The organism is Rhizobium sp. CBN3 (assembly GCF_030518245.1).
Lineage (GTDB): Bacteria > Pseudomonadota > Alphaproteobacteria > Rhizobiales > Rhizobiaceae > Rhizobium > Rhizobium aethiopicum_A.
Window position 1 is genome coordinate 1 of sequence record NZ_JAULSE010000028.1, and the last position, 55,044, is coordinate 55,044.

45 protein-coding genes and 13 pseudogenes are annotated in these 55,044 nt (G+C 58.4%); 28 read left to right on the plus strand and 30 right to left on the minus strand.

Annotated features, from left to right (window positions below; genetic code table 11):
• Positions 1-259, minus strand: a pseudogene (locus QWJ46_RS27170) (IS3 family transposase); the annotation flags it as partial.
• Positions 260-292: 33 nt separating this feature from the next.
• Positions 293-981, minus strand: a pseudogene (locus tag QWJ46_RS27175) (transposase).
• 559 nt (positions 982-1,540) lie between these two features.
• On the opposite strand from QWJ46_RS27175, the gene QWJ46_RS27180 reads away from it, so the two are divergent.
• Positions 1,541-2,875, plus strand: a complete 1,335-nt coding sequence (locus tag QWJ46_RS27180; RefSeq protein ID WP_225881315.1) for a hypothetical protein — start codon at positions 1,541-1,543, stop codon at positions 2,873-2,875.
• A gap of 31 nt (positions 2,876-2,906) precedes the next feature.
• On the opposite strand, the pseudogene QWJ46_RS27185 reads toward QWJ46_RS27180, so the two are convergent.
• Positions 2,907-4,086: pseudogene (locus tag QWJ46_RS27185) on the minus strand (IS256 family transposase).
• A gap of 53 nt (positions 4,087-4,139) precedes the next feature.
• Here QWJ46_RS27185 and speD point away from each other — a divergent pair.
• Positions 4,140-4,625 (plus strand): adenosylmethionine decarboxylase, encoded by a 486-nt coding sequence (speD, locus tag QWJ46_RS27190; protein WP_018247191.1) that lies wholly within the window; start codon positions 4,140-4,142, stop codon positions 4,623-4,625.
• A gap of 410 nt (positions 4,626-5,035) precedes the next feature.
• Positions 5,036-5,323: pseudogene (locus tag QWJ46_RS27195) on the plus strand (reverse transcriptase domain-containing protein); the annotation flags it as partial.
• A gap of 140 nt (positions 5,324-5,463) precedes the next feature.
• On the opposite strand, the gene QWJ46_RS31310 reads toward QWJ46_RS27195, so the two are convergent.
• Positions 5,464-5,679 (minus strand): hypothetical protein, encoded by a 216-nt coding sequence (locus tag QWJ46_RS31310; protein WP_348646384.1) that lies wholly within the window; start codon positions 5,677-5,679, stop codon positions 5,464-5,466.
• Between QWJ46_RS31310 and QWJ46_RS27200 the strand changes: the two genes are divergently transcribed.
• A complete protein-coding gene (locus tag QWJ46_RS27200; RefSeq protein ID WP_155774533.1) occupies positions 5,633-6,028 on the plus strand; it encodes a hypothetical protein in 396 nt (131 codons plus the stop codon). The genes QWJ46_RS31310 and QWJ46_RS27200 overlap by 47 nt on opposite strands.
• Here QWJ46_RS27200 and QWJ46_RS27205 read toward each other — a convergent pair.
• From QWJ46_RS27205 to QWJ46_RS27220, 4 genes and pseudogenes are all read right to left on the minus strand, one after another.
• Positions 6,027-6,373: pseudogene (locus QWJ46_RS27205) on the minus strand (SDR family oxidoreductase); the annotation flags it as partial. The gene QWJ46_RS27200 and the pseudogene QWJ46_RS27205 sit on opposite strands and share 2 nt — an antisense overlap.
• Positions 6,374-6,421: 48 nt before the next feature.
• The gene (locus QWJ46_RS27210) at positions 6,422-6,949 is read right to left on the minus strand and encodes a nuclear transport factor 2 family protein (protein ID WP_004678573.1); all 528 of its coding nucleotides are present in this window, start codon (positions 6,947-6,949) and stop codon (positions 6,422-6,424) included.
• Between the two features lie 229 nt (positions 6,950-7,178).
• Positions 7,179-7,433, minus strand: coding sequence for a ferredoxin (locus QWJ46_RS27215; RefSeq protein WP_004678571.1), 255 nt, complete (start codon positions 7,431-7,433; stop codon positions 7,179-7,181).
• Between the two features lie 20 nt (positions 7,434-7,453).
• Positions 7,454-8,632, minus strand: coding sequence for a cytochrome P450 (locus QWJ46_RS27220; protein ID WP_018247194.1), 1,179 nt, complete (start codon positions 8,630-8,632; stop codon positions 7,454-7,456).
• Between the two features lie 306 nt (positions 8,633-8,938).
• Here QWJ46_RS27220 and QWJ46_RS27225 point away from each other — a divergent pair, with 306 nt between their 5' ends.
• Positions 8,939-9,262 carry a hypothetical protein gene (locus QWJ46_RS27225; RefSeq protein ID WP_132662505.1) on the plus strand — a complete coding sequence of 108 codons (324 nt, stop codon included), beginning with the start codon at positions 8,939-8,941 and terminating at the stop codon, positions 9,260-9,262.
• A gap of 446 nt (positions 9,263-9,708) precedes the next feature.
• Positions 9,709-10,425 (plus strand): Crp/Fnr family transcriptional regulator, encoded by a 717-nt coding sequence (locus QWJ46_RS27230; protein WP_026188843.1) that lies wholly within the window; start codon positions 9,709-9,711, stop codon positions 10,423-10,425.
• Between the two features lie 117 nt (positions 10,426-10,542).
• Here the strand turns inward: QWJ46_RS27230 and QWJ46_RS27235 are convergent.
• A pseudogene (locus QWJ46_RS27235) lies at positions 10,543-10,761 on the minus strand (cobyrinic acid a,c-diamide synthase); the annotation flags it as partial.
• A 526-nt stretch (positions 10,762-11,287) separates the two neighbouring features.
• Here QWJ46_RS27235 and QWJ46_RS27240 point away from each other — a divergent pair.
• The 15 genes from QWJ46_RS27240 to QWJ46_RS27310 all read left to right on the plus strand — a co-directional run bounded on the left by QWJ46_RS27240 (position 11,288) and on the right by QWJ46_RS27310 (position 26,278).
• Entirely contained in the window at positions 11,288-11,827 is a 540-nt protein-coding gene (locus QWJ46_RS27240) for a peroxiredoxin (protein WP_004678566.1), read from the plus strand.
• Between the two features lie 75 nt (positions 11,828-11,902).
• The gene (rpoN, locus tag QWJ46_RS27245; RefSeq protein ID WP_004678547.1) at positions 11,903-13,354 is read left to right on the plus strand and encodes an RNA polymerase factor sigma-54; all 1,452 of its coding nucleotides are present in this window, start codon (positions 11,903-11,905) and stop codon (positions 13,352-13,354) included.
• Positions 13,355-13,882: 528 nt separating this feature from the next.
• The gene (locus QWJ46_RS27250; protein WP_004678546.1) at positions 13,883-14,200 is read left to right on the plus strand and encodes an iron-sulfur cluster assembly accessory protein; all 318 of its coding nucleotides are present in this window, start codon (positions 13,883-13,885) and stop codon (positions 14,198-14,200) included.
• 969 nt (positions 14,201-15,169) lie between these two features.
• Complete coding sequence (nifS, locus tag QWJ46_RS27255; protein WP_004678544.1) at positions 15,170-16,366, plus strand: cysteine desulfurase NifS; 1,197 nt, start codon at positions 15,170-15,172, stop codon at positions 16,364-16,366.
• Positions 16,367-16,705: 339 nt separating this feature from the next.
• Positions 16,706-17,089 (plus strand): nitrogenase stabilizing/protective protein NifW, encoded by a 384-nt coding sequence (gene nifW / locus QWJ46_RS27260; protein WP_004678534.1) that lies wholly within the window; start codon positions 16,706-16,708, stop codon positions 17,087-17,089.
• A 176-nt stretch (positions 17,090-17,265) separates the two neighbouring features.
• Positions 17,266-18,114: an electron transfer flavoprotein subunit beta/FixA family protein gene (locus QWJ46_RS27265; RefSeq protein ID WP_004678528.1), complete on the plus strand. Its 849-nt coding sequence runs from the start codon at positions 17,266-17,268 to the stop codon at positions 18,112-18,114.
• 15 nt (positions 18,115-18,129) lie between these two features.
• On the plus strand, positions 18,130-19,239 hold the full coding sequence (locus tag QWJ46_RS27270; RefSeq protein WP_004678527.1) for an electron transfer flavoprotein subunit alpha/FixB family protein: 1,110 nt from the start codon (positions 18,130-18,132) through the stop codon (positions 19,237-19,239).
• Positions 19,240-19,248: 9 nt separating this feature from the next.
• On the plus strand, positions 19,249-20,556 hold the full coding sequence (locus QWJ46_RS27275) for an FAD-binding protein (protein ID WP_004678525.1): 1,308 nt from the start codon (positions 19,249-19,251) through the stop codon (positions 20,554-20,556).
• Between the two features lie 12 nt (positions 20,557-20,568).
• Entirely contained in the window at positions 20,569-20,868 is a 300-nt protein-coding gene (locus tag QWJ46_RS27280) for a ferredoxin family protein (protein ID WP_004678523.1), read from the plus strand.
• Positions 20,869-21,088: 220 nt separating this feature from the next.
• Positions 21,089-22,777 (plus strand): nif-specific transcriptional activator NifA, encoded by a 1,689-nt coding sequence (gene nifA / locus QWJ46_RS27285; RefSeq protein WP_018247198.1) that lies wholly within the window; start codon positions 21,089-21,091, stop codon positions 22,775-22,777.
• A 213-nt stretch (positions 22,778-22,990) separates the two neighbouring features.
• Entirely contained in the window at positions 22,991-24,469 is a 1,479-nt protein-coding gene (gene nifB / locus QWJ46_RS27290; protein WP_004678520.1) for a nitrogenase cofactor biosynthesis protein NifB, read from the plus strand.
• 34 nt (positions 24,470-24,503) lie between these two features.
• Positions 24,504-24,710 (plus strand): 4Fe-4S binding protein, encoded by a 207-nt coding sequence (locus QWJ46_RS27295; protein ID WP_008536545.1) that lies wholly within the window; start codon positions 24,504-24,506, stop codon positions 24,708-24,710.
• A gap of 64 nt (positions 24,711-24,774) precedes the next feature.
• On the plus strand, positions 24,775-25,092 hold the full coding sequence (locus tag QWJ46_RS27300) for a nitrogen fixation protein NifZ (RefSeq protein ID WP_004678515.1): 318 nt from the start codon (positions 24,775-24,777) through the stop codon (positions 25,090-25,092).
• Between the two features lie 4 nt (positions 25,093-25,096).
• Positions 25,097-25,309, plus strand: coding sequence for a putative nitrogen fixation protein NifT (nifT, locus tag QWJ46_RS27305; RefSeq protein ID WP_004678514.1), 213 nt, complete (start codon positions 25,097-25,099; stop codon positions 25,307-25,309).
• Between the two features lie 30 nt (positions 25,310-25,339).
• Positions 25,340-26,278 carry an SIR2 family protein gene (locus tag QWJ46_RS27310; RefSeq protein ID WP_004678511.1) on the plus strand — a complete coding sequence of 313 codons (939 nt, stop codon included), beginning with the start codon at positions 25,340-25,342 and terminating at the stop codon, positions 26,276-26,278.
• Here the strand turns inward: QWJ46_RS27310 and QWJ46_RS27315 are convergent.
• The 5 genes and pseudogenes from QWJ46_RS27315 to QWJ46_RS27335 all read right to left on the minus strand — a co-directional run bounded on the left by QWJ46_RS27315 (position 26,275) and on the right by QWJ46_RS27335 (position 30,747).
• Positions 26,275-27,231, minus strand: coding sequence for an IS481 family transposase (locus QWJ46_RS27315; RefSeq protein WP_010030077.1), 957 nt, complete (start codon positions 27,229-27,231; stop codon positions 26,275-26,277). The two genes, QWJ46_RS27310 and QWJ46_RS27315, sit on opposite strands and share 4 nt — an antisense overlap.
• Before the next feature lie 533 nt (positions 27,232-27,764).
• Positions 27,765-28,868 carry a histidinol-phosphate transaminase gene (gene hisC, locus QWJ46_RS27320; protein ID WP_004671991.1) on the minus strand — a complete coding sequence of 368 codons (1,104 nt, stop codon included), beginning with the start codon at positions 28,866-28,868 and terminating at the stop codon, positions 27,765-27,767.
• A gap of 158 nt (positions 28,869-29,026) precedes the next feature.
• Positions 29,027-29,574: pseudogene (locus QWJ46_RS27325) on the minus strand (adenylyl-sulfate kinase); the annotation flags it as partial.
• Positions 29,575-29,616: 42 nt separating this feature from the next.
• Positions 29,617-29,793: pseudogene (locus tag QWJ46_RS31315) on the minus strand (hypothetical protein); the annotation flags it as partial.
• 447 nt (positions 29,794-30,240) lie between these two features.
• Positions 30,241-30,747, minus strand: coding sequence for a helix-turn-helix domain-containing protein (locus QWJ46_RS27335; RefSeq protein ID WP_004671987.1), 507 nt, complete (start codon positions 30,745-30,747; stop codon positions 30,241-30,243).
• A gap of 442 nt (positions 30,748-31,189) precedes the next feature.
• Between QWJ46_RS27335 and QWJ46_RS27340 the strand changes: the two are divergent.
• Positions 31,190-31,457, plus strand: a pseudogene (locus tag QWJ46_RS27340) (IS481 family transposase); the annotation flags it as partial.
• Between the two features lie 27 nt (positions 31,458-31,484).
• Here QWJ46_RS27340 and QWJ46_RS27345 read toward each other — a convergent pair.
• The 4 genes and pseudogenes from QWJ46_RS27345 to QWJ46_RS27360 all read right to left on the minus strand — a co-directional run.
• A complete protein-coding gene (locus QWJ46_RS27345) occupies positions 31,485-31,784 on the minus strand; it encodes a hypothetical protein (RefSeq protein WP_004671980.1) in 300 nt (99 codons plus the stop codon).
• Positions 31,784-33,416, minus strand: a protein-coding gene (locus QWJ46_RS27350; RefSeq protein ID WP_100225622.1) for an IS66 family transposase whose coding sequence is annotated in 2 segments (ribosomal slippage) — positions 31,784-32,945 and positions 32,944-33,416 — 1,635 coding nt in all. Because the reading frame shifts where the segments join, the coding sequence is not laid out codon by codon here. Before QWJ46_RS27350 ends, QWJ46_RS27345 begins: the two co-directional genes overlap by 1 nt.
• Positions 33,392-33,826: an IS66 family insertion sequence element accessory protein TnpB gene (tnpB, locus tag QWJ46_RS27355; protein ID WP_018247201.1), complete on the minus strand. Its 435-nt coding sequence runs from the start codon at positions 33,824-33,826 to the stop codon at positions 33,392-33,394. The genes QWJ46_RS27350 and tnpB overlap by 25 nt, the downstream gene beginning before the upstream one ends.
• Positions 33,827-34,068: 242 nt before the next feature.
• Positions 34,069-34,230, minus strand: a pseudogene (locus tag QWJ46_RS27360) (IS66 family insertion sequence element accessory protein TnpB); the annotation flags it as partial.
• Between the two features lie 63 nt (positions 34,231-34,293).
• On the opposite strand from QWJ46_RS27360, the pseudogene QWJ46_RS27365 reads away from it, so the two are divergent.
• Positions 34,294-34,973, plus strand: a pseudogene (locus QWJ46_RS27365) (IS481 family transposase); the annotation flags it as partial.
• 512 nt (positions 34,974-35,485) lie between these two features.
• Here QWJ46_RS27365 and QWJ46_RS27370 read toward each other — a convergent pair.
• The gene (locus QWJ46_RS27370) at positions 35,486-35,989 is read right to left on the minus strand and encodes a helix-turn-helix transcriptional regulator (RefSeq protein ID WP_018247203.1); all 504 of its coding nucleotides are present in this window, start codon (positions 35,987-35,989) and stop codon (positions 35,486-35,488) included.
• Positions 35,990-37,603: 1,614 nt separating this feature from the next.
• Here QWJ46_RS27370 and QWJ46_RS27375 point away from each other — a divergent pair.
• The 3 genes and pseudogenes from QWJ46_RS27375 to QWJ46_RS27385 form a co-directional block, all read left to right on the plus strand.
• On the plus strand, positions 37,604-37,879 hold the full coding sequence (locus QWJ46_RS27375; protein ID WP_004671970.1) for a hypothetical protein: 276 nt from the start codon (positions 37,604-37,606) through the stop codon (positions 37,877-37,879).
• A gap of 32 nt (positions 37,880-37,911) precedes the next feature.
• Positions 37,912-38,028, plus strand: a complete 117-nt coding sequence (locus tag QWJ46_RS27380) for a transposase (protein ID WP_008536526.1) — start codon at positions 37,912-37,914, stop codon at positions 38,026-38,028.
• An 86-nt stretch (positions 38,029-38,114) separates the two neighbouring features.
• Positions 38,115-38,254, plus strand: a pseudogene (locus QWJ46_RS27385) (IS5/IS1182 family transposase); the annotation flags it as partial.
• Between the two features lie 375 nt (positions 38,255-38,629).
• Here QWJ46_RS27385 and QWJ46_RS27390 read toward each other — a convergent pair.
• Positions 38,630-38,839, minus strand: a pseudogene (locus QWJ46_RS27390) (IS6 family transposase); the annotation flags it as partial.
• A 251-nt stretch (positions 38,840-39,090) separates the two neighbouring features.
• Here QWJ46_RS27390 and QWJ46_RS27395 point away from each other — a divergent pair.
• Positions 39,091-40,020, plus strand: coding sequence for a polyprenyl synthetase family protein (locus QWJ46_RS27395; RefSeq protein ID WP_004671969.1), 930 nt, complete (start codon positions 39,091-39,093; stop codon positions 40,018-40,020).
• Between the two features lie 188 nt (positions 40,021-40,208).
• On the opposite strand, the gene fni is transcribed toward QWJ46_RS27395, so the two are convergent.
• The 10 genes from fni to QWJ46_RS27445 all read right to left on the minus strand — a co-directional run bounded on the left by fni (position 40,209) and on the right by QWJ46_RS27445 (position 52,147).
• Complete coding sequence (gene fni, locus QWJ46_RS27400; RefSeq protein WP_018247206.1) at positions 40,209-41,375, minus strand: type 2 isopentenyl-diphosphate Delta-isomerase; 1,167 nt, start codon at positions 41,373-41,375, stop codon at positions 40,209-40,211.
• Entirely contained in the window at positions 41,362-42,264 is a 903-nt protein-coding gene (locus QWJ46_RS27405) for a hypothetical protein (protein WP_004671966.1), read from the minus strand. The genes fni and QWJ46_RS27405 overlap by 14 nt, the downstream gene beginning before the upstream one ends.
• Positions 42,261-43,814, minus strand: coding sequence for a hypothetical protein (locus tag QWJ46_RS27410; RefSeq protein WP_018247207.1), 1,554 nt, complete (start codon positions 43,812-43,814; stop codon positions 42,261-42,263). Before QWJ46_RS27410 ends, QWJ46_RS27405 begins: the two co-directional genes overlap by 4 nt.
• Positions 43,815-44,587: 773 nt before the next feature.
• A complete protein-coding gene (locus tag QWJ46_RS27415) occupies positions 44,588-45,931 on the minus strand; it encodes a cytochrome P450 (protein ID WP_018247208.1) in 1,344 nt (447 codons plus the stop codon).
• On the minus strand, positions 45,931-46,773 hold the full coding sequence (locus QWJ46_RS27420) for an SDR family oxidoreductase (protein ID WP_018247209.1): 843 nt from the start codon (positions 46,771-46,773) through the stop codon (positions 45,931-45,933). The genes QWJ46_RS27415 and QWJ46_RS27420 overlap by 1 nt, the downstream gene beginning before the upstream one ends.
• Complete coding sequence (locus tag QWJ46_RS27425; RefSeq protein WP_004673819.1) at positions 46,760-48,361, minus strand: cytochrome P450; 1,602 nt, start codon at positions 48,359-48,361, stop codon at positions 46,760-46,762. Before QWJ46_RS27425 ends, QWJ46_RS27420 begins: the two co-directional genes overlap by 14 nt.
• Before the next feature lie 5 nt (positions 48,362-48,366).
• Positions 48,367-49,647: a cytochrome P450 gene (locus QWJ46_RS27430; RefSeq protein ID WP_004673818.1), complete on the minus strand. Its 1,281-nt coding sequence runs from the start codon at positions 49,645-49,647 to the stop codon at positions 48,367-48,369.
• Between the two features lie 68 nt (positions 49,648-49,715).
• A complete protein-coding gene (locus QWJ46_RS27435; RefSeq protein WP_004673817.1) occupies positions 49,716-49,895 on the minus strand; it encodes a hypothetical protein in 180 nt (59 codons plus the stop codon).
• 1,579 nt (positions 49,896-51,474) lie between these two features.
• The gene (locus QWJ46_RS27440) at positions 51,475-51,645 is read right to left on the minus strand and encodes a CCE_0567 family metalloprotein (protein WP_004673816.1); all 171 of its coding nucleotides are present in this window, start codon (positions 51,643-51,645) and stop codon (positions 51,475-51,477) included.
• A 64-nt stretch (positions 51,646-51,709) separates the two neighbouring features.
• Positions 51,710-52,147 carry a hypothetical protein gene (locus QWJ46_RS27445; protein WP_004673815.1) on the minus strand — a complete coding sequence of 146 codons (438 nt, stop codon included), beginning with the start codon at positions 52,145-52,147 and terminating at the stop codon, positions 51,710-51,712.
• A gap of 1,290 nt (positions 52,148-53,437) precedes the next feature.
• On the opposite strand from QWJ46_RS27445, the gene QWJ46_RS27450 reads away from it, so the two are divergent.
• Complete coding sequence (locus QWJ46_RS27450; RefSeq protein WP_004673813.1) at positions 53,438-54,142, plus strand: nitrogen fixation protein NifQ; 705 nt, start codon at positions 53,438-53,440, stop codon at positions 54,140-54,142.
• The last annotated feature ends 902 nt before the right edge of the window (positions 54,143-55,044 follow it).

Sequence of the window (55,044 nt, forward strand, 5' to 3'; positions counted from 1 at the left end):
CGACCACCGTCAGCACGCGCAGTTTCTTACCCGTTGCGAGTTGGTCGTGAACGAAGTCCATCGCCCAGACGTCGTTGGGTCCGACGGCCATGTGCCGATCCTCGCGAAGCTGGGCTTTTACCCTCCGCTTCGGTGTCTTGTTCCGCAACTGTAGCCCCAAGTCCCTGTAAATGCGGTAGGTTCGCTTGATGTTGGTGCCCCAACCCTCGCGTTCCAAAAGCACATGCACGCGACGATAGCCGTAGCGCACCCGCGTCTCAGAGCCCGATTCAAAAGTTCATTCGTATATCCGTTATCTTGCGATGCGCCTTGTGAGCATTCTGATTGAAGCGATTTGCGCCCATGCGGTTGCGCTTTCGATCGATTTCTCCCAATCCTTGGCGAGACGGCGGCAGCGTCCAAGCCAGGCGAAAGTTCTTTCCACCACCCATCTCTTGGGCAGGACGACGAAGCCCTTGGCGTGATCCGAACGCTTGACCATTTCGATCGTCCAGTCACCATGGCCGCACATTGCTCGCCTCAACTTGGCTCCGGCGTAGCCACCATCGGCGAAGATGTGGCGCAGCCACGGAAAACGGCGGCGGATCGCCTTGAGGACATGGGGTGCGCCGTCGCTACGCTTTGGCTGTCGATAATCCCTGCCGTCGGTTGCGCCTCCCGTCCCTCGATTTCCCGCGCCGCCATCACCAGAAGCTGGTTGATGCTCTGCCACAGTCCGATCGCGCGCCAAGCATAAAAATAACCGCGCACTGTCGAAACCGGCGGAAAATCGCCCGGCAGCATGCGCCATTGGCAGCCGCTCGAGGCGATATAGAGGATCGCCTCCACGACCGAGCGCATATTCGTCGTCCGACGCCGCCCGCCACGACGCGCTGGCGGGATCAGCGGTTTGATCAACGCCCATTCCAGGTCCTTCAAATCACTTGGAAAACGAAGCACGTCTCGGTTATGCTCACGGCGAGCGATAGCAGTCCAGCTCATCGAAACCCCATTTGATTTAGCACCAATAGGGAATCACAACTGCCTGTTATCGCTCAACTTCTTTTAAATCGGGCTCTTAGGCAATTTCGGCGGAGGGCGGATTATCAAATATACCGGGCATTACCACTTGGTGTATTCTGCGTGCTTCGCGGTTATACTAGCCATATTTGTTGTATCAATACTTATGCCATCGGATACGACCGAGTCTAATACCGGAGAAAAGATCGCTTAACCGCCCGAATCATTTCAAAAATATTACAGATAGTGGAGGAAGCCCGTGGGCTTACGTGTAATCGCGTGTTCTGCTCCCCAGTTTTCTCACGGCGAGGCGGGCGAAATGGCATTATCAAGCGCCGATCCGGCAAGCCTCTACAATGCCTGCAGATATGCTGCGTCACTGGCATCCAAGGCGGAAGGTGCATGGGGCGAAAGCAATTGGCGCGGCACCAGGAGTGACAGGCGACAATCAACGCTTCTGCTATCTGACATGGACGATGTGCAGCGAAGGCTAACGCCGCTATTAGTCCGGGTCCGGCCCAATTTAGTTCTCATAGGAGCGATGTCGATATGCTTCCGCGGTGCGATTGAGACAGCGAAATACATCAGAGAGTTTCTAGGCGATGACGTTTGTATCGTTCTTGGCGGTCGCCACGCCACCGAAACAATATATCGGGATGACGAAAATCGTGTAAGACATCATCTAGCGTCCCCTCTGCGGCTAATTGCTGACGGAAAAGTTTCCAGCTGTTTCGACATCGTGCTCTCCGGAGATGGTGAACACTTTATCGCGGAAATTGGGTGCGTCGTAGCTTCCTTGGAAGCAAGAGGTTTTTCGCCAAGGCAGGCGAAATTCTCATTGGGCCACCTGACGACCACCCCGGGGCACTGGATCGCCGGCACAATCATGGACGATCAGGTCCACACTGTGTGCTCTTCGGGCATGCCGCTCGATTATAATGGGATGCCATCCCCAGCCGAAATGTTCGGAATTACAACGAGCTTTGACGTGTTTGGTGGCGCGCCTACCGCGCACGTCTTCAGCGACATCGGGCGTGGCTGTATCTATGATTGTATCTTCTGCAGTGAGAGGATCAGCGTTGTCGGGCCTCCTCGACAGTTCAAGATAAGCCCCCACCGGTTATGCGGCCAACTCGCAGCAGCCCGCCGCGTAGTCAAGGCAGATTACGGCGAAAACTTTCCTGTCTCGGCGTTCATTGAAGACTCAACTCTTCTTGGATGGAATTCGGCCCTCGTAGCCCAGTTTGAAAAGGTATTCGACCCACTCGAAAATCCTGTGCGGCTTGGCGGACAAGCGACCATTGACCAAATTGTCAATAACCCAGCCCTTGCACGAAGACTAGGCCGCATGGGCCTGGAATATCTTTTCATCGGGGTCGAGACACCGCGCCCAGAACTTGTTGGAGGTCTTCACAAGAACATCGCCACCAAGAAGGGTTCGTGGATGGAACGCGGGGACAAAGCAGTTGAGATCTTGTCCGAAGCCGGAATCAAGGTTGGGGTATCCCTCCTATTTGGCATGGGCGAGGGAGCTGCTGAAAGGCAGCAATTGTTTTCGGCCTTAGAAAGCTGGCGGAAAACGGGCTCTCTGATCACAATCAGCATGAACTGGGCCGTCCAACACCCTTTGAGAAACACGGTTCAGGGGAATGAATATACCTATTTGGATTGGGCGGTGTCGCCCGGTCCCATGCTGTCGTTGTTAAGGAATTTTGGCGAGTCCTCTGAGATCTATCCAATTGCCGGCGGTACAAGCCCAGACGAAGCCTCCGTAAAGGATATTCTCCAAGCCACCACGGAGATCATGGCTATGCCGCCTGCACACCCAATGCAAAAGCAAGAAGCGGATCATGTCCCAGGACGTGGTGTAGCTTAGACGACCACGGCTCATCCCAGCCGGATGAGTGTCAGCTTGCTGCTGGCAGGCTGATGAGGGGATCATCGCTCATTGTGGCGATTGTCTCAAGTGTCATGTAGCGGGATCGCTGGACGGCCCATTCATCGTTCTGTTCGAGCAGCAGCGCACCGACCAGGCGCACGATGGCGTCGTCGTTGGGGAAGATGCCGACGACCTCTGTCCGCCGCTTGATCTCGCCGTTCAATCGCTCAATCGGGTTGGTCGAGTGAAGTTTGGCCCAATGCTGCTTGGGACATGTAGGCGAGCACGTCTTGCTCGGCGCTGTCCATAAGACTGGCGAGCTTCGGTACCTTTGGCCTGATCTGGTCGGCGACGTTGCGCCACTGAGTGCTTGCCGCCTCCGGCGTGTCCTGAGCGAAGGCCGTGGCAATGAAGGCGGAGAAAACTCGGCGTCCGCTCTTTCCAGCATGGGCCAAGGTATTGCGCATGAAGTGGACCCTGCAGCGCTGCCAGGTGGCGGAGAGCACCTTCGATACTGCGGCCTTGATGCCCTCATGCGCATCGGAGACAACGAGCTTCACGCCACGCAGACCCCGCCTGGTCAGCTTTCGAAGAAACTCCGTCCAGGTCGCCTCGGCCTCGGACGTGCCGAGCACCTCGCGTCGACCGTCGGTGTTGACGCCGACGGCGATGATTACGGCGACGGAGACAATACGACCACCGCGCCGAACCTTGAGGGAGGTCGCATCGATCCACAGGTAGGGCCATTCTCCTTCGATGGGCCTGTCGAGGAAGACCTTCACCTTCTCATCGATTTCTTCGCACAGCCGGGATACCTGGCTTTTGGAGATGCCGCTCATGCCCATGGCCTTGACGAGGTCATCGACGGATCGGGTCGAAACGCCTTGGATATAGGCTTCTTCGATGACCGCAGTCAGGGCCTTCTCGGCCATCCGGCGTGGTTCGAGAAAGCTCGGGAAATAGCTGCCTGTGCGAAGCTTGGGAATGCGCAGCTCGACGGTGCCCGCCCGTGTCTCCCAATCCCGGTCGCGATAGCCGTTACGCTGGGCCAGTCGGAAGCCATTCTTCTCGCCATAGCCCGCGCCGGTCTTCGTGCCGACCTCCAGCGCCATCAGCTTCTCGGCAGTAAAGCCGATCATCTCGCGCAGCAAATCGGCATCGGCGCTCTTCTCAACGAGTGAGCGCAGGTTCATCATGTCGTCGGTCATCGGTGGTGTCCCTCAGGTTGGCTCAAGCAACCCGACCCTACCGGAAATCACCGATGGCTATGAAATCCAGTTACACCACTCCATTGGACACGATCAAGAAGCGGAGCATATATATGCTGAACGGAGCGCCTAAAGGCGGAATAAATTACCCTAGCTCAGACCGAGTATGCGCCGGAACCCATCTCTTTATCGATATGTGGGATGCAGAAAATACGGGAAATGCTGAAGCGATTGAGGCGGCGGTAGCGCAAGCCGTTCATGACTGCCGCGCAACGATGTTGGAATCGAGTTATAGAAAATATAGCGAAGATGGGGGCGTCACGGGCTTCGCAATTCTCGCTGAATCGCACATTTGCGTAAATACCTGGCACGAAGAACGCATGGTCGCGATAGACGTATTTTTTTGTGGTTCGCTAGACCCGTACGCGAGTATCACCGCGTTGCGCGACGTATTTCGTCCATCCCGGATCGATATTAGCGAGCACAAGCGTCTTCTTGGAACAAGAATAACGCATCCAAATATTGTGGAAGCGCTTTAGCCGAAAGTATTCTCCGAAATCGAGGCGGAACATGTCTAGACAAATCGTTTTCGTGCGCGAAAAATACCCTTCTGAATTCCGCACTATGATCGTGCCGAATGAAGTGCCGTACTACACAGAAAAGGGCTTTGAGGTATTCGTCGAGCTTGGTATCGGCGAAAAAATTGGCTTTGCGGAACCAGCCGGATGTCCTAAAGCGCCGGCGTGTCTGGTTCGACGGCCAACTGAATCTCGATCCAGAACAGCTGATCTTCATCGACGAAAGTGTGCTGCAGAGGCACGGAAGGAGTTCAGTATGAGCTAACCCCGTAACGTGAAGCTGCGTGAATGATGGAGGATGGCCCTCCGGGATCGGCTTTCAGGAGCGGGTCTCAAACCAGTCCGAGCTGCTGCGGTAAAGAGCCGTGGTGGCTGGGGCTTACTTTCCGCCGCCGGTGCGCGTCGTCTCCATTCCAAAGAAGACCGGAGGCGAAAGGGTTTTGGGTGTGCCGACGGTCAGTGATCGGATCGCTCAGATGGTGGTCAAGCAGATGATTGAGCCGGATTTAGAGCCGCTCTTCTTGCCAGACTCCTATGGCTACAGGCCGATGAAGTCGGCTTTGGATGCCGTTGGGGTAACGCGTCAGCGGTGCTGGAAGTACGATTGGGTTCTGGAATTCGACATCAAAGGGCTGTTCGACAATCTTCCGCATGATCTCTTTAATCGAAACCCCATTTTGTCGTCGAACGCTCGTTGCGTGATCGCCCTTGATGAGAAACCCTTTTAGCCAGTTCCAACGCCGCGGCCGGACATGGGGCAACCATTGCCCGATTGACCCCAGTCTCCAACTTAAGTGGCTCAGCTCTCTTCAATGAGGCCACAGCTAGCAAGGGCAGAGACGAAATCGTGAACGTCGCATTTGGTGACGTCATACCGTTCTGATTTAAGCTCGCTCAGTATCCTTGGTAGTGTATGCTCGCCGTCCAGTTTCGAAACCAAACCGGCGACCCAAGGCGGAGGAGATTGGATGATCTTTCTTGATTTCTGGGATTCCTTCCAATTCGAGCCTTTCATTTGGCCCAACCCATCGCTGGCGATTTTCCAGCTTGTCAAGAAGTATAAGGCGGCTTCGGGAGGCCCATACGGTCGTATGAAGCCCCACTTCACCATTACGGTCGACTCGGCGCCCATTGCTGATAAACAAAACTCCAATCTCTCGGCATGTGGTAGATCCAAAAATCGTGCCAGCTGCAAAAAGAGCCTAGGAAAAGTTTTCCTATTTGCTCGGAGCCTAAATGCAACTGCATCAACAGCGCCCGAACAATATCGCGTCGCGTTTCAACAAATCGGCAGCGCCGCATGCGCGCCAATCAACCGCAGACGAGGGAGAAAACTCCGAGCAGCTCCGGCAGTGTTCTGGTAAGCGCGTCGCCGTGTTCCGCAAAGCGGCGCACAACGGCAGCGCCTATGCAGTCCGCCCCGCCATGACAAGCGCAATGCGCGCAGTGGAGTGCTCGGCAGGAGGGAAGAGTTCGGCTCGTGGCGTCCCGGGCATGGCGGGTGCGCCTACCCCGGTTACTAAACGATCTCCAGCCACCGTCGACGGTCACCACAGACCCGGTGACGCTTGCGCGCTGGCGAGAAAGCGCACCGCTCGGGCAATTTTGTCTGGACGCGCCACGCGACCCATTGGCACCCGGCTGCGCACCGCGGTGAGGTCTATCTTGCCCGCGCGTTCAAGTTCCGAAACCATCGGCATGCGCACGTAAAAGTTCCCTGACCAACGTTGACGATCTCGAGGCTGAATCCTGATCGATCAAGTCTCACTTTCACCCTCTTGAAGGAATGCAGTCTTCCTAAATGCGTAGACGGGGTCATCGGGACATGATGCTCCGATCGGCTGCCGGTGGCCGAACTGCTCAGTCTCGGATGCCGCGGCCAAGATCTGCTCCTCGACTAGATCATAGACCACCGTCCGTTCGGCAATTCTCCAATCCCCTCCCTTTTTCAGGAACAGATCGCAATAGCGGCCGCAGATCAGGGCCTGACTTAGCGTTCCGGCCTTGTTCGGTGCGCGTTGCAGTGCGGCGAAGTAACTTTCGACGGCGGCTTTTTCCGGGCTGCTGAACTCAATCAGAATGTTCGTGATTTGATGGATGTTGCGCGGTCCCGTCTTGAAGACACCAAGGGCGAACTCGATGAAGCCCTCGGCCGAACCGGAATAGGTCCCGTGATTGTCACGTGCATCGGGCCAGTAGGAACTGCGCAGCGCCCTTTCATCGGCGCGGTCTATCCCGCGGCAATACCGATAGAGGCAGTCGCGGAGCGCCTCGCGGTCGAGCAATTCGGTAATTTTTTTTGTGTTTCATCGCTTGTCGCACATCTGATATTGGGGCGCTTACCCATCCAGTGACGCAGCCAGCTTTCAACTGCTCGGCTGACGTAAGGAAAAACCCTCCCTCTGCTTAGGCATGCATGTAAACAACTGCCCTTAGAAGTAGACATCAATGGGAGAGCTGCGGGTAAGGTGTTTGGACAGCGACGGCGCCGTCATGCACCAGTTGCGTTGCGTTTCAACCCCCACAATGTTGGTTGAACAAAAGGCGATCGAGCAACGCATCCGAAACGCAATCTATCTCCAGCGCACGTTCAGGGCAGGATCGAGCGCCTCGCGACGCGAACAGTTCGTCCCTCTCCTCGACATCGATTGCACCGGGCAGTATGTATCCCTCGTCGTCAAGATTGAATATTTCGGGCGCTTGGGCCCAGCATCTTGCATGACCTTGGCATTTGGAAGTGTGCACTATGACGCGCATACGGTACTCCATGTCTTTCCTCCTCTCAATTATCAGGACCAGTCCAGGATCAGATTCTCTATTCCAAACACGTGGCCCCCATAGGTGATGGGCGCCGTACCATCCTTGATACGGAAGTCAGGGATGCGCGACAGCCACTCCTCCAGGCCGATGACGATCTCTCGCCGGGCAAGGTGTGATCCAAGACAGCGATGGGGACCGTACGCAAAAGCGGTGTGGCGATTGTCTTCTCGTGCCAAATCGATCGTGTTCGGATTTTCGAATTCCACCGGATCACGATTGGCAATCATCGTGGCGCAGGAAATGTAGTCCCCCTTACGGATCGGCGCGCCTTCGAAATTGATATCTTTCGTCGCCACACGGATCATCTGCACGGTCGAATAGGCGCGAAGCAGTTCTTCGGCTGCGAGCACAATTCGATCCGGTTTGCTCCGCAGCAATTCCTGTTCTGTCGGATTGCGCGCGAGATAGGCCAGGTCAAAGCCGATCGCCGTTGCCACGGTGTCCAGTCCCGCGACGAATAGAAGCACGCCTATTCCATGGATTTCCTGGTCTCTCAACAGGCGGCCGTCGACCTTTGCCTGCACGACGAAGGTCATGAAATCGTCGGCCGGTTCTTTGCGGCGCATCGCTGCAAGTTCATCGATGAACGCCAAAATTGTTCGGGCGGCTGCGGTTCGTCTGATGCCGTCGCCGTGGAGCAGGTCCTTCCCCCAGCCCACGAATGTATTGAGGCGCTCATCGGATAAGCCGAGCAAACGGAGGAAGATACTAACCGCAAAAGGAAAGGCGAAGTCCGTCAAGATGTCGCAGCTTGTGCTCGACGCGGAAATCTTGGAAATCAACGCAATCGCCCGATCACGGACCGCCGGTTCAAGCTCCATTATCCGCCTGGGCGAAAGCAGCGGATTGAGAAGTGAGCGAAACACGCTGTGAGCCGGGGGGTCGAGTTCAAGCGGGATCAGCGGCCAGTTTTCGCCAAGCGCCGAGGCGAAAAGGCTCCGATGGCTGGAAAAGGTTCCGGTGTCCTGCAGCAATTTGCGTTGGTCCTGAGCGCGAACGATGACCCAGGTACCTCGGCCATCGCGCGTATTGCAGGGAGAATAAAAGATTCTCGGTCCATTATGGAGGCAAGCGACAGCTGCGTGCGGATCCCCATTTGGCATGCGCTCCATGCCGGGCGACGTGAACAGGCTGAAGTCCTTCACCATTTCGGGAGGGACATGTTCTGGAACCCTAATGGTAGCCACTGCTTTTCTCCTGTCATCAAAGCCCCTTCGCCGAGAACGAATTCTCCTCGGAGAGGGAGCGAGCAAAATCGTTGAGCGCCAGATTTCCAATCTCAGCAGCGCGAGGCGCCAATGACATGCGATGCAGCGATCAGATCGCCGTGCGGCTCGAAATCCACGCTGCTTTGTTGGCCGAAGTCGAAATTTCTTGGATGCCTCGCCCGCCCTTCCGGTCGACATCGGATTTTCACGGGTACCTCTCTTCCGGTAAATGCGTTCTGAGCACAGATGCATTTTGATTTCCTCCGCTCCATGGCGGTCACCAAAGAAACCGGCCGACAGTCCTTGCCGCCCCGCAAGAAGAACTTCAAAGTTCATGCCAATTTGATTGATTTGGCCGGAAAGAAATTTTTCAATTGCCTTTCAGCGCTTTGGCTCAAGGCAGAACAAAGATTGGCTGATCAAGGCCGTGTCGCGCATCTAACAAAACCCGACATCAGGTGCCGGATGCCATCTATTCAGGTGCGACTTTTTCCCAGCCACCACAGCCGGGGGCCAGAGACAGCGCGACGAGCAACGAATGTCCTGATGTACTGCGATGCAGTGGGATAGCTTGAGGGTGGGTAGCTTTGAATTGTGGCATCGAGCTAGCGGCGGAATTCCGGGAAAAGCTCGAAGCGTGCTACTCCTTTGTCCTGAATGTCAGTTCTACCAGCCCGACGACACCACCCTAAGAGTCGGCGGCAATCTGCCGATTGGGTGTTGTCTGACAGCAATGGATATGGTGGCCTACCGTCCGCCGAGACGGAAGGCGATGGCCGCAGAAAGCCCGCTCAAGCGGCGGGCCGAAAATGCCGTCCGAAACAAATCCACAAAACTGCCCTGCCTGGCACGGCAAGAGCGTGGGTACGGAGATTTGATCTGGATCAAATCGCAATCCTGATGAAATTGATAGCCATCAAAGACGCGCTGGAAGAAATAGGGATAGCCGAAGTCGCAACGGCCGCGTGGTCGTCTCGGGCATGTCCGGCATAGGCGGTTTTCGAAGGGATCAGGACATGGACGTCGCACGCGGTGAGGTTCTCGTGATTAGCACTTCCGTCGCTTGCCGTTCCTGCCAGGCGCGGCACGGCGTCGTTTGCGGCGCCTTGTCGGCTGGCCAGCTTAGCGAACTTGGCCGCCACTCGCTGCGCCGCAAGGTCGACGCAGGCTGCGAGATCATTGCACAAGGATCGGAAAACTCTTTCTATTCGAACATCACGCGCGGCGTGGTGAAGCTCTGCAAGGTGATGTCGGACGGGCGCCAGCAGATCGTTGGCCTGCAATTCGCCCCCGATTTCGTCGGCCGCCCCTTCGTGCGCGAAAGCACGCTGTCGGCCGAGGCCGCGACCGATGCGGAGATCTGCGTGTTCCCCCGCAATTTGCTCGAACGCATGATATTGGAGACTAGGGAATTGCAGCGTAGCCTGCACGCTCAGGCGCTGAACGAGCTGGATGCCGCGCGCGAATGGATGCTGACGCTCGGCCGGCGGACCGCCGAGGAGAAGGTCGCAAGCCTGCTCCACCTCATTGCCGCCCACGCCGAGACGGCGACGAGCACTGCCTTCGATCTGCCGCTATCGCGTGCCGAGATTGCCGACTTTCTCGGGCTGACGATCGAAACCGTCAGCCGCCAGTTGACCCGGCTTCGCAAAGAGGGCGTCATCCGCATCGAGAACATCCGGCATATCACCGTGCCCGACATGGATGCGCTCGCAAAGAAAATCAGCGGGTAATTGCCACCCGCGTATCGCCAGCGTAAAGAACTAGGCGGCATTGTCGGGATGCAGACGGACGTGCCGGGCGCTACCACATCGAGCATTCCGGGCGAGAAAACTTCTAGTCCCGGAGCCGCCGGCTTGCAGCTCGGGATAGCCGCCGGGCAGGTGGGTGGCGTCGCCATCGGCGCCGGGCGCCCAGCACGTCGCCAGCGAGCTGAGCGGTGAGTGGTGAATGGAACAAAATATCAGCTCCGCGGCGACGTCAGCCGAGCAACAAATGCTCGTAGGCCAAAGGCTACATAGCGCGACCCGGGTGCCGGTCGGCATCAGCCGATCGATATTGGCGGCTGCGAGCTCTTCACGCCCCCAACCTGCGGATATCCGCCATCGTCGTCTTCTGTGACGAAATTATCGGAGCCGTTTGCGTTTCACCATTTTTCGATGCGCGGTCCGAGCCTGGCGCCCCCTTTTGTCGGACCTCAAACTTTCTTGTGCAGTTTCAAACAAGAAAACGTGCGCGGGTAGACATACGCACGAGCAGAACCTCAAGCCCCGTGACCCGCGCCTTCCCGCCGCGACCGGACTGGCGGGCAGTATGCTAAGGTTCTAAAAGGCGACAGAGAAACCTTGATCGAGATGCGGTCGGAAGTAGCCGAAACAGCGCCCGGCCGTCAGCGCGGCACAACGGCTTCACAATTCGCTCGCCCGCACGAGCAGCGCACGAGTGCGGCGACGAAGGCCCTGTGCTGACCGCAAGTCCATCTCCTTCAGGCCAAATGGCATGACGCTTGCTTGCCCTGGCGTGTGGGCCGAGGTCGGATTCGTGTTAGCCGTGACTGAGAGGCCGCAAATAAATTTTCCTAGAGGAGCTTCATTGATGACCATGGAAAAGCAGGTCCCTATTGTCACCTTTCGCACGCGGGTTCGCGACGAGTCTATATCCGGTCCCAACCCCTACCGCTGGGAAGACAAGACGACCGACGACTATTTCAGCGGTAAGCGGGTAATCCTTTTTTCGCTGCCGGGCGCCTTCACGCCAATCTGCTCCACCTTCCAACTGCCTGATTTCGAAAGTCTTTATGTCGAGTTTAAGAAGAATGGCATTGACGACATCTACTGTCTCTCCGTCAACGATGCCTTCGTCATGAATGCTTGGGGCAAGTCTCAGGGGTTGAAAAATGTCAAGCTTATCCCGGACGGTTCGGGAGAATTCACTCGGAAAATGGGTATGCTCGTCGCCAAGGACAATCTCGGTTTCGGTCTGCGCTCCTGGCGCTACGCTGCCGTGATCAATAATGGCGTCGTGGAGGGGTGGTTCGAGGAAGAAGGCTTTGGCGACAACTGCGCGACCGATCCGTATGGCGTTTCTTCGCCGCAAAACATTTTGAAATGCCTTAAGGCCCCAGCCTTCGTATGAGCATTGAAGCCAACGACCAGCAGCTACGACTTGTCGTGCACACCTGCGCCGAATGATAGGAGTTTTGCTCGAACCATGAAGTCCTTTACAAGCCTTCATCAGCGTCAGCAGCAATCGCTGGTTATTACGCCCCAGCTCATCGCGTCTATTCGCTTGCTGCAGCTGGCGCACACCGAACTGAATCAGTTCGTGGAACAGGAAATCGAGAAGAACCCATTTCTCGACCTGGCGTCGAATGACGGCGGGGCTTCTGGCGTATCGCCAACTGCGGCGGATGATCCAAATATCAGCGCACGCGAAGACCACGTTGATGGACCGGCCAGGACGGACATGCCTGAGCTGTCTAGTCCCTGGAAATCAATCCGTGACACAGGCAACCTTTCGCCGGGGGAAAGGCCTTCCCTGGATGAGTTCGCCGCCTCAACTGAGACATTGCACGAACATGTCGCCCATCAGATCGCCCTCACTGCCTTCACACCCCAGGAGCGGCTGATTGCTGGCGCGCTTGCCGACCATCTGGATGACACTGGGTATCTGCAAGTGAACCTTCAGGAGCTAGCAGAGAGGCTAAATAGCCCTGAGGCTGGAGTGAAGCGGGTTCTTGAGGCTTTGCAGCTATTTGACCCGCCGGGCATATTTGCGCGAAGTCTGGGCGAATGCCTCGAGATTCAGTTGCGCCAACGAGACCGGTTCGACCCGGCCATGGCAGCTCTGGTCGCAAATCTCGAGTTGCTTGCGCGACGCGATTTTCGAGCACTGAAGCGACGTTGCCGGGTCGATGAAGACGACCTTCTCGATATGTTGAACGAAATTCGTGCACTTGACCCAAAGCCTGGAAACCAGTTCCAGTCCGCAAGGTCGGAATCCATCATACCCGACGTCTTCGTCCTACCCTCGCCGGGAGGCGGATGGCACGTCGAGCTTAATCGGGAGATTTTGCCCAAGGTACTGATCAACCAAACCTATTTTGCGCAAGTTACTCGCCTAACCGCCCAAAGCTCGAAAGATCAGTCATTCCTCAACGAATGCTTCCAGAGCGCGAGCTGGTTGGTTCGGAGTCTCGATCAGCGCGCCACGACGATCCTTAAGGTGGCGACCGAAATCGTGCGCCACCAGGATGTCTTTTTGGAAGATGGCATTGCTCATCTTCGCCCTCTCAATCTTAAGACCATCGCTGACGCGATCGACATGCACGAGTCCACTGTAAGTCGGGTAACGTCGAACAAATACATTCTCACGCCCCGCGGCGTGTTCGAGCTCAAGTATTTTTTCACCGTCGCGATCCCGTCCTCACAAGGCGGTGACGCGCACTCGGCCGAAGCTGTGCGCCATCAGATAAGGGCACTTATTGCCGCAGAGACGCTCCATGATGTGCTGTCCGACGATGGCATCGTTGCCAAGCTCAAGGAAACAGGCGTCGACATTGCTCGCCGCACAGTCGCCAAATATCGCGAGGCGATGAACATCCCCTCGTCCGCGCAACGCCGGCGGGAGAAACGGTTTGTACTGGCGGCCGCGGAGGGATAAGTCCTTTGTACCGTAGGTGATGCCCTTTTCCCAAAAACCGCGGAACTGAGGCACATGTGACATTGTGCTTAGTCCTCTCCATGGAGGATCGACTTCATATGGGCTGGCGACCGCAGCCTCGTCACGGGAGCTTCAAAAGTTGTTCCGGCCGCTTAAGCTGACGTTCCAGAAAAGATTAGATGTCTGTTCCATAGCCCAAGCGCTTAGGGGCTAAGCGGTTAATCACGAAACTCGTGCAGAATTTTTATGTCGCGCAAGCGACAAATCTAGAAGCAGTTGTCGCCTCCCATTCATTTTCGCCGAACCGCTGGGATTTCGGTGCGGCGGCAACGAGAGCCTCAACCGAAAATGATAGACGGAGATACGCGGGCAGACGTTCTGGAGTTGGCGCGCTTTCGAGATCTCCGATGTTCGACGACGCAGGAATACAACACGCGGGCTGATCGAACTCTTGGCCTTCCTTACCGCTTGGCACGACGCATGCACGGTAATCCGAAAATGCGCCATCGAACAAAAAGGAATCATCCCATGATCAAGCTCACAGAGAATGCCGCCGCCATCATGAACGTAACGCTTTCCCGAGCCGAGCAGGCGGAAGGCTTTCGCATCGCGGTCGAGGCAGGTGGATGCGCCGGCTACAAATACCTGGTGGGGCTAGAAAGCGTCCAGGGCGAGGGCGACGCGGTGATCGAAACAAATGGGGTCAAGGTGTTCGTTGACGCAGACTCCCAAGCACACATCAACGGCATGACGATCGACTTCGTGACGGGACCAGAAACCTCCGGTTTTGTCTTCGACAATCCCAATGCGCACCAGAACTGCACTTGCGGCAAATCCTTCGGCTGATCACCGAGAAAGCGAGAGAGCCATGCGGAATTATTGCGAAAAGGTCATGGTTTCCTTTTTCAATCCGAAGAACGACGGCGTGCAGGAAAATCCCCTCAGCGAGACCGCGGCAGTTTCCTACGGTAGAGGGCCTGAATTGATAATTGGAGTCGATCCAACGGTGGGAGCGTTTCTGGTGACGCCGTCGTCCTTGCGTTCCAACCCAGCGACCGCCTTCTCGCCAGCGCTGGCCGAACTCATAACCCTAAAGCCCGCCGAAGCGCCTCAAAACGTCCGTCAGGAGACAGCAGGCTTTTTAAGCGGTTTGCTGCCGGAGAAAAAGGTCTGCTCATCAACGGATTATCCTGAGGCAGCAAAATTTTTTGGCGGGCATCCGGGCCAGGATTCCAAAGGAGACGCTCCCTCTGCAAGCAGTTCCGCGCCGAGGAAAGGTGAGCGAAGACGCGTGCGTGTCAAGAGGCTTGATTTCATGACCAAGTCGCTCACTTCGCTAGATCTGGCAGTAGACGGACGACACTCGTTCAAGCCGTCGAAGACGTGTCAGCGGTTTATACAGTACTGGTCGTCGAAAGCCTCGCTCCGGCAGAGGAGGACGATCAGACCGTCACAACAGAAATCTGAGGCCTGGAGAAATTGGCAGGGTCGAAATCGATGTTGTAGCCGGCAATCGCGTAGGACAGGGTCTAAAAATCGCCGCAGCCTGCAACAGTTCAGTTCTCAGCGACAAGCTAAGCTGGCGACCCATCTAGTTAAGCAGCCGCGGCGAATCCAACCGTTGGAAAAGGCGCGAGCGCACAACGTTCTTCCCTTCCTACTGATGGCGGCGATGCGACGTTATCGATGCCAACAAGATCGCATGACGCGCCATCGCACGACTCCACCCCGCGCTGCTTGCCCGAGGTTAGCAAACAACAGCATGTGCAAGACGCCGCAGCATTGTCACCGCTTCCCCTCAGTCGAGATCCACCCATGAGAGCGATCTATCTCGACAATAATGCAACGACCAGAGTCGATCCTGAAGTGGTTGAAGCCATGCTGCCGTTCTTTGCGGATCAGTTTGGAAACCCTTCGTCGACGCACGCTTTTGGCTCCTCTATCCGCGAGGCGGTGAGGAAGGCGCGCCGGCAATTGCAAGCGCTGATCGGCGCCGAGTTCGATCATGAGATCGTGTTCACCTCGGGGGGGACGGAAAGCGACAATGCGGCGATCCTTTCGGCGCTGGAGGTGATGCCTGAGCGCACAGAGATCGTGACTTCCGCAGTCGAGCATTCAGCGGTGCTGACACTCTGCGGCCATCTGGAGAAGACGCGCGGCATTAAGGTACACAGGATCCCAGTGGATCGACATGGACGTCTCGATCTTGACGCCTATGAGACCGCCCTCACTCATCGTGTAGCGATTGCTTCGATCATGTGGGCGAACAACGAGACGGGAACCATTTTCCCGGTCGCTAAGCTTGCCGAGATGGCCAAGAGAATCGGTGCACTTTTCCACACCGACGCGGTCCAGGCGGTCGGCAAGGTTCCAATGGACCTCCAACCTACTGCAATCGACATGCTTTCGTTGTCCGGACACAAATTCCATGGACCAAAAGGCATTGGTGCACTCTATCTCAGGCGGGGCTTATCTTTCTCCTCACTGATCAAGGGAGGTCATCAGGAGCGCGACCGACGCGCAGGGACAGAAAATACGGCCGGGATTGTCGGTTTAGGCAAGGCTGCCGAACTCGCCCTGAAATCAATAGACGACGAGAGCACCCGATTAAAGTCGCTCCGAGATCGATTGGAGAACGGCATTGTCCAGCGTGTTCCAGGCGCCTTCGTAACCGGCGATAGGCTTAAGAGGTTGCCGAACACGGCGAACATCGCCTTTCAACGTGTCGAAGGAGACAGTATGCTCCTTCTTCTCAACCGCTATGGCATCGCCTGCTCTTCCGGCTCTGCTTGCTCCTCCGGTTCGCTGGAGCCGAGCCATGTCTTGAGGGCAATGGATATCCCTCATGCTATGGCGCACGGAACAATCCGCTTCTCGTTCTCGCGCGATAACTGTGACGAGGATGTCGACCGGGTGCTCGAAGTTTTACCGGGCATCGTTGAAAGGCTCCGGAGCCAATCCCGTTCCGGCCACGTGGCCGACACGAGCAGCCGGGTTCGTTCAGGGGAGTAGGAGCAGGCACGCTCATGAAACGGCAATTCCTTTTCACCGATACGACCTGCATGACGGCACCGGCATCGTATGAACGATCAGGTAAAAGCCGGGGCTCTCAGTCACATAGATCGCCGGTTCACCGCCCATGCGTGTTCATGGAGGGGGCCCAGCGCCATATCATCTTAATCAATCTCTCGACACCATCGGTGGATCGCATCCGACCATCAGCCTATGCCGACTCCAGTTGCAACGCGACTGCCTTGCGCCTAGCCGCGTCGAACCACGCATTCCGTACGTTGCAGCTTAAGCTACGGGAGAACGATCTCGCGATCACCGCTCACGACCAGGGGGAATCTTATGTGCCGTTGCTCCGCTGACAGCAGTCCCGTCGATGTCAAAGACATCCTCAATCGGCTGAAATCTCTCTCGGCTGCGGAGGAGTTCTTCGAAGCCCTAGGGGTCCCCTATGACCCGAAGGTTCTCGATGTCTCACGACTCCATATCATGAAGCGTATGGGCCAATACCTCGCGGCAGAGGACTTCTCCCATCTCCCAGACCGGGTAATCGCTGCTCGTGCCCGTGCCATACTGGAAAGGGCCTACTGTGATTTCGCGACCTCCGCGCCGCTCTCGCACCGGGTCTTCAAGGTGCTCAAGGACCACAATCCGAACAGACCTGTCACACCCGGCCGCACCGTTGTCCCGTTAGACTCTTTCCTGAAGCCGTTCGAAAAGAAGTGAGCACGGTTGCGACACGACAATGTCGGGAAGCTTACAATTCAGTCATATGCTAGCAACGTCGGAATCGAAGCCATTTCAATGTGATAGAGAACGCCAAACGGTTGGCACGAATGATGCACGCAAGCATGTGTACTGACAAGCCCGCCACCCATAGAGGGAGGGAGTAAGAAACCGCCATGCACATAGTTATCTGTATCAAACAGGTACCGGACTCCGCACAAATACGAGTGCATCCGGTGACGAACACAATCATGCGTCAGGGGGTGCCAACCATCATCAACCCCTATGATCTGTTCGCCCTTGAAGAGGCGCTCCAGTTGCGCGACCGCCATGGCGGCGAGGTGACCGTGCTCACCATGGGGCCGCCCATGGCAGAGGACGCGTTGCGCAAGGCGCTCACCTACGGCGCCGACCGCGCCGTACTCTTGACCGACCGTCATTTTGCCGGCTCCGACACTCTGGCGACCTCGTTTGCTCTTTCGCGAGCCATCGCGAAGATCGGAGAGGCCTTCGGTACGCCCGATATCGTCTTTACGGGCAAACAGACCATCGACGGCGATACCGCCCAGGTTGGGCCTGGCATCGCCAAGCGCCTCGACCTCCTGCAGCTCACCTACGTTGCCAAAATCGTCTCTGTCGACATCAATGGGCGCGAGATTACGGTGGAGCGCCGCTCGGAAGGGGGCACGCAGACGCTGATGAGCAAGCTCCCTTGCCTAATTACAATGCTCGAAGGCACAAACGAAATCCGCCGCGGCTCGCTCGATGACGCGCTACGGGCCGCGCGCAGCCAGATCGTGAAGTGGAATGCGGCCGACGCTGGCATAGAGGACCTCACCAAGTGCGGCCTGCGTGGCTCGCCAACCGTCGTTAAGAGGGTCTTTGCCCCTCCTGAGCGGGCGGAAAAGGCGGAGCAGATCGACACCGCGGAAAAAACACCGCGCGATCTCGCGGAGGAGTTGATCGCTGGGATCTTTTTGCGCCAGCCGGCGCTCGAAAGCGAACTCGCCTTTGACGGCGAATGAAGGCAAGGAGCGACGATGTTGAGCACGAATCGAGAGAGCCCTCCTCCAGCCGCTGGCCGTGCCGCCATGAAGAAAGAGCTGCCCGATCAGTTTAAGGACCATCGGCACGTTTGGGTCTTCATCGAGCTGGAGCGCGATCAGGTGCATCCCGTCTCCTTCGAGCTGCTCGGCGAAGGCCGCAAGCTCGCCGACAAGCTGGGCGTCCAGCTTGCCGGCGTCGTTCTCGGACCACCGGGAGAGGCCACGTGGTTTGCCATCGCCGAGGCTTTTGCTTATGGCGCCGACCTGGCCTACCTCGTCGAGGCCCCACTGCTCGCCGACTACCGAAATGAGCCTTTCACCAAAGCATTGACGGATCTGGTTACTAACTACAAACCGGAAATCCTTCTTTTAGGGGCAACGACGCTCGGGCGCGACCTTGCCGGTTCCGTGGCGACGACCTTGTTGACAGGGCTCACGGCGGATTGCACCGAACTTGATGTGGATGCGGACGGCTCGCTTGCGGCGACCCGGCCGACTTTCGGCGGCTCCTTGCTTTGCACGATCTACACGCTCAACTGCCGGCCGCAGATGGCAACGGTCCGGCCGAGGGTCATGGCCATGCCTCCGCGCGGGAATAATAAGATCGGACGCGTCATTCAACACAAAGTGTCGATGATCGAGGAAGAGATCGTCACTAAGGTCCTCGGTTTCTTGTCCGATGGCCAGTCGGCGACGGCGAATCTCGCCTATGCGGACGTCGTGGTTGCTGGAGGCCTCGGTCTCGGCGCGGTGGAGAACGTGAAGCTTATGAAGAAACTCGCGCGGACGATCGGGGCCGATTATGGCTGTTCGCGCCCCCTCGTCCAAAAGGGCTGGATGCCTGCTGATCGGCAGATCGGCCAAACTGGCAAAACTATCCGGCCGAAGCTTTACATAGCAGCCGGCATTTCCGGCGCCATCCAGCATCGCGTTGGCGTCGAGGGAGCTGATCTTATTTTAGCCATTAACACCGATCCTAACGCGCCGATTTTTGATTTCGCCCACCTCGGCGTCGTCACCGATGCGATCCGTTTACTGCCGTCATTAACGGAACTCTTCACCCATCGACTGTCGCCGCACAGTCGCGATAAGCTTGCAAACTGAGGGCGCCCCATGACTGAGGAAAACTTCGACGCCATAGTTATCGGGGCCGGCATGGCCGGAAACGCAGCTGCTTACACGATGTCGAACCGCGGCATGAAGGTGCTGCAGTTGGAGCGTGGCGAGTATCCGGGCTCCAAGAATGTGCAGGGCGCCATCATGTACGCGGACATGCTGGAGAAAATCCTGCCGGATTTCCGGGATGATGCGCCTCTGGAGCGGCACTTAGTCGAGCAGCGCTTCTGGATGATGGACGACTCGTCCCACATCGGTATGCAATACCGGTCGGACGACTTCAACGAGTCGAGACACAATCGCTACACGGTCATTCGCGCCCAATTCGACAAATGGTTTTCACGCAAGGTGCGCGAGGCCGGAGCGACGCTTCTATGCGAGACGACCGTGACGGAACTCGTTCGTGATCCAAAGGGCAAGGTGATTGGCGTTCGCACCGACCGCGCCGGCGACGTGATTCTTGCTGACGTGGTCGTTCTCGCAGAGGGCGTCAATGGGCTGCTCGGCACGCGTGCTGGATTGCGTGACACGCCAAAACCGGAAACTGTCGCGCTCGCCGTCAAGGAAATGCATTTCCTGGCCGAAGAGGTAATTGACCAGCGGTTCGGCCTCAAGGCCAATGAAGGCTGCGTCATCGAGGCAGTTGGCACGATCTCTCGCAACATGGCCGGGCTTGCCTTCCTCTACACCAACAAAGAATCGATCTCGATCGGCATTGGCTGCCTTGTCTCCGAATTCGCGGCAACAATGGAAAGTCCTTATGATCTGCTCGAAAAATTCAAAAGCCATCCGTCGGTAAAGCCGCTGATCGCAGGAGCGGAAGTCAAGGAATATGCGGCGCATCTCATTCCAGAAGGTGGTTACAAGGCAATTCCGCAGCTTTTTGGTGACGGCTGGGTCGTCGTCGGCGACGCGGCACAACTTAATAATGCGGTGCACCGCGAGGGGTCAAACCTCGCCATGACGTCGGGGCGCATCGCCGGCGAAGCAATCGTCCAGATCAAGAATCGCAAAAAGCCGATGGTCAAGGAGAACCTCTCCCTTTACAAGTCGATGCTTGAAAAGTCGTTCGTTATCAAAGACTTGCGGAAATACAAGGACATGCCTGCCCTGCTGCACACCAATTCCCGCAATTTCTTCACGACTTATCCAAGGTTGCTGTCGCAGGCCGCACAGAACTTTGTGCGAGTCGATGGCACCCCGAAGATCGACAAGGAACGGGCGACCACGGGCACCTTCATCAAGGCACGCTCCCGCTGGGGGCTGTTTGGTGACGCGGTTCGCTTGGCGCGCGCGTGGCGATAAAGGAGAGATGAGATGACGGTTGCAGTGACGAACATACGCGTAGAGGACAAGCTTTACCAAAATCGATACGTGGTCGATGCCGGACGCCCGCATATTAGGGTGCGTCCACACGATTGGCCAAGCGTAAATCTGTATGCCCTCACAAGTGTCTGTCCGGCCAAGTGCTACGAATTGAATGACCAGGGCCAAGTGGAGGTTATCGCCGATGGGTGCATGGAGTGCGGCACGTGCCGCGTACTCTGCGAGGCAAGTGGAGATATCGAGTGGAACTATCCGAGAGGCGGTTTCGGCGTTCTCTTCAAGTTCGGATAAGGGTTTGCAACTCCACGATTCAGAACTAACTTGGGTTTGCAGACGGGCGCATCGGAAACTTGCAGAGGTGCGCGTTGCAGATTGGCATTAGAAATTACTATATATACATGCAAGCAAGGGTTATAAGAAACGTTAGACAACCCAAGGCCATATAATGACCCACATGCCCGCCCGACCGGTCGATGGAGCGGAACCCCTATCTGCGCTACCTGCTGGACCTATGCGCCAAGCGGGCACGCAGCGCAGCGGAATCTACGAGATATCAAAGGTACTGACTGCCCCCGCCCGGCTAGAGATTACGCTTGCCAACGTCGTGAACGTCCTCTCTTCCTTTCTGCAGATTCGATGCGGAGCAATCGTTGTTCTAGACGCTGAAGGTCAGCCCGAGATTGCCGCAACTGGCGACATCCCCCCATCCTCTCAATCAGCCGCTCGAGGCGTTATACCTAAGGCCGTAATCGACCATATCGCGACGACCGGTATGCCCTTAATCGTAAAGGATGTCAGCAAGTCCGAATTATTTCAGGCTGAGCCGCAACCGCCTTGGAGCAGCGGCACCGTCCCAATTTCTTTTATTGGCGTTCCGGTAAAAGCCGATAATAAAATACTTGGCACAATATCGATCGATCGCGTCAGGAACGACGCCGCCCCCTTCCCCGCCGACGAGGACGTTCGCTTTCTGACCATGGTCGCCAATCTGGTCAGTCGGACGATCAGGCTTCATCGTTTCCTGAACCTGGAGGGTCGGCGACCTATCGGCGAACAGGAGAGATCGGAGAAGCCGATCATCGCGCAAAGGGGCGCGCCGGGCCGACATCCACCCGTCAAAATCGACGGGATTATCGGGGATAGCCCGGCTCTCCAGCAGGTGGTTGAAACCGTCTCGGTGGTGGCGAGGACGAATTCCACCGTGCTTCTGCGGGGCGAAAGCGGCACCGGCAAGGAATTTTTTGCACAGGCGATCCATGAACTTTCCCCTCGTAAAAACAAGCCGTTCGTCAAATTGAACTGCGCCGCGCTGCCCGAAGGCGTCCTGGAATCGGAGCTGTTTGGGCATGAAAAAGGGGCTTTCACCGGGGCCATCGCGCAGCGCGCCGGACGCTTCGAACTGGCAAATGGCGGAACGCTTCTGCTTGACGAGATTGGCGAGATTTCGCCCGCCTTTCAAGCCAAACTGCTGCGCGTCCTGCAGGAAGGCGAACTGGAGAGGGTGGGCGGAACCAAGACGCTTGCGGTCGACGTCCGGCTCATATGCGCCACGAATAAGAACCTCGAGATGGCTGTTGCAAACGCCGAATTCAGGGCCGACCTGTATTACCGCATCAGCGTAGTTCCAATTGTCCTGCCGCCGCTTCGAGAGCGACCCGGCGATATCCCACGCCTTGCGAACGCTCTTCTTGACCGATTCAACAAGGAGAACCAACGCGAGCTGACGTTTTCGTCGTCGGCGATCGAGGTGATGTCGCAATGCTATTTCCCAGGTAACGTCCGGGAACTCGAAAACTGCGTGCGAAGGACTGCCACCCTTGCGCGTTCAAGCTCGATCGTTTCGTCTGATTTTGCCTGCAAGAACAGCCAGTGCCTTTCGTCGCTCCTCTGGAAAACCGACGGGTCGCCCGGCGGCATCACCGTCGATGGGCATGCCCGGAGCAATGTGATGCCGACTTCATCGCCGCGCTCGGGCGGGAGCATCGGTGCGTCGGACGAGGTATCTTCCGTCAAGGCTTGTGATCCGCACGGTTCCGGTTGTCCCGCAATGGAGTCGCGCCTCACGCAACGGGACCGGTTGATCGAGGCGATGGAAAAGGCCGGGTGGGTTCAGGCCAAAGCGGCTCGTATTCTCGGCCTTACGCCTCGTCAGGTCGGCTATGCTCTACGCCAGCATCGCATCGAGGTGAAAAAGCTTTAAGCGCCTGGGTGATGTTGGACCTTCTCGATCTCCAATGCCTGGTTTGGTGGCTTACGGACAACTCTTTTGTCGACTGTCGGAAGCTTGACAAGTCTGTGTCCGAACACGGTCGGAATAGAGCAATAAACGCAAATTCTTAAAGCAAATCCCGTCCTTGGGATGGCATGGCTTTTGCGTTTTGAAAGGCGACGTCAACTAGCAACGGAGCACTCAATGTCCGCACCGATGATTTCGCTTGAAAGTGCGACCAGCACGACATCCTTGGATCAATTGCTGGCGACCGCGAAACCGAGTGGCTGCACATCCTCGTCATGTGGCGTGTCCACAAAACCGGCCGACGTGGACCAGGCTATCTGGGCGAAGATCAAAAACCACCCCTGCTATTCAGAAGAGGCTCACCATTATTTCGCGCGCATGCATGTCGCGGTCGCACCAGCCTGCAATATCCAGTGCAACTATTGCAATCGTAAATATGACTGCGCCAACGAAAGCCGCCCTGGGGTCGTCTCGGAAAAGTTGACGCCAGACCAGGCGCTGCGCAAGGTCATTGCCGTCGCCAACGAAGTGCCGCAGCTTTCCGTGCTGGGTGTCGCCGGACCGGGCGATGCCTGTTACGACTGGAAGAAGACAAAGGAAACGTTCGAACGAGTTGCGGGGGAGATCCACGACATCAAGCTGTGCATCTCCACCAACGGGCTTGCGCTGCCGGATCACGTCGCCGAACTTGTCGACATGAATGTCGATCACGTGACAATTACGATCAACATGGTTGACCCTGAAATCGGCGCAGAGATCTATCCCTGGATCTTTTACCGCAACCGTCGTTACACCGGCATCGAAGCTGCCAGAATTCTGCACGAGCGGCAAATGGTGGGCCTGGAGATGCTGACCGCGTGCGGCATCATCACCAAAGTCAATTCGGTGATGATTCCTGGTGTCAACGACGAACACCTGGTCGAGGTAAATAAATGGGTCAAGGAGCGGGGGGCGTTCCTGCACAACGTCATGCCGCTTATTTCCGATCCGGCCCATGGCACCTACTACGGCTTGACCGGACAGCGCGGCCCGCGGGCGCTCGAATTGAAGGCGCTCCAGGATCGTCTCGAAGGCGGCGCAAAGCTAATGCGCCATTGCCGGCAATGTAGGGCCGATGCCGTCGGCCTGCTTGGGGATGATCGGGGCCAGGAGTTCGCACTCGACCAGCTTCCCGGAGAGATCACCTATGACGCCCGTAAGCGCGAGGCCTATCGGGAAGTGATCGCCCGCGAACGCGGCGATCACGCGACCGCCAAGAGCGAGGCAATCGAGACAGTCAAAGCAGCCGGCGATGGGTCCCTCCACGTCGCGGTCGCGACAAAGGGTGGCGGTCGCATCAACGAGCACTTCGGCCATGCGAAGGAGTTCCAAGTATACGAAGCTTCGTCGAGAGGCATCACCTACGTCGGGCATCGCAAGATCGAACAGTATTGCCTCGGAGGCAGGGGCGAGGAAGCCACCCTCGACGGCATCATAACTGCGCTGGTCGGTATTGACGTCGTGCTATGCGCCAAGATCGGGGAGTGCCCTAAGACTAAGCTCATGGAGGCCGGGGTTCGGGCAACGGATGCTTATTGCTATGACTACATCGAGACCGCCATCGGCACCCTCTACGCCGCCAAGTTTGGCGTCGAACCACAAGCGGCGACGGCGTGAGCGCTCTTAATCCAACATCTTCAGGAGTTTAAAAATGGCCTTCAGGATCATAGCGTCCCAATGCACCCAGTGCGGTGCCTGCGAGTTCGAATGCCCCTCCGGTGCGATCAGGTTCAAAGGTGAGATCTACGTTATCGACCCGGAAAAATGCACCGAATGCAAGGGTACCTTCGAAACGCAGCAATGCGCGGAGGTTTGCCCCGTGCCGAAGACCTGCGTCCCCGCCGCACCTGCGATTTGACCTTCAGCATGGTCGGGGCTCCTGCGGAGAAGCCTTCAATGATATCCTGCAAGGAGGAATGCCCATGGGCCTTGGACGTGAACAGGAGGTCGAAATCCACAGGCCTCCACGATTTACACCCGGCGAGCGGGTGCGGGCCAGACTTCACGTAAAGAATGACGGCACCTATGCTGGCAAAAAAATTGGGGAAAATTTGGTGCGGAAGGGCGACGAAGGCTATGTGCGCGACATCGGCACCTTTCTCCAGCAGTTTTACATCTATGCCGTCGAATGGGTCGAACGTGGCACTATCGTCGGCATGCGTGCCCGTGAACTGACGAGTCTAGACAACGCCGCTGCTTGCGGCGCTGCTGAAATCGCGGGGCCCCCAACGGAGGAATAGCGACATGAAGATAATGATTCGGAGAACGAGCGCCGGCTTGTCGGCTTACGTACCAAAGAAAGATCTCGAAGAGCCGATCGTAGATGTCGAGGCTGATGACATGTGGGGCGGCACGATCACTCTCAGGAACGGCTGGAGACTCGTCTTGCCCAAGCTATCGCGGGATACGCCTCTGCCGATCACCGTCCACGCAAGGAAGATTCCTGACGAGGACTGATGCTGCAAACGAGAGGTAAGAGAAAACAGCATGAATAAAATTTTGACCTCGGACCGTCTCCTGATCATTCGCAACGGTGACGCCGAAAAAAGACTTAGGCTGCTTCAGGAAGCGCTCGCTGCGGATCGGATCGTTCCCTATCTCGGTCCGGATCTCCTTCGGCTGCAATCCACGGAACCACCTGTACCGGACACCCCGGAAGCCGTCTCCGCGGCACTCAACGAACGCACACCTGCCCCTTCCAGGATACGCAGCAATATGTGGTCAGTCGCGCAGTTTATTGAACAGCGACGGCATCGCCGGACGCTTCAGGCCTGGATGGCAGAAATATTTGGAGCACCCGTGGCGCCGACCGCCCTCCACGACTGGCTCGCAACGCTGCCGCTCTCCCTTATCGTCGACGGTTGGTACGACGGGACAATGCGTGCGGCTTTCGCGAAGACCGGTCGAACGGATGTCGTCGAGATTCAGGGCGTCACGCGTGCAAACGGCGGCGGCGACATTTGGACAAAAACTTACGATCTGTCCGGGAGAGACGTCGAATGCGTCGCAGCGCCAAAGACGGTCCTCTATGCGCCGTACGGCAGTGTTATACCAGCTTCGAACTTTCTGGTGTCCGATTCCGATTACGTGGAAGTCCTAACCGAAATCGATATCCAGACGCCAATACCTGGAATGGTGAAAGAACGGCGTATAGATCGCGGTTTTCTTTTCATTGGCTGCCGCTTCAACGATCAGATGCTCCGGATCTACGCTCGACAGATCATCAAGCGCTCTCACGGCCCCCACTTTGCAGTACTTGATGCGGAAGGCCTTACCAAAAACGAGCGCCGTTTCCTTGCAGCAAGCGGAATCACGGTGGTCGACCTGCCGATCGGCGAAGCCGCGGCTCTGCTTGTACCATTTGGTAGCAAGGCGGATGGTGACCATGGCCGCACGGCTCCCGCTTCGAATCTCTGTAGCGGCTAGATGTGGAGCCTCAACAGGTTGTCCTTGATCAGGCCGAGGCTACTGACGGGCGGTTTGGATTGTAGGCTGCCGTGCGGGCGATGCCAATTGTAACGGTGGAGCCAGAGCGGCAGGTCGGCGGCGCGCTGCTGCGAGGTTTCGTAGGCCTTGGCATATGCCCATTCGCGCAGTGCGGTCTGGACGAGGCGTTCGGCCTTACCATTTGTCTTCGGCGTATAGGGTTTGGTGCGGATGTGTTTGATGCTGAGCCGCCGCAGCGCCTTGGCGTATCGATGGGAACGGAAGCTTGTGCCGTTGTCGGTCATGACGCGCTGGACCTTGACGCCATGGGCTTTGAAGAAGCGCAAAGCATTGAAGAGAAAGCGCAGACAGGAGCGTCGCGTCTCGTCGGGTAATATTTCCAAATAGGCCAGGCGTGAGTGGTCGTCGATGGCCAGATGGACGTATTCCCAACCGATGCCGCGGCTGTTGCTCTGCCCCGTGCGATCGCCGGTGATGCGGTGGCCGGTTCGGTTGAATTTGCCGAGTTTCTTGATGTCGATATGGATGAGTTCGCCGGGCTGGTCGCGTTCGTAGCGCCGCACCGGCTCAGCCGGGGCCAAGGCCTTGAGCTTGTTCAGGCCAAGGCGCTTGAGGATGCGGCTGACTGTGGCTGGCGAGACACCCGTCTCCTTGGCGATGTGTTGGCCGGTCATGCGCAGGCGGCGTAACGTCTCGATCCGGGCGGCGGTGGCCTGCGAGGTCGGATGATACAGGCGGTGCGGTCGGGAACTGCGATCATTGAGACCGGCCTCGCCCTCCCGTCGATAGCGCCTTACCCACTTATAGACAGTCTTCACGCAGACGCCGAAAGCCGCAGCGACGGCCATCGGTCGCTGTCCTTCCATCAGCACGCGGTGCGCAATTACCGCTCGACTGAGCGGCGTGAGGCGGGCATTCATATGGATGTCCATTCGGTCCCCCGAGAATCACTGAAGCTTCGACAACCTCAGCTTTCCCGGTCCGGATCGAATGGACAACCTATTGGAAGCTCACAGCTAGAGTGCCGCAGATTGAAAAAGTTCTGTTTCTGCCAAGTTCGAATGCCATACTGCCCACGTTTGCTGGCGTAGGGGATTGCGGGTGGGATCAATGGCGATGAGCGAGCGTGATCTTTAGCGGATCGAGGTTCTGTCGCAGGTGATCGACGGAAGATCGGCGACGACCGCAGATTACTGTTCGCTCAATGTCAATGCGAAGGACCGATTATGAAGAAACCTAAACCATTCCCAATACAGCGGCAGAGCCGCGGCCGGAATCGCCAGAAATAAGCCTCGCATCGGCCACCGGGTGCTCCACTCGTGCGCCAATAACACGCGTAATCAACGGGATCGAGACGGCACACGCTTTACGGTCTTGCGCTTATTTGTGATCTTTATCCCACAATATGGACTTCGATACCTGGTGTTTCCAAGTGACAAGCAGTGTGGCCAATAATTCTAACCGCCTAGCTCTGCGTCTTCATACTTCCAGAAATGATGTCCCTGGCGGCTGAAAGGAACCCGTCCATTTGGGTTCTGGTGCCGATGCTGACGCGGATAAAATTTTCCAAACCGGCATCGGGAAAGACGGCTACAAGTATGTTCTGCCTATCCAAAGACGCTTGCCACCATTTGCCATCTCGTCCGGGTGGCACCCGAGCTAGCAAAAAGTTTGTGTGGGAGGGAATGACAGAAAAGCCCAATTGAGACAAGGCAGTGGTCGTTCTGTGTCTTTCATGTTTAATATATCTGTGGTTCTCGTCGTAGTCGGCGCGGTGCGAAAGGATACTAATGCCCACCGCATGGCCGATCACGTTCATGTTAAAGACATTTTGCAGGTTGCGTAGCCTCCCAATAAGTTCAGGATGACCAAAGCCGAAACCGACGCGAATTCCCGCGGCTGCAAAGCCTTTCGAAAGTGTTCTCAATACTAGAAGGTTTGGATGACGATCGACAAGGCGCAGGGCATCATCGGGTGCAAAGTCGACATACGCTTCATCCACCACTATCAACTGGTCCGATTGCGCGACGAGGCGGTCGATTTCAGCCACCGGAACGAAGGTTCCCGTTGGATTGTTCGGATTGGCCAGCAGTATGAATTTTGCATCTTTTGCTGGACCAAGAAGCAGCTGCTCGATTGGCAGAGAATAAGACTCGCCCCATTCGATTTCGAGAAATCTGGCACCCTGCAACTTGGCCAGTTTGCGGTTAAAGGAAAAACCTGGCGATATCATCGCAACGCTATCTCCCGGGTCGAGGAATGCTCTGTAGATGAGCCCAAGCAGCTCCGACGAGCCGTTCCCGGCGACCACCTGATCCTGGGAGAGGCCATACGCGCTGGCGGCTGCGTCGCGCAAGCTCAGATTGTCATCTTCGGGATACAGATAATGCCGTTCGAGGGCCGCCAGCGCACTTTGCATCACCATCATCGGCAACGGAAACGGATTCTCATTCGTGTTTAGTTTAACGCAGTTCGCATCTCGCCCCGGTTGATTGGAGGGTAGCGCATTTAGCTGTCTCGCCATCGGCGAAAGAGCCGAAAGCACGGCTTGCAGCTTTGCATCAGCCATATCTTTTCTCCGTTTCAGTAAGCCGAGTCGTGAGCGCGTGATCGGCTGTCTCCTGTTGAAGCCACATCGGACGTTGGCGCGGCCCGCCTGCGGGCTGCTACGGTCGCCGCGTAGTTGATAGGCCAGGGACCGCCGCGGCCGCTTCAAGCCGCCAATGGTCAAGCCTCCCCACTCTCACACTCATGCGTCACTTGCTCCATTCGCCTTTCGAGGAACTGTTCGATCTCAAACGCCAACGCCGCAGGGTCGTGGCCAACCGTTTCGAGATGTAATTCAGCGCCCTCAGGGATTTCGTACGGCGAGGAAACGCCGGTGAAATTGGCGATCTTGCCGGCGAGCGCCTTCCGATAAAGCCCCTTCGGATCGCGTCGCGCGCATTCCTCAAGCGGCGTGTCGACGAGGATTTCAATAAGCTCCCCTCCTCCATCAGCTCGGCGACCTCGGCAACGCGGCGGATGTTCTCGACGCGATCGGGTTGATTGAAGCCAGGTCGCGATTGAGCCCGTGGCGCACGTTGTCGCCGTCGAGGATGTAGGTGTGCTTCCCGTGGGCATGCAGCAGCCGGTCGAGCGCATTGGCGATTGTCGACTTGCCGGAGCCGGAAAGTCCAGTGAACAAAAGGAGGACGGCTGGCTGCTGACTCTTCATCGCCGCGCGCGCCCTTGTCAGCGTCGGTCGCCTGCCAATGCAGGTTGTCGGCGCGCCTTGCCCAGCTTTGGCTGCCACTGAAATTGAAGACCCCGGTCGGCCCTTGGGCTTTGCGAAAGAGCTCGGGAGGATCGACGTGGTCGATGAGTTCCAGCTCGTTTTCCCAGCACAGCTTCCACCGCACCTCAGAACGCATGCAAAGACCTCCTTTGGTATTTCCTGCTGCTGTTTTTGAAGCACGCACTGTGCGATCGAAGCAGTGGCCACCCCGATGCATGTCGGCGCCGTTGCTCGGGTTCGCGCTATAGCCAGTCCGGATCGTCAAATGTTTCGCCGTCACTCGCGTCTGAGATCATTCCTAATGCATCATCACGGGAGATTGGTAAAATGGATTGTATGAATGGAATTATCGATGCTTTGTATGTCGAATATACGGGTTTCTTAGACTTTGACGTGACCTCCCTGGCACTCGCGGCGTAAAGACGACCGCGCGTCCCCTCCAGCGGCCGAAAGCAGGGATACGTTGGACCAGTTGACCCAACTGCGCCCTCCCCGGTTTACCCACCTATGTCCCGGAGTGGCGATGAACGGTCGCCAGCTAGTCCTAACCGCCTGCGCAAAGCTCGCTTCGGCAACCTGCAACGGCGCGAGCGGTTGGTCGCGGTTTCTGATGGAACTTCATCAGGGACGCACGTTCTGTTTATTGAAGCTAGCGATCTACGTCCTATTCGCGATCGTCTGCAGTGGCGCTGGTAGACGCGACTTTCATGGCACGATCGCCGCTATCGCTACCGGTCTCGTCTATGCGGCTTAGTAAGCTGAAAATATCTTGCAAGATCTCTTCATCGAAAGTCCGCAACTTCACGATAGTAGCCAGCAGCAGAACCGCTTTGGTTTCCGTTTCGCCCCAAAGATAAGGTGCCGCCGGGGCGATAATTTCTTCCGGAGTGGCATCCAAAACCTCACACAGATGAATCAGTCGGCTCACGGTCAAGCGGGATACTCCATTTTCGTACCGGCCGTAGACCTGCTTAGTGATGCCAAGCAAGGGCGCCAGTTTCGAGCGCGGGAGTTTTCGCTTATCGCGGGCTTCGCGAAGGCTGATGCTGATCAAGTTTTCGAGTTCGGCGCTAAGTGCAATCCGTCCGTCAAAAGGTTTTCGATAGACCGGCTTGTCTATGCCTGGATCATCGACTTGTTGCAAACCGAGTTCATTAATCCATTGCTTCAATGGTGGTCCTGACATTGCTCCGACTGAGGTAAATGCGCCGAAGCTCTTTATACGGAAAGTGATGTGCTTGGAACCACCAATGTTTCGTTTCGATCTCATTTGGCGCATTTTGGGCCACGCGGACCTCACCCGATAGCTATCGTTCACCAAAATATATCAGTGATTGCAAGTACATACACATAGATCACACCGAAATCGCTTCACGCAAGGATTATCCACTTGCGCCAAATTGGCTATGACCCTCAGTGATTTTGGTGATAACGGTCGCTTCATTTCCTCGTCTAGCTCCCGGGACGTCGTGTGCGGGCATGGTGGCCTTTTGTCCTGCACGCGGAGCTCTCGGTTCACGGCAAACCAATCACGGCTCCGCGCGCTGGCTGCTCTGGTGTTTGGTTCCGGCATTTGATGGTGCAATATTTTCCTTGGCATGGAGGGAAGCACTATGGGCCAGGTTCTACACGGGAGCGCCACGACGACAGAGGCAATCCGTCGAGCAATAGTGAAGAGAGCCTGAGAACGCTTTCGAAGCGATACGGGATCAACCAGAAAACCGTGGCGAAATGGAAGAAGCGGACATCGTTGGTCGACCTTCCTACAGGCCCAAGGACCCACACTCGACGACCCTTTCCCTCGAAGAAGAGGCCGCTATCGTCGCCTTCCGCCGGCACACGTTGCTGCCGCTCGATGATTGCCTCTACGCTCATCAGCCGTATCCATCCGGCGAAGGCCGCGAGGGCTTATGATTTCGGCTCGTCTGCCATGATGCGTTCGATCTTGTCGCGATCGCATTGCTCGTCGACAAGGAACTGCCGAACACCTCCTTCCCAGGTGCGGATATCGGCGAGGAACTCCTTCAAGCTTTCGATGCCCCGGTCGGTGAAGGTCGTGATGCCCTCTTCGCTGCCGTCATGGGCATGGATCATCTCACCATAGTCGATGTTGTCGGAGTTGCTGGCAACCTCCTGGATGAGTTCGAGGTTCTCGCCAATCAGCGTGGCAACGTAGTCGATCGTGTAGACATGCGTCGGGCGCGCCATCAGGCCGCCACCTGCCGGGCGCTTACGGCGGACCAGTTCCACGGCAATAGTTCCGGCAGCCTTGATACTGGAAGGCTGGGCATGCGGGCGAGCACGTCCGCCAGCCAGGCCTGCGGATCGATATCGTTCATCTTTGCCGAGACGATCAGGGAATACATGAAAGCGGCACGCTCGCCTCCACGCTGGGAGCCGGCGAATAGCCATGCCGTTCTTCCGAGAGCAACGCCGCGCAGGGCTCGTTCGGCGGCATTGTTCGTCAGACACAGTCTGCCGTCGTCGAGGAACCGGGCGAAGGCTTCCCAGCGACCCTCCTTCTCGAACATGTAGTTGATCGCCTTGGCGACGGGGTTGTGCTTCGACATTTGCCCGCGCTGGGCCATGAGCCAATCGTGCAGTTCTTCGACGAGCGGGCGAGCATGTTGCAGCCTCGCTGCGAGCCTATCCTCGGCAGGCATTCCGTTTATGCCGCGCTCGATGTCGAAGAGCGCGTCGATGCGGGCAACGGCCTCGAGCGCGACAGGCGATATCTCGTGGGCAGGTTTGCCCTTGCGCACGTTGCCGGCGATGTCAGCGAGTTCGAAGAATTTGCGCCGCGCGTGGCTCCAGCAAAGTGCGCTGATCACCAGCGCGGGGCGGCGGTCGGCACGATAGAGGTGGTTGTAGCCGCCATAGGCATCGGCTTGCAGGGTGCCGTGCCATCCGGCGAGATACGTGTTGGGGTGGGTCTTCTCGCGATCGGGAGAGAAGTGGAAGAGTGCGGCGGGAGGCGCGCCGCCCGCGAAAGGGCGGTCATCGCGGACGTAAGTCCAGAGCCTCGCCTGCTTTGTTGCTCCCCTGGCCAGAAGCGGCACGGTGGTGTCGTCACCATGCAGCCGTTCGGCGGCCAGAACATGGGCACGGATCAGGTCATGGATCGGCTGCAGGGCCGTCGTGCAGGCTCCGACCTGATCGGCCAGTGTGGAGAGACTGAGAGCGACGCCTTCCCTGGCGTAGCGCTCAGCCTGGCGGTTCAATGGCTGATGTTGGCCGAACTTCTCGAACAGGATTGTCGCCAGCAGGTTGGGTCCCGCCCATCCGCGTGGTGTCGCATGGAAGGGGGCCGGTGGCTGGCTGATCTTGTCGCAGTCCCGGCAGGTGAACTTCTCGCGCACCGTCTGGATCCTTCCACTGGCGCGGAATGATCTCCAGCGTCTCGGTGATGTCTTCGCCCATCTTCACGATGCGGGGCGAGCCGCAGCAGGTGCAGGTCGACGGGGCATCGATGACCAGGCGCTCGCGCGGCAGGTGCTCGGGAAACGGCTTGCGGGCCGGCCGGCGGCGTTCGAAAGCGGAGACATTTGTGATTCTCGTCGCCACGCGTTCCGCAGCGATCTCGTCTTCGGTGGCGTCGGCTTCAAGTTCTTGGAGCTGCAATTTCATTTGCTCGATCAGCCGGGCGCGGCGCTCCGAGCTCTGGCCGTACTGCTCGCGACGTATCTTGGCGATCTCGAGCTTGAGATGCCGGATCATCGCCTCAGACGTCGTCACGACCGCGCGCACCTGTGCGAGGTCGGCCTCGGCAGAGGCGGCACGCGCTTCCGATGCCGCAAGCGCGGCGCGCAGTCTGGCTATCTCCGAAGCAGCATCATCCATGGCCGAAAGCTACCATGCCGCATGCCGAAAGCCCAACAAAAACAGAGGAATGCAGGCGGCCAGCCTGCCTTCGAAGGCCGCTGCGTCCAGCGCGGGTTGCGCCAGTCGATCCCTTCCAGGAGATAGCCGAGCTGCGCCGACGATACAGGCACGGCGGAGCCATTCTGGCTGACCGGCCAGATGAACTTTCCAGCTTCCAGCCGCTTCAGGTAAAGCGACATGCCGACGCCGTCATGCCAGAGGACCTTGATCAGGTCACCCTTGCGACCCCGGAAGCAGAAGACTTCGCCGCCATGAGGATCGCGGCCAAGACCTTGCTGAACCTTCAGCGCCAGGCTGTTCATGCCGCAACGCATGTCCGTCACCCCGCCCGCGATCCACACCTTTACCCCCGCGGAAAACGCGATCATGACCCATCCACGACGGGCAACAGGCGGGCAAGAATGGTCGGATCAAGCGAGGCTGGGATCGTCAGCCGTCGGCCATTCGGCAGGCCGATCTCGATCGTCATGTCGTCTTCAAATCGCAGCCGTGAGGCTACCTCGCAAGATGCCGCCGCCGATGGCGAAATCGTAAGTGGCACGAAGCCCGTTGTAGCGGAACTGCTCAGAAGACCACTACGGTATTCCCAACGCCAACGGGTCAACAATGACCGTGACAATCCATATCGCCGCGCCGTCACCGAGCCTTGCCGAAAGCCTTGTAGACTTTCCTCGACGATCCGAACCTTCTCTTCGTCCGACCAATCCCGTCGGCGATCAAGATCGTCGACGGACAAGACCTCAATGGGGGAAATGATTGTAGCGCATAACATAAGGCATGGACTTAAAGCCAATCAGCAAGTCAGGACAGACGGCCTTCGCCGGATGGGTACCATCAGCCGACCATTTCACATCTGACGCGTTCGTCGTTGCACAGGTGTTTGCAGCGCCACGGCATTTCACGTCTGCCGGAGGTCAGAGGCGACAAGGAGCCGAAGAAGAAGTTCAAAAGCTATCCGGTCGCTTACTTCCACATCGATATTGACGAGGTGCAGACGGCCGAGGGCAAGCTCTATCTCTTTGTCGCAATTGACCGAACATCCAAGTTCGCGTTCGCGGAACTCTACACCAAAGCCGGCAAGATGAATGCCGCTCAGTTCTTGCGCAATCTGATCACGGCAGTGCCCTACACCATTCACACCGTTTTGACCGACAATGGCATTCAGTTCACCAACCGAGCTTGTGATCGAAATGCCTTCCAGCACATCTTCGATTGGGTCTGCGACGATCACAGCATCGAGCATCGCCTGACCAAGGTGAAGCATCCCTGGACCAACGGACAGGTCGAACGGATGAACCGAACGATCAAGGAGGCGACCGTCAAGCGCTTCCACTACGACGATCATGCGCAGTTGAAAAAACATCTGGCTGACTTTATCGACGCCTACAATTTCGGGCGCCGGCTCAAGACGCTAAAGGGCCTTACGCCTTACGAGTTCATCTGCAGACAATGGACTTTGGAGCCGGATCGATTCATCATCGACCCCATCCATAAATGCCGGGACTAAACATCTAGGCGATGCCCTTACCTGAACGGCGACAGCCATGAACAGCGTTTCCAGTCTCAGCGACTCGACCCCGTTTTCGCGGAACCTGATCGTGATGTCAAAAGGCTATTTCCGAGCCGAATGGCAAAAAGGATCGGCGCGATGGAACGGAGGCGCGGAGAGGACGGGCTTAGATTCAGCAATCGAAATCAAAGCATGCGCGCCGGCGGCTCGAATACCCACATGGCATTGAGCGGGAAAACCCAACGAGGGAGTTTAACACAGCCCCTACTGTCGAAGCAAAGCGCATGCAAATAGACTTGGCGTCGCTCGCCGACGAATCGCTCGAGCATCGAGCGAGATCAACGCCAACCAAAGATCGAAAAATTGGGCAATCGGCGCGTATTGTTGATCAGACGGAAATTCGAGTGAAAAACTAAGTTGTGAGATTGCGGGTGTCTGCACACCGACGACAGCGCGTCGGCTGCGACAGCTATCACCAATACTGCTAACTACTGGGGGCGTCATAGACAAACCCAGCTCACTTCACGGGCTCCGCTACATCACTGATACCTCTGTCGCTCTCGTCGTCATCGGGGGTCATTCGCTGCAGGAGCCGAATAAGATCGCGCGTCGTGCCGTTCGGAAGTCTCCTAAGAATCCTCGCCAGTGTGAGACAATCCTCGGCCTCCTCCGATGTGCGGCCCCAAAGATGTGGCGCAGCTTCAAAGATCATATCGATAGGCATGAAGCCAAGAATCTCACACAGATGGATCATCCGAGTAACAGTCATTTTGGAAAATGCCCGCTCGTAGCGTCCGTATACAGGGATGGACAGACCAAGCATTGGAGCAACGTCTGCGCGGGACAGGCCCTGCGCTTCGCGTGTCTTTTTCAGGAACGCGCTGATCAATTCCTCCATGTGACCCAACGATGTAATTTCGCCGCCGAAACCTGGCTTTCGATAGATCGCCTTGTCAACCTCCGGATCGGCGGTGCTGACGAGGCCTCTCGAACTTCTGTAGCTTGCTAGATCTTCCGTCACCGCACGTCCCTATTTTCCTGCCACTCGTTGTAGACTTGAGCCAACCTGAACCGATTTGAACCACTTGCCATCGCCAGACTACAACCGTTTTAAATACCCATTTTGGGCATTTTTTGCGTTATAGCAAATATTTGAGAGTTTAGCCAAATTGCTTCATGAATGCATTCAAAACAGTCTCGCTAGACCGGTGGCCCAGTTCCATGAAAGATGAGTCGGCTATGGCCGCACCCGGCACTGAATCATCTAGGTTGCGTCGAATTTGAGCGAAAATTCACATTCAATGCTCAACATCTTCTAAGCGGTCTTCGTTGAGGACGATAAGACATAATCCTCGAAAACCGATCCATTTCCCCGTCCCACGATATCCCATTTGGCTAGCTGGGAAAGCTCCGCCGTGCTGGAAATCACTCAGCCAAGAACCCATATCAGTTACCGCTCCCGCTAGCGTGTAGGTTCGATGCTCTCTGAAAATTCCGGCATCATGGAGCAAGTGCCACAAACGTGAACTTTGCTAAACGAAGCCGCCACCTTATCGCATCCACACAAAGGGCTTGAAATAGTCGACCGTGAGGGTTACATCATTGTAAGCAGCAGACAACGAGGCTTCCGAAAGGTCGCTGTTGCAGGTGCACCCTTAGAGGTCGGTACACCACGGTAAGGCACACGCGTTCGGCGGAAACGCCATGGGAAGGCTTCTTTAGGGGGCCTTTTTTGTTTCTAGGGCACCCTTATTTGCTGGAAATGAGCCTTTATTACGAGTTGGCAGACGCTACACCTTCGCTTGATGCGGCTGAAATTAATTTCTTTCTGATCAGCGCTTTTTACCACCAGTTCTACGTTGTGTTCGTCTGATCTGCTCGGGAAAAGGTAATAAACAACAAGATCATTAAGGCCAGAGGTCAGGACAGGGCCTGAAACGGCAAGGTTACCTGCCCAGTAAGGCATACAGAGGTAGGCACAAGATGCTCGAACGTGAATCTACCTTGCGGATGTTCGATTGTTGGGAAGGAGTCGTTAATAGTCGTCATGAGGCGCGGTCACCCGAAGACAGCTCTCACGATCTGGACCCATTCACTGAACTGGATTAGTGATTGCGCTGGGTAGTCTGGCTCTGAGACATTGAATTTTCTCCCGATATAAGGGCACGGGTTTGACAACCTTACGAAAGTGCTAACCCCTGAACGTGGTTTCGTTCTCCTGGTAAGGGCCCTTTCATGTTCAAATCGATACGAATAGAGCACTGACCTTTCGCTTCCGTCCTTACGACGGAGTTGTCTGCTTATGTCTCGCGTATCGACCGGAAGCCTGAACATGCTGCAGGAGCGAATTCCCATCCTGAGACCGAATTCCTACGACGCCTTCTCCGCAGGAGACCGGAGGTTCGAAATACGACCAGTGCGCCTGGCCTGACCCGAGAGAGGCTTCGGGCAGCCGAGGACGACACCTACGGCCTGTTCGTCGACTTCCGTTGGCCCAAGAACGTCGGGAAGCCATATTGCCCTCGCTGTGGCTGCCTGGAGCCGTACGGCGTCGTCGTTCTGATGCTCGGAGCCGGAATGCCGCGCCGAATTTTCGGTTTTCGCCAACCGCAAGCTTTCATTCAAGAAGATCATCATGGCAATCTGGGAGGAGATCACGGCCGCCAAGGGCATGGCGGCGCTCCATCTGAGCCGCAAGGTCAACGTCCAGTATAAGACCGCCTACTTCCTGCTGCAGAAGCTCCGGGAGGCAGCCGACCTTCGCCGTGATGCGATCAAGCTGCACGGTACGGTGCAGATCGACGGCAAGTATGTGGGCGGCGTCCTCCGCAAGGTGACAAGAAGGAAGAGCGCAAGGACGGGCGCAAGAAGGAAAATCAGAACGGCAAGCGCATGTGAGTTCTGGCGCTGAGGGAGGCCAACCGCCATGCACCGAACAGAACGGTGACGCGGGTGATCCTGGACGAGAACGGCAAGGATGCATGGGCGGCCGTCGCCAAGCATGTCGAGCCGAAGGCGCTCCTGATCGCTGACGAACACAAGGCGCAACCAGGGCTTTGAAAGAAAGCGCTGTATAGATCCACCTGCTCCGCCCTTTTAGTCCGCTAGCAAAAGGCGGTAGGGGACCGACTTCTCGAAGCGGTTTCCTGCCGGCCGACAAGGGCTACGGCAGCGCTGAAATCCTCGCCAAGCCGGTCGAGTGTAAGGCTTCGGCAACATCGCGCCGAAGAACAACTGGAAGGGCTCAGTCGTCTTCTCACGCTGGGTCTATCGGCAGCGTAACCTCGGAAACGTCAAAAGCACCGGTTCGATCGTAATTGACGCAAAGCTGACAGTCGTGTGCGATCGCGCACATTGACAGGCTGGCATGATGCAAGCGCCGACGTGCATTGTGACCTCAACCCAAATCACTCCAATGCTGGGTTGGCCTTCGGACGGATCGCTCGCAAGGTTGACGCTGTTCAAATACTAGGCGGAGTGGCATAATCCGCGCCTCCCGACACACGGAGCACCGGAAGGCGCCTTCTGTCGCCATTGAAACATTCACTAACAATGATCTGGTGGCACACCAATTGCTTGTAGGAGCCCAGATCTCTGCCGGCAATGGTTCCGGTCCAAGCTCCAGTGGCTACTATCGACGATGACCAACACCTTTAGATGTAAGGCCCATCTTCGCGCATGTCGTACCGTACGAACGGAGCTCGTCAGCGATCATCACGCGCGGCGGCGTGCAGCCGATCCAAAGAGCTTTGTCACCAGCCACTGCTCAGCGCGGGAGCCTCTTCAGCTTTGGATCAAGACGTTGAGAGCGATGCCATTCTGGCCGACAGCTCCGCCGGAGCCAATGTTCTTCGCGCGCGATCGAAGTAACCGACGTTCAGATGTCATGTCGCCGCGAATGAGACTGCTTCAAGGGATTCCAGTGGGAGATCGCCTTGCCGAGTTAAGGCTCCCACTGGCACACGGTTTCATTGGTCACGCCGGTGCCGCATGTTGGCCGCCGCAATCCGCTAAACTTAACGGTGCCCTAGAACCTGAAGAGACACAGCGAAATCGGCCTTTTGTTTGGCACCGGTTGGACTAGGCCCGTTTTCGTTTTCGTCTCAAAAGTGGAGATGCGATATGATTTCGAATCACCAAGCCGACGTGGTTGGCGATAGCGACAAGCTCATCGAGCAAGCACTGCGAGCTGCCATGGATACTGCTCTAAGTCCGGCTGCGCCGGCTCACCTGCGTGGAGCGCTGGACGCGGCAGTGTTTCCAGGGGGCTCCCGGATGCGCCCCAAGCTCTGCTTGAAAGTCTCCTATGTGTGCGGCGAAAAAGATCCTGAGCTGGCGACAAGAGCCGCGGCAGCAATTGAATTGCTGCACTGTGCCTCGTTGGTGCATGACGACTTGCCTTGCTTCGATAACGCGGCGCTACGCCGCGGCAGACCAACGGTGCACCGGCTTTTCGGAGAGCCTATCGCCGTTTTGACCGGCGATGCCTTGATTGTGATGGCTTTCAAATACCTCAGCTTGCAGGCTGCGCTAACACCTGAGTTGGGCGCGCGCATGATCGAGGTGGTTGCGGAGGCGGTCGGCCCCAGTCACGGACTGATCGCCGGACAGTCGATGGAGGCAATGACGCACGTCCCAATCGACCGCTATCACCATTACAAGACCGGCTCCCTCTTTGTCGCGGCGGCCACTTGCGGTGCCCTGGCAAGTGGTGCAGATCCGGCCCCATGGTCTAAGGTGGGGGAATTGCTCGGGCACGCGTATCAGATCGCCGACGACATCGCAGATACAGTCGGCCGCGCAGAAGTGCTTGGCAAATTGCCTGCCGTGGACACGCAGCTGAATCGACCCAGTATCGTTCGCGGCCAAGGATTGGACAGCGCAGCCGCCAGATTTTATGCGTATCTCGAACAGATAGGTGACGCCATTCCTGCCAGCCCTCAAAAACGGTCCTTCGTTGACTGGCTTAATCATGCACTTTGCAAAGGCGTGGCTGGACCGGGAAAAGCCGGTCTGATTCAACAAACGGCGCTGGATTGCGCGCCTTTGTAAGCCCGAGTTACGGTACGCATAACCTAGCCGGCGGCATCATTACCGCTTCATCGTCAACAGCTGCTTCATGAACACTTCGTTCCCTGCATCGAACCGCTGGGCCAAGGTGGATTAGAGGTCTAGCTTTAGCGTTAACGGTTTTTGCAACCAGCTTGGAGGGCCGGCCGACAGAGCGGGCGACGCCGGCATCATCCGACTGGCGGATGCGCGGAGGGCAACAAGTGCGCGGAGGGCAACAAGCGCGCCTGGCGCAACGTCGCCAGATCAGGTGAGCCGGTGCAAAAGCAGGCGACGGCCAACTGGCGGATGACGACCTCGAAATGCGCAACGACCGCTTCGGTCGATACCGTAGCCGCCGGCAGCACGCCGGCTGCCTGCCCGGCAATGTCCGCTCCGAGGCGAATGGCCTTGGCCACGTCGACGCCGTCGCGGATCCCGCCGGACGCGATAAGCTTCACCGTTGGCAGTGCCCGACGGACCGCCTGCAAGCTGGCCGGTGTCGGGATCCCCCAATCGGCAAACGCCATCGCCACTGCACGGCCGGCGGCATCGCGGGCGCGCTCGCCCTCCACCGCGGCCCAACTGGTGCCGCCGGCTCCGGCGACATCAATCACCTCAACACCCGCCTCGACGAGCGCGCAGGCCACCGAGGCGGACAGGCCCCACCCGACTTCTTTGGCCACGATCGGCACGCCCACGCTACGCGCGGCGCGAGCCACCTGCGCCAGTACGCCGTGCCAGTCGCGGTCGCCATCCGGCTGTAGCACTTCCTGCAGCGGATTGAGATGGACGATCAGCCCATCAGCCTCCAGCGCATCGACAGCCCGGCGCGCCAGATCAAGGCCGTCGGCCTCGCGCAGTTGCGCAGCGCCGATATTGGCCAGCAAGGGAATGTCAGGCGCCAGGCGGCGTAGGGCGCGCGTCAGCCCCTGGGAATTGCGCGATTGCAGGCTCACGCGCTGCGAACCGACGCACATGGCGATCCCCAAGGCTTGCGCCGCCTCGCTCAGGTGCCGATTGATGGCCTCTGCGCGTGGCATTCCGCCGGTCATGGAACTGATCAGCAGCGGCGCACGCATGGGCTTGCCTAACAGCGATGTGCGCAGTTCGATCTGCGTCAGGTCCAGCTCGGGCAGTGCGCAGTGTTCGAACCGGATTTGCTCCCAGCCGGCAGCGACCGTGGCTGGCGCCGTTCGCCGATCCAGCACGAGGTCCAGATGGTCGTCCTTGCGCCGGGTCAGGGCGTCGTCGCACCCGCTCGCTCGATCCGCCGTATTGGGCGTTGGCGTTGCGTCGGATCGGACCGAGGGCGCCGCGCGCACGCCGCCGCCTCCCGCGCGTTCACGCCGGCGCACGCTGGCCTCCCCCCGCCGCATCGTTGCCGTAGCGGCTGATCGAGGTCTGGTAGTACTTCGCGCGAATGACCGCCATGGCCTCGATTAACGGTCCCCATGGTGCAGGAAAGCGTTCTTTCACCATCACTCGGTGCAGCATGCGCGCATGGCCGACCAGCTCGTCGTTGAGGAAATCCTCCACAGGCATAGCCGGATAACGCTGCAGGAGCAGGATGGCAGCGTTGTCGGCTTCTCCCGCCGCCCTATCCTTGGCGCATCCATGCAGATCGTTCTGCAGGCGCCCTATCGTGGAGATGAGCCGCAGCACCTGGCGAAACGCCGGACGCGCGCGCAGGGTCGCCATGTCCAGCCCCCATAGCAACGACAGGCAACAGAACACGTTCGCGTAGGCGATCGAATCGATGGAATTGTGCAAGTATTCGGCGTACGACCAGCGTTCAGCCCCCGCCGCCTGCGCGTGTCCGGCGCGCAGCGCCGCGCAGTAGCACCGGGTATCGTTTAGAAGCTCAGTATAGTCGCGCCTATCGTAGGCGAGCGCGGCCAGGGAAGCGCGCAGCACAGCGCAGCCCTCGAAACCGGGGACCGCGCATGGCACGCCCTGCCCCAGCGCCTGCTCCACCGCGGCCAGCTGCTCCGGCGCGATCAGGCCAAGGTCGTTGCAATCGTCGAGCCAAAACAGTAGCGCCAACTCGCAATAAAACGCCACGATCAGCTTTTCGTCCTGCGGATCTCGGCCGGTGCGGGCGCTGATATCGTGCAAGCTCGGTTGGATACACTGCAGGATGTACTGTCCGCCCCTAACTGCTTCTACGGCATGCTCGTCGGCGAATCCGGTCAGGGAACGCCCCCACTCCAGTACTTGCTGCAGCGCGCTTTCGGTCGGGATCATTGCGCTATTCCTCCTGCTCCCTCGGTCGGGATGCGCCGCCCCCAACGAAGAGCCAGCCACAAGCCGGCGAGTTCGATCACGCGCACGACCCGGGTCGGGCAATACAATTCCTTGCCGATCCACAGCGGCGTCTGCGGCAATTCATGCGCCTCATGGCGAGCGAGCATCCACTCCAGCGCGTGCGCGACCGCCAGCGCGATGCGGGCGCGCCCTGTCGGCTCTTCGCGCCCATCCATCACGTGCAACGCGAACAGCGCATAGGCGGTTTCCTCAAATGTTGACGCGCGACCCGCGCCCCAGCCGCCGTCATCGCGCTGCGCCTGCAACAGCGCCGCCAGCGCGCGCTCGTCGCGCCACTGGGGCGCGCCTTGCGCGAGCGCAGCGATTGCATGCGCGGTGGGATACAGCCACGAAACATGCCATTTGTCATTGTCCCATAGACCGTCCGCGTTGCGATTGGCCTCAAGGTAAGCGCTGGTACCGGCGGTGGGCTTTCCCAACAGTCTGAACGCATGCAGGGCGTGGATGTTGGTCGACACCGAGGCATTGCGCTCGCCGGGGAAGGTAACGAACAGCCCGCCGATTTCGAAGTGGCGCAACGCGTCGGCAGCCGGGTTGCGTCCTGCTAGGCGCAGGATGCACAACGCAACAGCAGTGTCGTCCGCATCGGCCGCGAAGTGCAAGGCCGGACCCAGACCGCGCACGCCCAGACAGGCATCGAGCTGCGCGACGATCACGCGCACCGCCTCGGCGAGCGCGGGATGCGAAAACAACCCGGCCAGATGCAGAGTGTACAGCGACCAGCATGGCTCGAACACGTTGATCGGCCAGACGCTGGGAACGACACCTTCGATGCCGCTGCGCGCCGCGCGCGATGCGGCCTGAAGATACCTGTCGGCACGCTCGACCTGTGGCGCGCTCGCCTGTGTGAGGGCGTGCGCACGCCACGCGGCGGTTGCCGCCGGGCTGATGCCGATGCTGCCGTCGTCGTCCAGGCATGCCGTGGTCGGCGACGTCCCCCAGGCTTCCCAGGAGTGCAACAACGGATGGCCGCTCGGCAGCGGTCCCACCGTCCCCAACTTAACCAGGCACGCTTGCCGCAACGGCAACAGCGCCGGGTAGCGCGGAAACACCACGTCGCCCACCAAGGATGTGGCCTCGCCGGAGATCTGCGGCAGGATCAGCTCCGCGCCTACCGGCGCGTCTTCCGGCACCGCATCCGCGTAGGGATCCGGCTGGCGCTCGAGGAACCGCGTTGCAGCCTGAACTGCGTCCGCAGCGCCGGGAAGAGAATCGGCACGCCGCAATGCAAGCAACGCCGCGCACGTGGGTACATGGCGGAACAGTGGGAAGTCAGCACTTCCCCATCCGCCATCGGCCTGTTGCTGCGCCATGAGCCACGCGTATCCGTTCTGCCGACCGGTGACGTTGCCGCTGAACTGCAAAACGCGCGCCGTGTCGTAAACGGACGGACTCACGCTGCCGCCATCGCGCGTCTCGTTCAGCAAGTGGCGCAATTCAGAAAGGATCTGTTCGGACAGCGCACTCATGCGGGATGTTCCCTCTGCAGGCAGTTGACGAGAAGCGCGGCGAAGCGCACCTATGCTGGCGGCGGTCCGCGGTGGGCAACCGCTCCGATCTGCGCCGTGGAATCGAACACAATGTAGCATCTAGCGGTGCCGCCGGCCGATCGCAGCGGTACGGCGGCGCCTCCGTGCGGACCGGCGCCAATGCGCACGGCGCGTGCTTGAACAGATACCCTTTTGGCCCGCTGCACGGCCTGCGCCAACCGCTCCGCACGCGGGCGCATCGAGGTGATGGCTTCCTCGGCCTCTGGCCATAGGCCCGGCACTGACTGGGGCGCTGCATGCAGCTTCGTGATCGGCACGCCGGTTGCTTTCTTCTCCGCCGCATGCTTGCCGGCGGCTTGCCCAGCGTCGCGTCATCCGCTGGCATGTCATCCTCGACCACCTACAATACAAGGCCGAAACAGGCGCGATAGCGATCCAGTGCGCGGTACAGCGTAACGCGCGGCATCCTCCGCGACGGCGCATAGCGCGCCCATGCCTATGGACGCGCGCACCAACAATCCGCCGCACGCCTGCGCGCCCGATCCGCCGAACGGGGAAACGCCAGTTCGGTCGTCGTTTAGCGTGGAACCCTTCTGCATGTTGTTCATCTCCTTCTACCTGACAGAGAATGCCGCGGCGAGCGGCGAGCCGCCGCGGTGCTGCCGGCGTCGCACCGCGCGCGCGCGCCGAATGCAGCAATGCCGCCCATCGTCTTCGCCGCTGCCTCTTGACACGGGGCAGAGGATCCCAGCTCATGAGAATCCGATGCGGACTGTCATGGACGGATGTGCGGTCGGGTAATAGCGCCGGCCTTTTTCGACGCCGCTCATCAATCGCGGCCGCACCCCGGCCTCCTGCATGGTCAATGCCAAGGCGATGCTGAACTGCACCAGCTCCAGCCATACAAGGTGATAGCCCATGCAGACGTGTGGGCCGGCACCGAACTGCAGCATGTCCACCGGCCGGATCGGCTCCGTGCGTTGCAGCCACCGCCCCAGACGGAACTGATCGGGCGCTTCGTGCAGCAGCGGCGAGGTCGAGAAATGCAGTAGTGGGATGCATAAATGAGTGCCCGCAGGAATGCGCCGCTGGCCGAGTTGTAGTTCCTGCATCGCGCGACGCGGTACGAGCGAGGAAGCCGGATGCATTCGTAGCGTCTCCCGAAACAGCGCCTCTGCGACCGGACATTGCGCCAGGTCCTCGTGCCCGGTCGGCACCGCGCCCACGCGTTGCGCCTCTTCGACCAGGGCGTCCCACAGCTCTGGATGCTGCGCCAGCTCGATCACCATCCAGGCTATCGTCGAGGCGGAGGTCTCGTGGCCGGCAAGCAGCAGCAAGCGGATATTGGCGACCAGGACGTCATCGGAGAGCGCGCCATCGCTGCAATCGAAGGCGCTCACCATGTCGTTGATCAACCCGGTGCGCGCGGCGCGCGCGCGCGCGTCCCGGATGAACTGGCGCGACTGCGCGTCGATCCAATCGCGGGCGGCGCGGCCGCGTCGCAAGGGCATCCCCGGCAGGTCGATCGGGGGCGCGACCATCAATTGCAGCAGTTGCCGGTACTTGCGATGCCACTCCGACAGGTCTTGAGCGGGGATGCCCATGAGACTGAAGGTGAGTTTGAGCATCAGGTTGCGTGTGTCTGGCAGGATAGCGACTTCACCGCGGTCGCGCCACGCCTTGACCTGAGCCCTAATAATTGGTTCGAACAGCTCGCCAATGCCGGCCTCGGTCAGACCCCTCGGCAGAAACGCCGCTTTTATCCCATCGCGCGCCTGCCGGTGCGCGCTACCGTCCAAAGTGACCAACGTTCCGCCAAGGATGTCGGGCGCCATCTCTTCGATCAGTGCCGAGGACACTTCCTTGTGCCGGAGCAATGCGAGCGCATCTGGATCCAGGCATGTCATCAGGTGTCCGGCCGGGCCGAAGTCCAGCCAGAAGTGGCTGCCTAGGGTCCTTTCCGCGCGCCGCAGCAGGCGCGGCAGATCGCAGACGATGGCGGGGAGATGCCCGACCAGGGGGAAAGCGCCAGGCATGACCGGGATGTCGTCCCGTAGCCGGCGCCAGCGGTTCAGCGGGTTGAGCAGCATGTCCATCACCAATGCGACGCTGCGGTTGCTTCGGCGGCGTCACCGGCCGGCCGAGCCGCGCTGTTGCCACCGTCGGCGTAGGTTGGAACATGCGCCAACATGCCGCCGTCGATGCACACCACCTGGCCGGTGATGAACGCAGCCTCCTCCGAGAGCAGGAACGCGACCAGCGCGGCTACGTCCTCGGGGCGGCCGACGTGCGGCAGGAGCTGGTGCCGGTGTAGATGCCGTTGCATGCACTCGTCCAGCTTGGCGAAGAGACGTTCAGTCATGACAAGACCTGGCGCAACCGCGTTGCAGCGGATCTTCGCGTGTCCGTATTGGGTGGCAAGCGAGGCCGACAGCATGTTCATTGCGGCCTTCGACGCGGCGTATGACGTCAGTGCGGTGTCGCCGCTGAGCCCTTGGCACGATGACATGTTCACGATCGCGCCACCACCACGGCCGATCATTTGTGGGATGGCCTGCCGGCAGCAAAGGAGCGTGCCGCGCAAATTGGTCGCCATGGTCTGGTCCCAGACCGCCACGTCCAGGTCGAGGATCGCGCGGTCGTGCGGAGTCAAATGCATGGCGCTCGCATTGTTCACAAGCACGTCGACCCCACCGAAGCGCCGCTTCGCCGTTTTGAACAGCTCTGCCACCGCCTGCGCATCTGCGATGTCCATGGCCACGGCCAGCGCTTGGCCCGCTTCGGCTGCGATCTGTGCGGTGCAGGCGATGGCAGCGGGGCCATCAATGTCGGCCACCACCACTCTGCCGCCCTCGCGCGCGATGGCGAGGGCGCATGCCTTGCCGATCCCGGCGCCGGCGCCGGTCACCACGGCCACCTTGCCTTTAAATCGTTCCATCATGTTCTCCTGGATTGCGTAGGTCTTTCGCTGCATGTCGCTCAGCGTCTGCCGGAGAGGGCGTAGGGCCGGGGTTGGTGCAATGGTCATCGCCGGCTTCGCTTTCGATCACCCGAATGGCCGCGACCGGGCACTGGCTGGCTGCTAGGCGCACGGCGGCGTGCAGCGCCTGCGGGACCGTCGCCATGCACACTTCCGCCACGCCGTCCGGCTCCCGCTGACGAAAGGTGCCCGGCAGCGTCAACACGCACTGACCAGTGGTTCCGCACAGGTCCTGGTCGACCACGACGCGAACCTCAGCCGCCGCCTGCGCGTGCAGCCGCACCGGCAGCGCGCGGAACGTCCTAAGGAACGCTGAGGGCTCCCGGGTCGGCTGCTCGGCCAAGGCCAACGTGGGGAAGCGAGCCTGGATCTGCGGCAGGCTCTCGGCCAGTTGCACCCTGGCGAGTTGAGCACCTAGGCAGAAGTGGATGCCGTGGCCGAAGCTCAGCATAATCTTTCCGTCGCTCGACATGCCAGGCCTGGTGCCGTAGAACCGCACCGGATCGAAGCGGTCGGGATCAGCGAAAGCGTCCGGGTCGCGATTGCCGGCCGCGATCAGCACGCGCACGTCCGCGTCCTTCGGGATCACCACGCCATGCAGTTCGATGTCGCGCTGGGCGATACGCGGAATGGAGCTGAACATGGCCGGCGCCTCGCAGCGCAGTACTTCTTCTACAAATGCCTCCACCCCTGCGGCGTCTCCCTGCAGCCAGTGCCGCTCCTCGGGGTAGGCCAGCATCGCCAGCACCGCATGGTCGATAGTCGCAGCAGTGGTGGCGAAGCCGCCCAGCAACATGCCCCACAGCATGCTGATCAACTCCGCGTCCGAGAGCGTATCGGCGTCGTCGGTGTGTGCGCCGACCAGTGTCGACACGATGTCGCGGCGGGGATCGGCGCGCTTGCGCAGTATGAGGTCGCCGAAATAGGCCTTCACCCTGGCGCTGGCCACGTCCGCCGCGGCGAGGTGTGGATCGCTGGCGTGCGGGCTCAGGCCTTCTAGAATGGCGCTGACGATCGCTGAGAGCTCGAAAACGTCGTCTTGGGGCATGCCGAACAATTCAGCGAAGACAAGCATGGGCAAGGCCAGTGCGAATTCCCGATGCAGGTCCACCGCCTCTCCTCGCTCCAGTGCGGGCGCCATGCCATCCAGGCGAGCTGCGACGATGCGCGCGATGCTCGGCCGCAGGTTGTCGATCTGGCCCACGGTGAAATCGCGCGAAATCAGCCGGCGCAAACGCGTATGCGTCGGTGGTTCCTTCATGGCTAGCGTAGACGCCAGCAGATTGAGCGACAGGCTGCTCGCCGCACGCGGGAAATAGCGCGCCAGTTCGGATGGCGCCGGCCCCCGAAACGCATCGCCCGTAGCCTTGAACGCCCAGTAGATGTCGGCGTGGCGGCTCAACAGAAAGAGGCCCGACGCCGCGCGGTGCACCGGATCGTGCTCTCGCAACCACCGCATGAACGGGTACGGGTCTTGGATGCATGCTGGCGACGCCAGCTCGGCGAAGGCGTCGTGGCATGCTGCCGTGGTGTCTTGCACGTCCATCTTGATTACCTGTCGAGTGGCTGATCTGACCGGTGCGCGCCAGGCGCCGCCAAATGAGAAGATTGCGATGCCGGGGGGCGTCCGCACCAGAGCACCGGCATCTCCTCGAACCCGCCGGTAATGATCTCCTTGCGCAACTTCAGTTCTTCGGGCGCCACGGCCAGGCGCAACGCGGGAAAGCGCTGGAAGATCGAACCGAATATGGCCTTCAGTTCCAGCCTCGCCAGCGCCGCCCCGATGCAATTGTGCTGCCCGTAGGAGAACGCCAGGTGGGGATTTGCGTCGCGTCCGATGTCGAAGACTTCCGGGTCTTTGAAATGGCGCGGATCAAACGAGGTCGCCGGCAGGCCGACCAGTACTTTGCTCTCCGCGGGTATATGCACGCCCGCGATGTTAACGTCGGTCCGGGGATAGCGCATGATGCCGTCCCACCCCGCGCCAGGCGAATACATGCGCAGTATTTCTTCCACCGCCTTGTCCACCAGGGAAGGATCGCGGACCAGGCGTTCGCGCTGTTGCGGATGGCGAAACATGGCCAGCAGGCCGAATTCGATCTGCGCGACGGTGCTCTCGTGCCCCGCCACCAGCACGCCCGCCGCGAGGCCGATCGCCTCTTCCTCGGTCGCTTTGCCCTGGTCGACCGCGGCTAGCAGATCCGTCAGCAGGTTATCGCCCGGATCCTGTCGCTTGCCCCGTATTTTGCCGTGGATGTAGGCGCGGAGCTCTTCCCAGGCCAGGCCGGACGCGCTGCGCGGGCCGCTTTCATGCTGGTGCGTCATCACCTCGTCGGAGAGCCCTGCGAAAAAGGCGTGTTCCTCGAAGGGCACGCCCATCAGCGCGCTGATTACCTTGGCCGGAAGCGGAAAGGAGAGATGGCGTCGCAAGTCCGCGGGCTGGGGCTGAACCGCCAGCGTATCGAACAACTGCACGGTGATCGCCTCGACCTGCTGCGTAAGCAGCTTCACCCTGCTGTTGCTGAAGGCCGGCGCCACGATCGTGCGTAACCGAGCATGCTCGTCCCCTTCGTGCGAGACCAGCCATCCCGGCGAACCGAGAATGACCGAATCTGGGGTGAAATCCGCCGGAGGCATTCCCGCGGGCCGGAATGCCGCGTCAGACAGCACCGCCTTGGCCTCGTCATAGCCTGTCACCCACCAGCATTCGTGCCCGGACGGAAGGCGCACGCGGTGGATCGGACCCTTGGCGCGTAGCGCCAACATCTCGGGCGAGGGCTCGATGTGATCGACCCGCCACATCGGCAGCGTCGGCAAGGATTGTTCGGACATGGTGACGCTTCACTCTTTAAGCCCGGAAGGGGCGGAAGATGACGGGCGGACTGCGGGCAGCAAATGAGTTAAGACAGCGTGTAGACGACGTCCTCCTTGGCGATTGCCAGCGCCAGATCCTCCGGCCGCACGAACGGCGGGGGGAAGGCACGTCCCAATTTCAGGCGCGCCAGCGCAGCGCCCACGCACAGATGCGGCCCCTGGCCGAGGGGCAGGTGCGGGTTTTGCAGCCGGTTGAAATCGAACATGTCGGTAACGCCATAGGTCGGCCGACCGTAGGAATTCGCGCAGCAGGTTCGACCCCACCCGCCCACCGACCCGTCCGCAAACATAACTTCCAAACCAGTCCCACACGCCCGGTTTCCCGCCTGGCTCAAGGTCCGCCGCTTTGGCTGTACCGCTCGCGACGTGTGTGGCTCGCAAACGAAGAACTCTAGATCGCATCCAACACTCCTCACATTTTCCCGGCGCACAACCGAGCCACTATCATTGCCACAGCAAACCATCGGACCTCACGAGACGCGAACAGCGACGCGCCGCCCGAAGACCATCGCGCTGCGATTGGCGACATACCGTGACCAGAGCAAATCGCGTGCCGAAGTGAATTCGTGGGCTCAGCAGGCATTTCGTAGCAGCGCGTAGTGTCAAGCTCCCGCCATTCAGTCTCAATGCCGACAACCGCGGAGTACATGTCTGACAAAAGCCTGATCTAACGCCGGTCTGCGTCCGACAGTCGGCGACCTGCATGGGATGCCCCGAGGCGAGCTTTCGTGCAACAATCCGCGCCATCTTCGACGTCGAAGTTGCCCCGCCAGTTTTCGTCCCATGGGCGGGAACGTCGTCGACTGCGCCGCCGCGTTAAAAGCGCCGGCTTTGGGCAAATCTGACTGGACCCGCCTCGACCCTCCGGTAATAAAGTTTGCGGAGCTTATTTCCGCCAGATGCAAGTTCCGAGCTTGCAGTCATCTCGTTGACGTTGTTCTCAATGTTTCCACCCCCGCGCTTACCGAGACGGTCGAGCTTCTCGATCGGCGTAGGTCTAAAAGGCAACGGGAAACGATCAAATTTCGAGGCATGTTCTCTTCCGGAAACATGTCATCTAATCAGAAGCGGCGGTCGGCAGCAGTCGCCTTAGTCGGAGACCTTCTAAACCAGACGATGCCCGATCCATGCCGAAGATGAAGCAATCGGGAGACCAATGCAGCATCTCATGGACCGCCGCACCGTGGTGAAAAAAGCGGTCCTCGGTTGCTGGAGGTTGTTGAATAGTTCCATGACATCGAATTGAGCTTACGCCTGATGAATTCGGTCAATACCTACACCGCTAAGGGGTGCGCCGTTTACGCCTTGGGTCAAGCTTGGGGACGTTGGACTGCTCTGTTTTATCGCGATCACGTTTTTGTGGCTGGTCTGCCTGCCGAGTTCCTGAATGTATCGATCTGTCGCTCTCGCGCGTGGGCCGGAAGGACATAAATAGCAGGCTCAAGAAATAAACGACCTGAAGGAAAACCGAAGCCGCTAAGGTTACGGCGAACGCTTTGAAGATGGAAAGCGAGGCGGCGTAGGCCGAAACAGCGCTGGTGCACGTGACCAGCAGCAGGATGCAAAAAAAGGTTCTAAAGGGCAAGGTCTTGCTCCCGTTCGTTCGTCCAATGTTTCAACTGCGTCGACGCCGATGATTTCGCCCGGTTCGTCTACGCTATGAACGTGCATGACTTCGCCGAGAGCAGGCGTTGAAACAGCGTCTGCATGCAAAGCGGGTTGCGCCGTCGACAGCGATCAACTACTTCGGCATTCAGCTGGTGCCATAGGTTGCCAAAAGCCGGGTCAGCGCGAACACGCCAAAATGGCGACTTTTTCCTTCGCGGCTTCCAACTCGGCAAATGCACTGAACGTCTTCCGCCCTTCAGTGTTGACCTTTGTCCAGTTGAACGGGAGGCCTTCGGCAACGTAGTGAACGCCGCTTTGAGGCGTCAGCTTTCCGTTTCTCCAGCCCATGTCGGCACACTCGCGGACTCTGAGCGAATCGGCGCGACCTGGATCCTATCATTCGTCATTGCGCTCATAGGAGCACCGGGGAGCGGCGATCAATACGCACTTGCAGGCTTTCCAGTGCGCCCGCAACGATGAGGCCCTTGTTCGCCACTCGGTCCATCGGAGCAAACACAGGATCAAGCACCGGCCGGCAACATTCAAAACGTCGCGCGGCTTCCGTCATCGTTATTGACGGTGAACGATAAGGTTTACTACCGTCGCCTCCCAAAAGCGCTATCTGCCCGGCAAGAGGGATCGGGTACCCGTCAAAGATCGTGAAGGCGGTTAACCCAACTCGCAAAGCTTCTTCCCCAACAAATAGCGAGTGCATGTCGTCGAAGCGGATCATCTGAATAAGATCACTGCCAATTAAACCGGAGATCGATGCAATGCTGTTGCGATCAGGGAGCTCAGCGGCGCGAAAGATCGCACTTTCCGGCTCCAACAGATACACAAAATTTTCCATATCCTTGCCTTCTAAATTCTTGAAAAGAGCCCGTGCCCAGCTGCTTTTGACGGGAGCGAAAGCGACTCGTGCATCAACTCGGGATAGCGACAACGCGCGGCAATATGCAGATTCAGCGTGCTGTGTAAATGGTCCTGCGCCAATTCGGTTCGGTTCAATTCAAGTCACGCTCCGGACGTGTCGCTCCAATGTCGCCCATATCGTTGACTTTATTTAGATATTTGAATACGCGTGGTTTTATTCCGGCGCGCCCCCATACCAATTCCGCGCCAAACATGTACGCGACGATGTTGGACCATACCAGCAGCCGCGCAGTGGACTAAGGCGAGTTCAGCAATCGAACGTGGCGGCCATCGGCGTCGCCGCTCGTATGGCTCGACATTTGTCCCAAATTTGCGGAACGGGATCCCGACCTTGGGCAGGCTATGCAAACGGGTGCGTGTTCCAAGTTTGACGAGAGCTGTACGCTGTACGAATACCCCGGCAGAATTGGAAATCATCTCCCATGCTGCAGACGCGAGAAGCTGACGAGTGGAGCTTCTATCAAGGCACCCCTTGCGACGCTGAAGCAGAAAGAAAATTTGCAATCGGCAAGTTCCATCCGAGCATCACGACATTTGGCTAGCGCAACCGGGGCAACAGCCGCGCTCACTGTTGGCTTACTTAAAGTGTGCTGAGTGCCGCGGTCGCGAGTTCGCGCTCGGTCCCCAGGCGTTTTTGGTGCCGCGTTTTTAGTGCTATTCAAAACGCGGATGACGGCATCCAATCAATCTATTTTTCCTGATTAGCGACCTTGGTGCATGATCAAAGCGTCTAACCAAACAAGGTGATCGCGACGTCAGCGGAGAAACGTAAAAAATGCAATAGATAGGAAGCGGCAGATTTTATTGCGTATCCCGGAGAGATACTGCCGCCGCCATGTTGCTCGCTATGGCGGCGGCCCTCGGAGTGTGGCGAACAGGCCCGGTCTCCAACTACTCTGAGGACTATCGAAGAGACATATGATAACTCTCATCGACGGCTAAGGCGTCGTTGCGCAGCAGTTGATCTTCGATCTTCCCTCAGATTGCCGCACTCAGACTGCTCAATCGGCGCCGCAGATTGAAAGCCTGCGTTTGTCCGTTTGACGACAGCGGGAGGCGGGATCGCCTCCCGCTGCACAGGCGATCGAGTGATTGAAAAGCCGGCTTCAATTGTCACTTGCTCAAGTTGGCACAACCTTTGAATGTTCGCCTTCCGGGGACCAAAGCAGCCAACTGAATTCGATTATTGGAGAAAGCGACGAAGCGCATGCCAAATGTGCATCACATCGGGGTCTTGACGGTAGCGGTACCAACTGTGGACGCCGCACGTCAAACCGGCCTAGCCGTCGACCACTGCGACGATTGCCAAACACTCTATTTCAGCCGACCATGCCAGATGGGTCTCAAGTTATTTGATGACTATGTGCTCTTCCGCTTTTTTTCGCGCGCACTTGAAGAAATTGAGATGGGGATTGCCACCGCGACCGAGGCAACCGGCCTTTCGCTTAGGGAGCTGCGGGATACAACCCGCAGTTTCCCAGCAAGGCTTATCCGCGCCTTTGCCCTGCAAGAGGCGAGTGATTGCGTGCCTGATGCGGAGGAGCAACTGTTGCGCGACATGCTCCTAGCGCATGTGCGGCCAGGCGACCCTGAGGGCGTGCGTTTTGCTAAGATCATTGCGCGACGTTCCATGCGTGAAGACCACCTCTGGCGGGATCTCGGCTTGCATGACAAAGCCGAACTTAGGAGATTGCTGTTCGCGCATTTTCCGGCGCTGGCGGCAGGCAACACCTGCAACATGAGGTGGAAAAAATATTTCTACCGCAAGATTTGCGAAGCTGAAGGCTTTTCCCTTTGTAGCGCTCCCAGCTGCAAGGAATGCGGCGATTTTAATGAATGCTTTCTCCCTGAGGAAAGCGGAAGTCTTTCTGGAGCGGCAGAGTTCGTCGGGCACGAGATCTTGAAAACGTAAAGGCCACAGATGCAATCTTGGCGGGCTTGTCCGGCGACGTTGAACCGATACGGGGGATTATTGCTCCCGATGTTGCGACTGTGCGGGCACGCGCAAATGTCGCTTTCCTAAATATGAGCGGTGATGTCGTCGTCGGATAATGATCATCGGTCCATTCTATAGCGCCTACTAAAATTGCCTTAAGCTCTTCGCCATATTCGACTACGCGATCTACAATTTGTCGGAGCTGAGCGTGCGGCCGGAAAAAAGCATCCGCGACTAGCGCTTTAACTTGATAGCTTGCTCACGATCTTTGCTGTAGCCTTCGAGCATTTCCTCCAGAATTTGGCCCGCTGACGATCGAAACCGGCTCCGTTGTCAATCTCGCCAATGGCGGAACAATCCGGGCCTGCAAGACTTCAGCTGCCAAGCTGTCGGCATTCCTCCTATTTGTTCGTGGAGACAGCATAACAGCGAGCTTGTTGTAAGCGACAATCTCTACTGTGCCTTCATATGCGTTCTGCTGATCATCCGGCCTTAATTCCGACGCGCGGTGCGAAGCCGATTGGCCGTCAATGCGGTGCCGATCTGTTTGGCTCTACGACTTGCCACACTACTTCTGTCCCTCGCCTGAGATGTAAGGATACGGACGAGATTTGTTGATCTTTGACGCAAGCGATTTCCAACCGACAAGACCTCGCAGCCGCTTCATCCAGTTTGGCGGTTTCGAGACAAGAGTTTGTCGATCCCGCCTTCGAAAGTTTGGAATTAAATAGCTGAAGATCAGCAAAACAACTGTTTTATATGCTGCTGCCCACATGGCACGGGTTTTGAAGATTGCCATGCGAGGCGGCGCGAGCTGCCTGCCTTTTACTCAGCGATGGATGGAACGAAAGAAGGAAGGCGATATGTCAGATTTGCGT

Coding starts and splice junctions, on each gene's coding strand:
- QWJ46_RS27215 (WP_004678571.1), bottom strand. CDS start 7,433: ATGGAGTACCGTATGCGCGTCATAGTGCACACTTCCAAATGCCAAGGT.
- QWJ46_RS27230 (WP_026188843.1), top strand. CDS start 9,709: ATGGACGTCGCACGCGGTGAGGTTCTCGTGATTAGCACTTCCGTCGCT.
- QWJ46_RS27270 (WP_004678527.1), top strand. CDS start 18,130: ATGTTGAGCACGAATCGAGAGAGCCCTCCTCCAGCCGCTGGCCGTGCC.
- nifS (WP_004678544.1), top strand. CDS start 15,170: ATGAGAGCGATCTATCTCGACAATAATGCAACGACCAGAGTCGATCCT.
- QWJ46_RS27415 (WP_018247208.1), bottom strand. CDS start 45,931: ATGGACATGCTGCTCAACCCGCTGAACCGCTGGCGCCGGCTACGGGAC.
- QWJ46_RS27275 (WP_004678525.1), top strand. CDS start 19,249: ATGACTGAGGAAAACTTCGACGCCATAGTTATCGGGGCCGGCATGGCC.
- QWJ46_RS27445 (WP_004673815.1), bottom strand. CDS start 52,147: ATGGAAAATTTTGTGTATCTGTTGGAGCCGGAAAGTGCGATCTTTCGC.
- QWJ46_RS27240 (WP_004678566.1), top strand. CDS start 11,288: ATGACCATGGAAAAGCAGGTCCCTATTGTCACCTTTCGCACGCGGGTT.
- nifA (WP_018247198.1), top strand. CDS start 21,089: ATGCGCCAAGCGGGCACGCAGCGCAGCGGAATCTACGAGATATCAAAG.
- nifB (WP_004678520.1), top strand. CDS start 22,991: ATGTCCGCACCGATGATTTCGCTTGAAAGTGCGACCAGCACGACATCC.
- QWJ46_RS27250 (WP_004678546.1), top strand. CDS start 13,883: ATGATCAAGCTCACAGAGAATGCCGCCGCCATCATGAACGTAACGCTT.
- QWJ46_RS27395 (WP_004671969.1), top strand. CDS start 39,091: ATGATTTCGAATCACCAAGCCGACGTGGTTGGCGATAGCGACAAGCTC.
- nifW (WP_004678534.1), top strand. CDS start 16,706: ATGTGCCGTTGCTCCGCTGACAGCAGTCCCGTCGATGTCAAAGACATC.
- QWJ46_RS27450 (WP_004673813.1), top strand. CDS start 53,438: ATGCCAAATGTGCATCACATCGGGGTCTTGACGGTAGCGGTACCAACT.
- nifT (WP_004678514.1), top strand. CDS start 25,097: ATGAAGATAATGATTCGGAGAACGAGCGCCGGCTTGTCGGCTTACGTA.
- QWJ46_RS27375 (WP_004671970.1), top strand. CDS start 37,604: ATGGCAATCTGGGAGGAGATCACGGCCGCCAAGGGCATGGCGGCGCTC.
- hisC (WP_004671991.1), bottom strand. CDS start 28,868: ATGGCTGATGCAAAGCTGCAAGCCGTGCTTTCGGCTCTTTCGCCGATG.
- rpoN (WP_004678547.1), top strand. CDS start 11,903: ATGAAGTCCTTTACAAGCCTTCATCAGCGTCAGCAGCAATCGCTGGTT.
- speD (WP_018247191.1), top strand. CDS start 4,140: ATGGCTATGAAATCCAGTTACACCACTCCATTGGACACGATCAAGAAG.
- QWJ46_RS27295 (WP_008536545.1), top strand. CDS start 24,504: ATGGCCTTCAGGATCATAGCGTCCCAATGCACCCAGTGCGGTGCCTGC.
- QWJ46_RS27280 (WP_004678523.1), top strand. CDS start 20,569: ATGACGGTTGCAGTGACGAACATACGCGTAGAGGACAAGCTTTACCAA.
- QWJ46_RS27435 (WP_004673817.1), bottom strand. CDS start 49,895: ATGTTCGATTTCAACCGGCTGCAAAACCCGCACCTGCCCCTCGGCCAG.
- QWJ46_RS27425 (WP_004673819.1), bottom strand. CDS start 48,361: ATGGACGTGCAAGACACCACGGCAGCATGCCACGACGCCTTCGCCGAG.
- QWJ46_RS27300 (WP_004678515.1), top strand. CDS start 24,775: ATGGGCCTTGGACGTGAACAGGAGGTCGAAATCCACAGGCCTCCACGA.
- QWJ46_RS27440 (WP_004673816.1), bottom strand. CDS start 51,645: ATGGGCTGGAGAAACGGAAAGCTGACGCCTCAAAGCGGCGTTCACTAC.
- QWJ46_RS27345 (WP_004671980.1), bottom strand. CDS start 31,784: ATGGCGCGCCCGACGCATGTCTACACGATCGACTACGTTGCCACGCTG.
- QWJ46_RS27265 (WP_004678528.1), top strand. CDS start 17,266: ATGCACATAGTTATCTGTATCAAACAGGTACCGGACTCCGCACAAATA.
- QWJ46_RS27315 (WP_010030077.1), bottom strand. CDS start 27,231: ATGGACATCCATATGAATGCCCGCCTCACGCCGCTCAGTCGAGCGGTA.
- QWJ46_RS27410 (WP_018247207.1), bottom strand. CDS start 43,814: ATGAGTGCGCTGTCCGAACAGATCCTTTCTGAATTGCGCCACTTGCTG.
- QWJ46_RS27220 (WP_018247194.1), bottom strand. CDS start 8,632: ATGGTGAAGGACTTCAGCCTGTTCACGTCGCCCGGCATGGAGCGCATG.
- QWJ46_RS27310 (WP_004678511.1), top strand. CDS start 25,340: ATGAATAAAATTTTGACCTCGGACCGTCTCCTGATCATTCGCAACGGT.
- QWJ46_RS27225 (WP_132662505.1), top strand. CDS start 8,939: ATGCATTTTGATTTCCTCCGCTCCATGGCGGTCACCAAAGAAACCGGC.
- QWJ46_RS27200 (WP_155774533.1), top strand. CDS start 5,633: ATGATCTTTCTTGATTTCTGGGATTCCTTCCAATTCGAGCCTTTCATT.
- QWJ46_RS27430 (WP_004673818.1), bottom strand. CDS start 49,647: ATGTCCGAACAATCCTTGCCGACGCTGCCGATGTGGCGGGTCGATCAC.
- QWJ46_RS27405 (WP_004671966.1), bottom strand. CDS start 42,264: ATGATCCCGACCGAAAGCGCGCTGCAGCAAGTACTGGAGTGGGGGCGT.
- QWJ46_RS27180 (WP_225881315.1), top strand. CDS start 1,541: ATGTCGATATGCTTCCGCGGTGCGATTGAGACAGCGAAATACATCAGA.
- QWJ46_RS27420 (WP_018247209.1), bottom strand. CDS start 46,773: ATGGAACGATTTAAAGGCAAGGTGGCCGTGGTGACCGGCGCCGGCGCC.
- tnpB (WP_018247201.1), bottom strand. CDS start 33,826: ATGATCGCGTTTTCCGCGGGGGTAAAGGTGTGGATCGCGGGCGGGGTG.
- QWJ46_RS31310 (WP_348646384.1), bottom strand. CDS start 5,679: ATGAAAGGCTCGAATTGGAAGGAATCCCAGAAATCAAGAAAGATCATC.